This window comes from Thermostichus sp. MS-CIW-30 (assembly GCF_054058015.1).
In genome coordinates this window covers 56,076-113,219 of the sequence record NZ_JBSRZW010000008.1, presented here as the reverse complement: position 1 = coordinate 113,219, position 57,144 = coordinate 56,076, and the positions used below count along the sequence as shown (strand labels likewise).

General features: G+C 59.0%; 48 protein-coding genes, 1 tRNA gene, 1 other RNA gene and 3 pseudogenes (2 of these 53 running past the window's edge). 18 read left to right on the top strand and 35 right to left on the bottom strand.

The genetic code is table 11. The features are described 5' to 3' along the window. Positions 1-726, bottom strand: a pseudogene (locus ACVWXW_RS05540) (RNA-guided endonuclease InsQ/TnpB family protein); it reaches 503 nt to the left of the window's first position. Between the two features lie 39 nt (positions 727-765). Continuing rightward, positions 766-1,263, bottom strand: a complete 498-nt coding sequence (locus ACVWXW_RS05535) for a MarR family winged helix-turn-helix transcriptional regulator (protein WP_457403114.1) — start codon at positions 1,261-1,263, stop codon at positions 766-768. 629 nt (positions 1,264-1,892) lie between these two features. On the opposite strand from ACVWXW_RS05535, the gene ACVWXW_RS05530 reads away from it, so the two are divergent. The 3 genes from ACVWXW_RS05530 (at position 1,893) to ACVWXW_RS05520 (ending at position 4,764) form a co-directional block, all read left to right on the top strand. Then, the gene (locus ACVWXW_RS05530) at positions 1,893-3,185 is read left to right on the top strand and encodes a D-alanyl-D-alanine carboxypeptidase (protein WP_071818173.1); all 1,293 of its coding nucleotides are present in this window, start codon (positions 1,893-1,895) and stop codon (positions 3,183-3,185) included. 197 nt (positions 3,186-3,382) lie between these two features. Next, positions 3,383-3,679, top strand: coding sequence for an IS630 transposase-related protein (locus ACVWXW_RS05525; RefSeq protein ID WP_414342861.1), 297 nt, complete (start codon positions 3,383-3,385; stop codon positions 3,677-3,679). A gap of 161 nt (positions 3,680-3,840) precedes the next feature. Beyond that, positions 3,841-4,764 (top strand): fructosamine kinase family protein, encoded by a 924-nt coding sequence (locus ACVWXW_RS05520; RefSeq protein WP_457403107.1) that lies wholly within the window; start codon positions 3,841-3,843, stop codon positions 4,762-4,764. A gap of 356 nt (positions 4,765-5,120) precedes the next feature. Here the strand turns inward: ACVWXW_RS05520 and glyS are convergent, their stop codons facing one another. Beyond that, on the bottom strand, positions 5,121-7,313 hold the full coding sequence (gene glyS, locus ACVWXW_RS05515; RefSeq protein WP_457403106.1) for a glycine--tRNA ligase subunit beta: 2,193 nt from the start codon (positions 7,311-7,313) through the stop codon (positions 5,121-5,123). Between the two features lie 179 nt (positions 7,314-7,492). Next, a complete protein-coding gene (locus ACVWXW_RS05510) occupies positions 7,493-9,571 on the bottom strand; it encodes a cation:proton antiporter domain-containing protein (RefSeq protein WP_457403105.1) in 2,079 nt (692 codons plus the stop codon). A gap of 276 nt (positions 9,572-9,847) precedes the next feature. Here ACVWXW_RS05510 and ACVWXW_RS05505 point away from each other — a divergent pair, with 276 nt between their 5' ends. After that, the gene (locus ACVWXW_RS05505) at positions 9,848-11,488 is read left to right on the top strand and encodes a serine/threonine protein kinase (protein ID WP_457403104.1); all 1,641 of its coding nucleotides are present in this window, start codon (positions 9,848-9,850) and stop codon (positions 11,486-11,488) included. A gap of 97 nt (positions 11,489-11,585) precedes the next feature. On the opposite strand, the gene ACVWXW_RS05500 is transcribed toward ACVWXW_RS05505, so the two are convergent. From ACVWXW_RS05500 to ACVWXW_RS05490, 3 genes are all read right to left on the bottom strand, one after another. Next, positions 11,586-12,185: a superoxide dismutase gene (locus ACVWXW_RS05500; protein ID WP_457403103.1), complete on the bottom strand. Its 600-nt coding sequence runs from the start codon at positions 12,183-12,185 to the stop codon at positions 11,586-11,588. A 264-nt stretch (positions 12,186-12,449) separates the two neighbouring features. Further along, positions 12,450-12,830 (bottom strand): hypothetical protein, encoded by a 381-nt coding sequence (locus tag ACVWXW_RS05495; RefSeq protein WP_414402426.1) that lies wholly within the window; start codon positions 12,828-12,830, stop codon positions 12,450-12,452. Continuing rightward, a complete protein-coding gene (locus tag ACVWXW_RS05490) occupies positions 12,827-14,815 on the bottom strand; it encodes a transglycosylase domain-containing protein (protein WP_457403102.1) in 1,989 nt (662 codons plus the stop codon). The genes ACVWXW_RS05495 and ACVWXW_RS05490 overlap by 4 nt, the downstream gene beginning before the upstream one ends. Positions 14,816-15,017: 202 nt before the next feature. Between ACVWXW_RS05490 and tyrS the strand changes: the two genes are divergently transcribed. Continuing rightward, a complete protein-coding gene (gene tyrS, locus ACVWXW_RS05485) occupies positions 15,018-16,259 on the top strand; it encodes a tyrosine--tRNA ligase (protein WP_457403101.1) in 1,242 nt (413 codons plus the stop codon). A 39-nt stretch (positions 16,260-16,298) separates the two neighbouring features. Here the strand turns inward: tyrS and ACVWXW_RS05480 are convergent, their stop codons facing one another. Continuing rightward, positions 16,299-17,009 (bottom strand): hypothetical protein, encoded by a 711-nt coding sequence (locus ACVWXW_RS05480; protein WP_011434070.1) that lies wholly within the window; start codon positions 17,007-17,009, stop codon positions 16,299-16,301. A gap of 447 nt (positions 17,010-17,456) precedes the next feature. On the opposite strand from ACVWXW_RS05480, the gene ACVWXW_RS05475 reads away from it, so the two are divergent. Then, on the top strand, positions 17,457-18,335 hold the full coding sequence (locus tag ACVWXW_RS05475; RefSeq protein ID WP_457403099.1) for a vWA domain-containing protein: 879 nt from the start codon (positions 17,457-17,459) through the stop codon (positions 18,333-18,335). 891 nt (positions 18,336-19,226) lie between these two features. Continuing rightward, complete coding sequence (locus ACVWXW_RS05470) at positions 19,227-20,333, top strand: peptidylprolyl isomerase (RefSeq protein ID WP_457403098.1); 1,107 nt, start codon at positions 19,227-19,229, stop codon at positions 20,331-20,333. Here ACVWXW_RS05470 and ACVWXW_RS05465 read toward each other — a convergent pair. From ACVWXW_RS05465 to ACVWXW_RS05455, 3 genes are all read right to left on the bottom strand, one after another. Beyond that, positions 20,330-21,361 carry a succinate dehydrogenase/fumarate reductase iron-sulfur subunit gene (locus tag ACVWXW_RS05465; protein ID WP_457403112.1) on the bottom strand — a complete coding sequence of 344 codons (1,032 nt, stop codon included), beginning with the start codon at positions 21,359-21,361 and terminating at the stop codon, positions 20,330-20,332. The two genes, ACVWXW_RS05470 and ACVWXW_RS05465, sit on opposite strands and share 4 nt — an antisense overlap. A gap of 95 nt (positions 21,362-21,456) precedes the next feature. Beyond that, complete coding sequence (locus tag ACVWXW_RS05460) at positions 21,457-22,224, bottom strand: MlaE family lipid ABC transporter permease subunit (RefSeq protein ID WP_457403096.1); 768 nt, start codon at positions 22,222-22,224, stop codon at positions 21,457-21,459. Between the two features lie 10 nt (positions 22,225-22,234). Continuing rightward, positions 22,235-22,897, bottom strand: a complete 663-nt coding sequence (locus ACVWXW_RS05455; protein ID WP_457403095.1) for a GerMN domain-containing protein — start codon at positions 22,895-22,897, stop codon at positions 22,235-22,237. Between the two features lie 189 nt (positions 22,898-23,086). On the opposite strand from ACVWXW_RS05455, the gene atpD reads away from it, so the two are divergent. Beyond that, the gene (gene atpD, locus ACVWXW_RS05450) at positions 23,087-24,520 is read left to right on the top strand and encodes a F0F1 ATP synthase subunit beta (protein WP_011434062.1); all 1,434 of its coding nucleotides are present in this window, start codon (positions 23,087-23,089) and stop codon (positions 24,518-24,520) included. Between the two features lie 184 nt (positions 24,521-24,704). On the opposite strand, the gene rppA is transcribed toward atpD, so the two are convergent. Continuing rightward, positions 24,705-25,406 (bottom strand): two-component system response regulator RppA, encoded by a 702-nt coding sequence (gene rppA, locus ACVWXW_RS05445; protein ID WP_457403094.1) that lies wholly within the window; start codon positions 25,404-25,406, stop codon positions 24,705-24,707. A 28-nt stretch (positions 25,407-25,434) separates the two neighbouring features. Next, positions 25,435-26,424 carry a 16S rRNA (cytidine(1402)-2'-O)-methyltransferase gene (gene rsmI, locus ACVWXW_RS05440; protein ID WP_457403093.1) on the bottom strand — a complete coding sequence of 330 codons (990 nt, stop codon included), beginning with the start codon at positions 26,422-26,424 and terminating at the stop codon, positions 25,435-25,437. Between the two features lie 230 nt (positions 26,425-26,654). Here rsmI and ACVWXW_RS05435 point away from each other — a divergent pair, with 230 nt between their 5' ends. The 3 genes from ACVWXW_RS05435 (at position 26,655) to ACVWXW_RS05425 (ending at position 28,647) form a co-directional block, all read left to right on the top strand. Continuing rightward, positions 26,655-27,110 carry an Rrf2 family transcriptional regulator gene (locus ACVWXW_RS05435; protein WP_414409052.1) on the top strand — a complete coding sequence of 152 codons (456 nt, stop codon included), beginning with the start codon at positions 26,655-26,657 and terminating at the stop codon, positions 27,108-27,110. Between the two features lie 13 nt (positions 27,111-27,123). Beyond that, positions 27,124-28,128 (top strand): adenosylcobinamide-phosphate synthase CbiB, encoded by a 1,005-nt coding sequence (gene cbiB / locus ACVWXW_RS05430; protein WP_457403091.1) that lies wholly within the window; start codon positions 27,124-27,126, stop codon positions 28,126-28,128. Between the two features lie 324 nt (positions 28,129-28,452). Beyond that, positions 28,453-28,647 (top strand): IS630 transposase-related protein, encoded by a 195-nt coding sequence (locus ACVWXW_RS05425; protein WP_071818172.1) that lies wholly within the window; start codon positions 28,453-28,455, stop codon positions 28,645-28,647. Between the two features lie 65 nt (positions 28,648-28,712). On the opposite strand, the gene ssrS is transcribed toward ACVWXW_RS05425, so the two are convergent. Beyond that, positions 28,713-28,899: non-coding RNA, 6S RNA (gene ssrS, locus ACVWXW_RS05420), on the bottom strand. Between the two features lie 86 nt (positions 28,900-28,985). On the opposite strand from ssrS, the gene ACVWXW_RS05415 reads away from it, so the two are divergent. Continuing rightward, positions 28,986-29,510 carry a YIP1 family protein gene (locus ACVWXW_RS05415; protein ID WP_457403089.1) on the top strand — a complete coding sequence of 175 codons (525 nt, stop codon included), beginning with the start codon at positions 28,986-28,988 and terminating at the stop codon, positions 29,508-29,510. A 198-nt stretch (positions 29,511-29,708) separates the two neighbouring features. Here the strand turns inward: ACVWXW_RS05415 and ACVWXW_RS05410 are convergent, their stop codons facing one another. The 4 genes from ACVWXW_RS05410 to ACVWXW_RS05395 form a co-directional block, all read right to left on the bottom strand. Further along, on the bottom strand, positions 29,709-29,936 hold the full coding sequence (locus ACVWXW_RS05410) for an indolepyruvate ferredoxin oxidoreductase subunit alpha (protein ID WP_011434056.1): 228 nt from the start codon (positions 29,934-29,936) through the stop codon (positions 29,709-29,711). Positions 29,937-30,324: 388 nt separating this feature from the next. After that, positions 30,325-30,969 carry a rod shape-determining protein MreD gene (gene mreD, locus ACVWXW_RS05405; protein WP_457403088.1) on the bottom strand — a complete coding sequence of 215 codons (645 nt, stop codon included), beginning with the start codon at positions 30,967-30,969 and terminating at the stop codon, positions 30,325-30,327. After that, entirely contained in the window at positions 30,947-31,699 is a 753-nt protein-coding gene (gene mreC, locus ACVWXW_RS05400; RefSeq protein WP_011434053.1) for a rod shape-determining protein MreC, read from the bottom strand. Before mreC ends, mreD begins: the two co-directional genes overlap by 23 nt. A 54-nt stretch (positions 31,700-31,753) precedes the next feature. Continuing rightward, positions 31,754-32,782: a rod shape-determining protein gene (locus ACVWXW_RS05395; RefSeq protein WP_414419661.1), complete on the bottom strand. Its 1,029-nt coding sequence runs from the start codon at positions 32,780-32,782 to the stop codon at positions 31,754-31,756. A 456-nt stretch (positions 32,783-33,238) separates the two neighbouring features. On the opposite strand from ACVWXW_RS05395, the gene ACVWXW_RS05390 reads away from it, so the two are divergent. Beyond that, on the top strand, positions 33,239-33,652 hold the full coding sequence (locus ACVWXW_RS05390; protein ID WP_457403086.1) for a VOC family protein: 414 nt from the start codon (positions 33,239-33,241) through the stop codon (positions 33,650-33,652). On the opposite strand, the gene ACVWXW_RS05385 is transcribed toward ACVWXW_RS05390, so the two are convergent. From ACVWXW_RS05385 to ACVWXW_RS05355, 7 genes and pseudogenes are all read right to left on the bottom strand, one after another. Further along, a complete protein-coding gene (locus ACVWXW_RS05385) occupies positions 33,649-34,242 on the bottom strand; it encodes an SAM-dependent methyltransferase (protein WP_457403085.1) in 594 nt (197 codons plus the stop codon). The two genes, ACVWXW_RS05390 and ACVWXW_RS05385, sit on opposite strands and share 4 nt — an antisense overlap. Positions 34,243-34,609: 367 nt before the next feature. After that, the gene (locus ACVWXW_RS05380; RefSeq protein WP_041436760.1) at positions 34,610-35,377 is read right to left on the bottom strand and encodes an RNA polymerase sigma factor SigF; all 768 of its coding nucleotides are present in this window, start codon (positions 35,375-35,377) and stop codon (positions 34,610-34,612) included. Then, on the bottom strand, positions 35,367-35,501 hold the full coding sequence (locus ACVWXW_RS05375; protein WP_255344540.1) for a hypothetical protein: 135 nt from the start codon (positions 35,499-35,501) through the stop codon (positions 35,367-35,369). The genes ACVWXW_RS05380 and ACVWXW_RS05375 overlap by 11 nt, the downstream gene beginning before the upstream one ends. Positions 35,502-35,928: 427 nt before the next feature. After that, a complete protein-coding gene (locus tag ACVWXW_RS05370; protein ID WP_457403084.1) occupies positions 35,929-37,107 on the bottom strand; it encodes a tetratricopeptide repeat protein in 1,179 nt (392 codons plus the stop codon). A gap of 27 nt (positions 37,108-37,134) precedes the next feature. Continuing rightward, on the bottom strand, positions 37,135-37,440 hold the full coding sequence (locus ACVWXW_RS05365; RefSeq protein WP_414413414.1) for a hypothetical protein: 306 nt from the start codon (positions 37,438-37,440) through the stop codon (positions 37,135-37,137). Positions 37,441-37,468: 28 nt separating this feature from the next. Beyond that, entirely contained in the window at positions 37,469-38,326 is an 858-nt protein-coding gene (locus tag ACVWXW_RS05360) for a hypothetical protein (protein WP_414349815.1), read from the bottom strand. 38 nt (positions 38,327-38,364) lie between these two features. Further along, positions 38,365-39,607, bottom strand: a pseudogene (locus ACVWXW_RS05355) (RNA-guided endonuclease InsQ/TnpB family protein). 174 nt (positions 39,608-39,781) lie between these two features. Here ACVWXW_RS05355 and nadC point away from each other — a divergent pair. The 3 genes from nadC to ACVWXW_RS05340 all read left to right on the top strand — a co-directional run bounded on the left by nadC (position 39,782) and on the right by ACVWXW_RS05340 (position 43,449). Beyond that, on the top strand, positions 39,782-40,639 hold the full coding sequence (gene nadC, locus ACVWXW_RS05350) for a carboxylating nicotinate-nucleotide diphosphorylase (protein WP_011434043.1): 858 nt from the start codon (positions 39,782-39,784) through the stop codon (positions 40,637-40,639). A gap of 198 nt (positions 40,640-40,837) precedes the next feature. After that, positions 40,838-41,926 carry a quinolinate synthase NadA gene (nadA, locus tag ACVWXW_RS05345; protein WP_414342299.1) on the top strand — a complete coding sequence of 363 codons (1,089 nt, stop codon included), beginning with the start codon at positions 40,838-40,840 and terminating at the stop codon, positions 41,924-41,926. Positions 41,927-41,955: 29 nt separating this feature from the next. Beyond that, positions 41,956-43,449 (top strand): L-aspartate oxidase, encoded by a 1,494-nt coding sequence (locus ACVWXW_RS05340; RefSeq protein ID WP_457403083.1) that lies wholly within the window; start codon positions 41,956-41,958, stop codon positions 43,447-43,449. Here ACVWXW_RS05340 and gndA read toward each other — a convergent pair. From gndA to ACVWXW_RS05315, 5 genes and pseudogenes are all read right to left on the bottom strand, one after another. Continuing rightward, positions 43,446-44,864 carry an NADP-dependent phosphogluconate dehydrogenase gene (gene gndA, locus ACVWXW_RS05335; RefSeq protein WP_457403082.1) on the bottom strand — a complete coding sequence of 473 codons (1,419 nt, stop codon included), beginning with the start codon at positions 44,862-44,864 and terminating at the stop codon, positions 43,446-43,448. The two genes, ACVWXW_RS05340 and gndA, sit on opposite strands and share 4 nt — an antisense overlap. A gap of 94 nt (positions 44,865-44,958) precedes the next feature. Further along, a pseudogene (locus tag ACVWXW_RS05330) lies at positions 44,959-45,132 on the bottom strand (pentapeptide repeat-containing protein); the annotation flags it as partial. Positions 45,133-45,561: 429 nt separating this feature from the next. Continuing rightward, positions 45,562-46,785 carry an alpha/beta hydrolase family protein gene (locus tag ACVWXW_RS05325; RefSeq protein ID WP_457387885.1) on the bottom strand — a complete coding sequence of 408 codons (1,224 nt, stop codon included), beginning with the start codon at positions 46,783-46,785 and terminating at the stop codon, positions 45,562-45,564. A 162-nt stretch (positions 46,786-46,947) separates the two neighbouring features. Next, on the bottom strand, positions 46,948-48,150 hold the full coding sequence (locus ACVWXW_RS05320; RefSeq protein ID WP_457384170.1) for a carbohydrate ABC transporter permease: 1,203 nt from the start codon (positions 48,148-48,150) through the stop codon (positions 46,948-46,950). A 111-nt stretch (positions 48,151-48,261) separates the two neighbouring features. Continuing rightward, on the bottom strand, positions 48,262-49,614 hold the full coding sequence (locus ACVWXW_RS05315; RefSeq protein ID WP_414342295.1) for an ABC transporter substrate-binding protein: 1,353 nt from the start codon (positions 49,612-49,614) through the stop codon (positions 48,262-48,264). A gap of 189 nt (positions 49,615-49,803) precedes the next feature. Between ACVWXW_RS05315 and ACVWXW_RS05310 the strand changes: the two genes are divergently transcribed. After that, positions 49,804-50,490 carry a hypothetical protein gene (locus tag ACVWXW_RS05310; protein ID WP_457403081.1) on the top strand — a complete coding sequence of 229 codons (687 nt, stop codon included), beginning with the start codon at positions 49,804-49,806 and terminating at the stop codon, positions 50,488-50,490. 22 nt (positions 50,491-50,512) lie between these two features. Here ACVWXW_RS05310 and ACVWXW_RS05305 read toward each other — a convergent pair whose 3' ends face one another. The 4 genes from ACVWXW_RS05305 to ACVWXW_RS05290 form a co-directional block, all read right to left on the bottom strand. Further along, complete coding sequence (locus tag ACVWXW_RS05305; RefSeq protein ID WP_414342291.1) at positions 50,513-52,153, bottom strand: ABC transporter permease; 1,641 nt, start codon at positions 52,151-52,153, stop codon at positions 50,513-50,515. 61 nt (positions 52,154-52,214) lie between these two features. Further along, entirely contained in the window at positions 52,215-53,216 is a 1,002-nt protein-coding gene (locus tag ACVWXW_RS05300) for an ABC transporter substrate-binding protein (protein ID WP_414357554.1), read from the bottom strand. A gap of 776 nt (positions 53,217-53,992) precedes the next feature. Next, positions 53,993-54,063 (bottom strand) — tRNA-Gly (locus tag ACVWXW_RS05295). 120 nt (positions 54,064-54,183) lie between these two features. Then, positions 54,184-54,627, bottom strand: coding sequence for a 2TM domain-containing protein (locus ACVWXW_RS05290; RefSeq protein WP_011434035.1), 444 nt, complete (start codon positions 54,625-54,627; stop codon positions 54,184-54,186). A gap of 185 nt (positions 54,628-54,812) precedes the next feature. Here ACVWXW_RS05290 and ACVWXW_RS05285 point away from each other — a divergent pair, with 185 nt between their 5' ends. Continuing rightward, positions 54,813-56,801, top strand: coding sequence for a DICT sensory domain-containing protein (locus ACVWXW_RS05285; protein ID WP_457403080.1), 1,989 nt, complete (start codon positions 54,813-54,815; stop codon positions 56,799-56,801). Between the two features lie 192 nt (positions 56,802-56,993). On the opposite strand, the gene ACVWXW_RS05280 is transcribed toward ACVWXW_RS05285, so the two are convergent. Further along, positions 56,994-57,144 carry the 3' end of an SRPBCC family protein gene (locus ACVWXW_RS05280; protein ID WP_414329799.1) on the bottom strand. It continues 434 nt past the right edge of the window, so 151 of the gene's 585 nt are visible here — the last part of the coding sequence; its start codon lies beyond the right edge, outside the window; its stop codon occupies positions 56,994-56,996.

Here is a 57,144-nt window from a genome sequence, read left to right as displayed (position 1 = left end):
GCAACAGTTCTCTGCATCTGCGCCGCGAACTGCGGGTGCCCTTACTGGCTTTGCGTTGGAGTGCCGCCCTCAGCTTGGAGTAGTGGTCTCGGATTCGGTTCAACCGCTGTCCATTCCAGTTATCCCCTTCTGACGTATGGGCAATATCCGTCCTCCCCAAGTCCACCCCCAGCACTCTGCCCGTGCGTTGCGGTGGGGATGGCTCCGCTTCCACACAGATCTCACACAGATCTGAATAGAGTAGGAACCGTCTTTGCGCTTGACCAGAGTGGCAGATTTGGGATTGGAGCCTGCCAGCTGTTCTCTCTGGTAGCGGCCAATCGCCAGCTCAAAGCGCTCCCGACCCTCCACCGTGGTCAGCGACACCGTCCAGTCTTTCTCGCGGAACGAAAAGATACGGGCATCGTAGGTCGCAAAGCCTCTCTTGAACGCTTTGACCGGACGGTTTTTCTGTTGGGCAACTTTACGGGCACCGGCCAGCCGTCTGCAGACCTGCTGGTCGCGTAAGCGGGACGTAGTCCTTGCCAAGTTACTGGACAAGCCAAACCGAGCGCGAATCTGGTAATAGCAAAGGGACTGGAGTTTGACTGCGTTGACTACTTTTTCTGGTGTGTTTTGGTTGACCCAGTTCAACGCCTGCACAAAGGCATCCATTGTCGCATCCAACTTTGCGGCTTGCGACTGGGACACCTTGAGCTTGCAGGATACGGTCAGGACTTGGGTCATGGTTCTATCATAACTTCCGCATTCCTCCCGACACTGACCCTACGGGTACAGTGCGGGGCTCCTGCGATTTCTAGCTGACAGATGGGCGATCAGCCGATCCACCAACCGCGAGAGGGTTGCCTGTTCTTCTGGGCTGAGACAGCCGTAGGTTTGCTCCCGCAACTGCCAAATCAGAGGGGGTAAAACGTCTTTCAGCTCCTCCCCTGCAGGTGTGAGGTAGACCCGCCAAATCCGCCGATCCTCAGGATCTCGCTGCCGCCGGATCAGCTCCCGTTTTTCCATGCCATCCAACACCCCGGTCATGGTGCCCCCCAACTGCTGCAAGCGCTCACAAATAGTGGAAGTAGGGATCCCGTCTTCTTCCCAAAGGCAGCAGAGCACCACCCAATGGGAGATGGTTAGGCCAAAAGGCTCTAAATAGGACTGGAACTTCCGCCGCACCAATTGAGACAACAGCCGAATGCGGTAGCCCAGGGAGTTGGGGGCGAGAATGTCATGCCACCGTTCCAGGAAAGCCTGCTTTTCCGATTGAACCATCTCCCCGGTTTGACTGTTTCCCATCGGCGGCCTGGAATGCTCGGAATCTAAATCGCCCTATTTTATCTTTTACTGAGGAGAAGGAGAGAAGGAGCTTACGGTTTGCCGAGAAGGTTGTGTGATCTGCAGTACGGCCTAGCCCTTGCACAGCCAACAGACGATCTGCGGCCATTACAGTTGCAAAAGATATCCATAAAGATATCCATCAGGCCATACAACATTTTTTGGCTACCCATCAGCTAGAAATTGCAGGAGCCCCGCACTGTACCCGTAGGGTCGGTGTCGGGAGGAATGCTATAACAATACTGCGGACACCAGAAACGGTTGTTTAAGGCACTGGTAACGGTCGATTGGGGGTGCTGTAAACCACCCCAGAGGCTCGTGGTTGGCTTGCTAACTGCAGGGCTACTAAAAGCCCGCTCCGTACCGCCTAGCGGTTGGTGTCGGGTAGTTTACGTCACAGCCGACTGGGATCCCTGACAAGCAAAAGATGGGCTTGCCTTGGCCGAAGTCGATAACGCTGGAAAAGGCTGGCACAGAGATTTGCCAAGGCAGTTCGGATGGCACTAGAGTAGCGTCAAGTCTTTTGCCAGCCCGTTGTCCTTTGCAAGTGTCTTTGTGAGGTCATCATGCCGCTTATCCCACAGGGGTTGCGCCCCCATCGTCGTCTCCTCTGGGCAGGGATCCCGTTAGCTGGTGCTTTGGCCTTGGGGGCCTGCTGGAGCAACCCCACAGGTGCTGAAGTCGAGTCTCCCACATTGACTCAGAATCCCTTCCCCCCCATCCCCACTCCACCGCCGCCGCTGCCTTCCCCAAGTGGGACGCCGGGCCTTCCCCCTTGGTGGCCCCGCGCCCAATCGCCGCAGTGGGAAGATTCTCCTTACGCTTCGGTCTTGTCCGGCTTTTTGCAAGGATTGGCGGCCCAAGGGGGAGCGCTCTCTCAACAGGGGATCCTGCTCTGGACGCCGGAAGGGGAGCTGTTGGCGGAGCATGGGCTGGATCGACCTTTGCCGGTGGGAGCCTTGGATCAGTTGGCCATCAGCTTGATGGCCCTGGAGACTTGGGGTTACGAGCATCGCTTTGAGACCCGCTTCTACACCACAGGCCATCGGTTGGGCCATCGCTTGACGGGAGATTTGATCCTGGTGGGTGGCGGGGATCCCTATTTCACGGAAGCGAATGTGGCAGAGCTGGCCCGCCATTTGCATAGCCTCAACATTCGCCAGATCGACGGGGATGTGAAGGTGTTGCCCCCCTTCCGTTTGCTGGGCCAACCCGATCCTTTGGGCGGCGCTCAGCGTTTGGCAGAACTCCTCAGCAATACTCAACAACCCCATCCGGTTGTCATTCGCGGCTCGGTGTCAGTCCTAACAGCCCTCCCCGCGGACGCCCACTGCCTGGCCAGCTACACCTCGCTACGGCTGGGATCCCTGTTGCAGATCCTCAATGGCAGCAACGACCGAGCCATGGCAGAAGCCCTGTTGGCGGAACTGGGGGGCGAAACAGCCCTGCTGGAGTACCTGCGGCAGCGGTTGGTGGCTCAGCCCATTTCCCGCCTGGATTCCCAAATGGCCCCCGCCGAGCAAGACATTCGCCTGGGGCAAAGAGGGCGAGCGCTGTACCTTTCCCCCCGCGCCCTAGCTCATCTCTGGGAACACCTGGTAGATTTCACAGATGGGGATCCGACTCGGATCTTGCCCAGGGCGGGCACTGGCCACAGCACCCTGCGGGCGCGCACCTTGCCCCCAGGCACGGCTGCTCAGGTGGGATCCGCTGCGGATCGGCTGATGACGATGGGGCAGCTGCCGAATGGCATCCACTTTGTCCTGCTCAACCAAGGTCCTGACCTGGGCATTTTGCGCCAGCAACAGGATCAGTTTCTGCAGGATGTGGTGGCCATTTCTGAGCCTCTCCGCCGCTAATGCTGACCTCAATTCGAACTTAATTTGAGATACAGCTCTCCCCCCACTTTCCCCATAGGAGGCGGAAGCTCAAGACCCCAGAGCCCCACAGGTTAGGAACAGGGTCAATTCATTTAAGAATGAGACGGCCCTGCAGCTAAGAAGGCATGGAGGTAGACCTCAGGAGGAAGCTTAGACCTGAGAGAGAGTCATAGGGTATGTCCAGGAAGGGAGCAGTTGCACGGATGAACAAGGTTAGTCGTGCAACAGTTTATCGCTGGCTGAACCGAGAAGACCTGAGGCCGACAAAAGTCAAGACCCGCAAGCGCAAGATAGACTCGGCTGCCCTGCAGCAAGACGGAGACCAGTACCCAGAAGCTCGACTGAAGGATAGAGCCCGGTCTGGCGTCCAACCCGTCCTGCCAGCGGGACGGAGTCCTCGCGCTATTGACTGTGCTCTTGAGAATGAGAAGGTGAAAGTAGCACAAAAAAAGAGTTATGGTCATTTCAATTAAACCAGGAGACTGCGCCCACACCTAAAACTTTGAATGCACGGGGCCATAGGGCTTTTCTCAATGGCCCAGGCAATGGCTCAGGCGTCTCACCCTAACCTGAAATGACTACCCGAAATGACCATAAGTACCTGTTTTTCTCCGACAATTGACTTTTGCTGCTGATGCAAACTCTTTGGCAGACCATCGCCCAGCACCTTTCAGAAGCAACAGGGGATCCCATCCAGCCCCTACAGTATCGTTCTGTGGGCGGAGGCAGCATCAACGCCACCTATCGGTTTTCTTGCGCTTCCCAAAACCCTCTTGCAGAAGGGGTAAAAGACTACTTCGTCAAATTGGCCCGTGGGGGAGAAAGGGCGCTGGAGATGTTTGCAGCGGAAGCTGCGGGCTTGCAAACCCTAGCGGCTGCCCAGGCCATTCGCGTGCCCCAGCCCATCATCTGGGGATCCGTAGGAGAGCAGGCTTACTTGGTGCTGGAATACCTGGAGCTAACCTCGCCCCGTCCGCACACTGCGGGTTTATTGGGATCCCAGTTGGCCCAGTTGCACCGCACCCTATCCCCCAACGGCAGCTACGGCTGGGAGCGCGACAACACCATCGGCTCTACGCCTCAGATCAACAGTTGGCGGCAGAATTGGCCGGATTTTTATCGGGAACAGCGGCTGCTCTACCAGGTGAAATTGGCTTGCCAACAGGGGTATCGCGGCACGTGGGTGGCCCAAGCCGAACGGGTAATGGCGGAGCTGGAAGCCTTTTTTCAGGACTACAGGCCAGAACCCGCTCTGTTGCATGGAGATCTGTGGGGCGGCAACTACGGGGCCTTGCCCGATGGATCCCCGGTGATTTTCGATCCGGCCACCTACTACGGGGATCGAGAGACGGATCTGGCGATGACAGAACTGTTTGGCGGCTTTCCGCCGGAGTTCTATCGGGCTTATCAGCAGGCCTACCCCTTGGACGAGGGGTATCCCCACCGCAAGCCCCTCTACCAGCTCTACCACTGGCTCAACCATCTCAACCTGTTTGGAGAGGGCTACCTAGGCTCGGTGCAGCGGGCTTTGCAGCAGTGTTTGCAATTTCTTGGATAAATCGTATGGTTGTTCAGGTTAAGATGAGACGCCTGGGCTACTGCTCGCACCAGCGGGACGGAGTCCTATCGCGCCAGCGGGACGGAGTCCTTGAAAAACCTTCTAACCCCCTGCATTATTGCTCCGCAACGCTATTGCTATGCCTACGGCACCCTGACGGGAACCGCAACGCTGACGCGAAGACGCGACCAACGGTTTAGGTGTGGGCACAGTGTTCTGAGTTTGAGTGGAAATGACGATATGTCCATTCCCAAGCCGTTCGCGCCAGTGGGACAGAGTCCTTGGGGGGTAGCTCCCTCTGGGAGAGAAGCTGGGGGTGAGGGGGATCTGTCTCGAAGTAAACTGATCTGAAACGGCTAGGGGGTCTTCTCCGGCGAGGATTCCCCTGCCATGACCACAGCCCCCATGTCCCCCAACAGGCGGGACTGGTTGCGCAATACCCCCAGCAAATTAAGCCGGTTGGCCCGCCGACCAGGATCCGGATCCATCACCAGAACGGCTTCAAAAAACTGGGCTACCTGAGGGGCTGCTGCTTGCAGAGCTTCCACCAAGGGAACAAAATCTCCCCGTAAGGCCGGCTCCACCCCCAGGCGATAGACCTTCTGGCAAGCCTCGTACAACTCCCTTTCTGCCGCCTCCTGCAACTGGTCGGGATCCACGGCAGCTGCTGGATCTGTTACACCGTAGTCCAAGTCCCCTTGGGCTGCCAGGCGGGCGCAGCGATTGAGGGTGGGATAGAGATCCGCCAATTCCCCGGTGGCCCGCAGGTGTTGCAGGTACTCCGCCCGCAGCAGGGTCAAGGGCAGGTTGCCCAGGGCCCGCAAGGTGAGTTCGGCCTTCTGGGGATCCTCCGCTTTGACCGACTCGGGATCCCCCACCACAGCCCTGACCAAGTCGTAATCAATCCGTTTTTCCTCCTGCAAAAGGGTCTGTATCCGTTGGGCCAAAAACTCCTGCAAGGCTCGCAAGGTGTGGACATCGCCAAAGGCATAGTCCTGCACCACACTCTGCAACAGGGAGTTAAAGTCAAAAGTCCAGCCGGCATCCCAGGCAACCAGCACCAGGCTGTTGGCGGCCCGCCGCAGGGCAAAGCGATCCGAGGAGCCGGTGGGGATCCGCCCCAAGCGAAACATGCCCACCAAGGTATCCAGGCGATCTGCCCAGCCCACCACCCGCCCCGTCAGTGCTGTGGGCAAAGCGTCCCCCGCTCCCAAAGGCCAGTAGTGTTGCTCAATCCCCTCGGCTACCGCCTCCGGTTCCCCATCCTGCCGAGCGTAGTCGGCCCCCATGATCCCCTGCAGCTCCGGGAACTCGTACACCATTTGGGTAACTAGATCCGCTTTGCACAGTTGGGCGGTGCGCTCCACCAGCGCTTGTTCCTGGGCATCCAAGTTCAAGGCAGCAGCAATGAGGCGGCTGATGTGGCGGATGCGCTCCACCTTGTCCCGCATGGAGCCCAGCCCTTCGGCAAAAGTAACCGCCTGCAGGCGTTCCACCCGCTGCGCCAAGGGGATCCGCCGATCCTCCTCGTAGAAAAAGCGGGCATCCGCCAGGCGCGCCCGCACCACACGGCTGTTGCCTGCCCCGATCCGCTCCGATTGCCGGGGGTCGCCGTTGGAGATGGTGATGAAATAGGGCAGCAATTTTCTGGGATCCCGGCCATCCCGTACTGGGAAGTAGCGCTGGTGAGTGATCATCACCGTCTCGATCACCGCAGGGGGCAAGCGCAAAAACTCTGGCTCAAAGCGCCCCAAAACCGCCGTCGGCCACTCCACCAACTGCACCACCTCCCGCAGCAGAGGGGCAGGGATCTGCGCTTCCCCATTCACTTGCCTGGCCAGCTTGGTCACCTCAGCCTGAATGTATGCCTCTCGCGCTGTTGGATCGGGGCTGACCCCCGCCTCTTGCATTTGCTGAACGTAGCTCTCGGCCCGCTCCAGGACAACCTGCTGGGATCCCAAAACGCGGTGCCCCCGGCTCACCCGCCCCGCCACCAAGCCCGGCATGGAATTGTCCTCGTGGGTCGGCAGCAGCAAAGGCAGCACCTGATCATCCCAAAGGGAGACCAGCCAGCGGATGGGGCGCGGAAACTTCAGATCCCCGCAGGCCCAGCGCATCAGCCGTTCACCACTCAAGTTGGTAATCCAGGCGGGTGCCAGTTCCTGGAGCACGGCTGCCGTCGGTCGGCCCCGCACCCGCTGCACCGCAAACACAAAGGATCCCTTGCCCACTTGCCGGATTTCCAGGCTGCCGGGATCCACCCCTTGTTTTTGGGCAAATTTTTCCCCGGCAGGAGTGAGCTGGCCATCTTGGTAGGCGACCTGAACCGGCGGCCCCTTCACCTCCAAAGTGCGATCCGGCTGCTGGGTGGGCAACCCCTGCAACAGAACCGCCAGGCGGCGCGGCGTACCGAAAAGCTGCATCTGCTCCGCTTGCAAATGGGCCTCCGCCAAAGAGGCCGGGATCCCGGTTCGCCACTGCTCCAGAGCCGAATCCACAAAACTGGCTGGGAGCTCTTCACAGCCGACTTCTAGCAAATAGGCAACCATACTCCTGTGCTCCGCAGGGTACCATCCCCACTTCCTCAATCAACATAGTCTATGGCTCTGGGCCTCCCTTCTGGCTCACGACTGCTCCGAACCTGGGGTATCCCAGTTTACCAGGGGAGCCGGGGCGTCGTTGAGACAAGAGCTCCAGTCCGCCAGACAACACCCCAATGCCATCCCTGTCAAGTGGGCTCTGCGGCCGCCAGAACCCCATCTCCTTGGCGCAAGGGATAGGCCGAGTCCCGTGGCAAATGCACCACGATGATGGGAAGGCTGGGTCGGTTGCGGGCGATGGTCTCCGGCTCTCGGCCCAGACGCGACCGGTTGCCGGTTTCGCTGGGAACCAATACCAACACATCTCCTGGCTGCAGCGCTTTGAAGGCTTCCGCCACCACCCCCCCCTGCACCCGCTGAACCGGCAAGTGGGCATAGCTTTCTGCCGGCAAGGCTGGGGAGCTTTTCCGCCCAGGTCGGGTTTGCACCAGCAGGATCTGCAAACCCGCTTTCAATTCGCCGGCCAGCGTTTGCGCCAGCCCAATGGTCTGCTGCAGGGATCCGGGAGAGACCTCCAGCTCCGGTGCAACCAAGAGGATGCGGCGCGCCGTCTCGATGGGTACCGGAAACCGCGTAATCAAGACTGGGATCCCCACCTGCCGCACCACCGCGTCAATGATGCTGCCGAAAAAGTTCTCCGCATAGGTGGAGTAGCCCTTCCAGCCCAGGATCACCAAGGTTGCCTGCCGTTCCGCCGCCGAGCGAATGATCCCTTTTTCCACCGAGTCATCCACCCGCCGGATCGGCTCCACTCGGGCCACGGCGCTGTGGGCCAGAGCTTCTGCGAAAGTCAGCAACTGCTCCTGCCGGGCCAGGGCTGCCGGCGAGATCCCGGCGCGGTCAGACAAAACATGCAGCGGCAGCAGCGTTCCCCCATCTTTTTTGGCCAAAATCAAAGCCAACTGTAACAGGTTCCTCTCAGTATCCGGGTTGGCCACCGGCACCAAGACGCGAGCTCCCCAATCTGGCTTGGGCAATTCAGTGGACTCTGCCGCCACTTCGGTGGGCTGCATTTGCTCTCCCCAGCGGGCCACAATCCAAGGCGAGGCAACACAGGTCACCAGGATCATGGCAATGGTGCCGTTCACCGTCAGCTCATCCACCAACTCCACCTGAAAAGCCACCGTGATCGCCGCCAGAGTAGCCGCCGCCTGAGCCATCGACAGGCCGAACATAACCATAGCGCTGGCAAAGCGCCAGCCAAACAATTGGGCCGGGATCCAAGCGGCCAGAAACTTGCTCACCACCTCCGCTGCGATCATCACCCCTCCCACCAGCAGCGAGCGCGGCTCTCCCAAGAGAATGCCGGGATTGATCAGCATCCCCACCGAGATCAAGAAAAAAGGCACAAACAGGGTGTTGCCGATAAACTGGATCCGGTTCATCAGGGGGCTGAGCTGGGGGATGATGGGGGTAATGGCCGTCCCGGCCAGAAAGGCTCCCACCACCGGCTCAATGCCGATCAACCCCGCTCCGTAGGCCACCACAAACAAAGTGGCGATCACGAAAGTAAACTCTGCTCCCTCGTCGTGACCAAAGCGTTGAAAGAACCAACTGCCCAGCTTAGGCACCCCCCACAGGGTGGCAAACGTGTAGAGGGCAATGGAAGGGATCAACGTCAGCCAAAATTGCAGCGTCAGCTCCCCTTGGTGGGCGCGCACCACCACCGCCAACACCAATAACGCCAGGACATTCGTGATAAGGGTGGCCCCCAAAGTTGCCCTCACCGTCTGCAGGCGCATCAACCCCAGCTTCGAGATGATGGGCAGACCGATCAGGGTGTGAGAGGCAAAACAAGAGGCCACCAGCACCGCCGCCAGAAAGCCATACCCAATGGCCAACATGGCTGCTGTGCCGATGAGCATGGGCAACAGAAAGGTGAGCGCCCCGAAGATGGTGGCCTTCCCGGCATTGAGCTTCAAATCTTCCAGACTGGTCTCCAGCCCCGCCATGAACATGAGAAACAACAGCCCCACCGTGCCCAGCAGGATGATGGTCTCGTCCCGCCGCAAGATGCCCAAGCCGTAGGGCCCCACCACCAGCCCAGCCAAGATTAACCCGATGATCCCCGGCAGGCGCAGCCGCTCAAATAGCAAGGGAGCCACCAGCATGATGGTCAGGATGATCAAAAACACCAGCACCGGATTCTCAACAGGGCCGATCAGGGCTAGAGGGATCCCCGAAATTTGCAGCCAGTGAGCCAGCATAAATACCCGACAGACAGCTAATGAACAGACCCGGCAAAGCGCCCGCATGAGTCTATCAGATCCCTCCAGATCCAAGTAGCTCTCGATGCCCCACAGACTTTGTCCGGCCTTCAATTACTGGCAGGGCGTTTAATAAGTATTCGAAAGTAAGTACATCAGACACATTAAGACACATTAAGCAGTGAAAACAGCTTGGCAGTAGTGCCCAGAGAAAGGCGGGAGAAACCCCCGAGAAACACGCATTAGAATCAGAGGGTACATGCTCTTGGGCTGCCCATGAACCAGCTTGCTCCTGGAAAAGTGATCGGCCAGCGCTATCAACTGGTTCACAGCATTGCAGCAGGTGGCATGGGGCGGGTGTTCAAGGCTGTCGATACGCGCCTGTTCAACCGTCCGGTGGCGGTCAAGCTGTTGCACCAAAACTTAGCAGGCGATGACAACACCCGACGCCAGTTGCACAAACGTTTTCAGCAGGAAATTCGCATCAGCACGCTGCTGGGGGAGCACCCTGCCATTGTCAAGGTATTGGACTATGGCCTAGAGAACGACCAACCTTACCTGGTGATGGAATACCTGACGGGGCGCAGTTTGGGGGAGCTGATGCTCAAGCAGCCGGTGCTGCCGCCTCAACAGGTGGTGAGGATGGCCCGCCAAGTGTGTGCCGGTCTCTATTACGCCCACAACCTAGAGACCGAGCAGGATGGCCATCTCATCAAGGGGGTGATCCATCGCGACATCAAACCCAGCAACCTCTTCGTCCTAAAAGATGAAACCCTGGGGGAGACCGTCAAAATCTTGGATTTCGGCATTGCCAAGCTCCTCAGCGACGTTTCCCTTGCCCTCGGCACCCAGACCACCGGCTTTTTGGGTACGGTGCGCTATGCCTCTCCCGAACAGGTGCGCGGGGAAGCCTTGGATGCCCGCTCGGATATCTACTCGCTTGGCGTGGTGCTCTACCGCATGTTGACCGGGCAACACCCCCTCCAGCCGAAGAGCGATTCTTTCCCCGGCTGGTACGAGGCCCACAATTACCAGCAGCCCCAACCCTTCAATCGCGCAAATTTGCCCTATGAAATTCCGCTGCAGCTGGAACAGGTGGTGCTCTCCTGTCTGGCCAAAGATCCCGACCAGCGGCCCCAAGATATGAAGGTTCTCAGCGCCCAATTGGAGGGATCCCTGCACTCCCAGAGCGCTGCCAGCTCTTCCCTCGCGCCCCCCCCAGCCGCACCCATCTTCTCCGAGCGCACCCTGGCGGCGGTGGATGCAGGGCAGTCGGGCACACACCTGCTCAGTACCCAGGCAGAGCCCGAGGCCAAGCTGTTTCCCCTCTGGGCTGGGATAGCCCTTTTTGTTGTCATTGCGGGGAGCACCTTCTGGGGCCTGCGTCTGCTGTTGGATCCGGGCCCAGGCAGGGAAAAACTGCCTGCTGTCTCTGAACGACCTGATACCCATCGCGTCGGCGGCTCCGAGCGGGATCCCTCAGCCACTCCTGAACCTCTGCTGGACTGGCTGCCGCGGGATCCGGAGGGTGAACTGGTGTTTGAGGATGATCCCGCCCCAGATCTGGGAATCGGTGAGTCTGCAAGCGAGCCCACACCCAGGCCAGCGGCAACTCCAGAGGCAGTGTCCTCTACCCCTCAGCCCCCCGCTCCAACTCGGCAGGTGTCCCCTCCCACTCCAGTGCCTGCTGCGCCGCCGCCCCGACCGGTTGCCGTGCCCACGCCCGCTGCTCCACCTTCTCCAGCCCCTGTCCCGGCCAAGCCTCTCCCCCCGCCGCCCATCAACCAACCTTTGTTTCCCCAAGTGAACCGGGTTGCTCCAACTCCTGCTCCCCCTGCAGCACCCCCAACCCAACCTCCCACCCCTGGCTTTCTGGAGCGGTTGCGCGAGGAGCGAGAACGCTTGGGGAAAGACTAGGCGCAAAAAAGGGATCCACAAGGATCCCTTCGCAAACAGAGACATAGGGCTAGTCCTCGATGGGATCCCCCGTCAAGGGATCCCAGAACAGGTGGAGTCAGGCGGCAGCCAGCCGGGCATTGGCGGCATCCCAGTTCACCAAGTGCTCCAGGTAGGCATTGATGAAGTCAGGCCGCCGGTTTTGGTAATCCAGGTAGTAGGCGTGCTCCCACACATCCAAAGTGAGCAGGGGCGTTTGGCCGTAAACCAGGGGGTTTTCGGCATTGGGGGTTTTGGTGACCTTCAGCGTGCCGTTGTCCAGCACCAGCCAGGCCCAACCGCTGCCAAATTGGGTGGCAGCCGCCGTCTTGAAAGCCTCGACAAACTTGTCGTAGCTGCCGAAATCGGCGTTGATCTTGTCGGCGATAGGCCCGGTAGGCGCACCTCCCCCGCCCGGCTTCATGGATTCCCAGAAAAAGGTGTGATTCCAAACTTGGGCGGCATTGTTGAAGATACCCGCTTTGTCAGGATCCCCAAAGGTGGCCTTGATGATTTCTTCCAGAGACTTGTTGGCCAGATCGGTGCCCTCGATGAGCTTGTTCAGGTTGGCTACGTAGGCCGCGTGGTGCTTGCCGTGGTGGTAGGAGAAGGTTTCTGCCGACATGTAGGGCTTCAGCGCGTCGGCAGGATAGGGCAGAGCCGGGAGTTCAAAAGCCATAATCGTCTGTCCTCTGTGTCTTGTGCAAGGAATGCAAGAAAGAACGCGGCGAAGGGTCAGGAGAACCAGAAAAAGGCGTTACCTTTCTTTGCAGTTTTAGTGTAACTCAGAATCAGTACGCGCTGGGATCCCTTGGACACCTCGATTCCGGTTGGAACCCTGCTCGACCCCAGAGAGGTGGAATCGCGGCTGTCTCAGCGCAATTGCCGATAACCACTTGTTGGCCAGCGGTTGGAAAAGCGAGATCGTCCCGGCTGGAAAGCGCTAACGGGATCCCTCCCGCAACAGCTCGATCAGCAGGGGAGCGACATCCCTGAGCAGGGGGATCAAAACAGCCGTGATGGCGGCGATGGTCACTACATTGCGGGTGAAGTTGAGGGTATCGCGGCTGAGCTGGAAAAACCGCTCGTCCCAGCGTTTGACCTCGGCCTCCAGACGTTCTTCGGCGCCAGCAATGCGTTCCTCGGCTTTGGCAATGCGTTCCTCGGCTCTGGCAATGCGTTCCTCGGCTCTGGCAATGCGCTCCTCGGTGCCGGCAATGGTTTGCATCAGCTCTTGGTTTTGCCGGGCCAGTTGGGCGATGGCCTGAGCGTTGGCCTCGACAGTGCGCTCGATGCGCGCCAGCCGCTCCTCGCTGTAGCTCATGGTCGGGGAGGGGGAAATTGATGCGGGCTGGGGAAGTCCTGAGGTGGGATCCCTTGCAGAGCCTCAGTCATAAAGCGCTTCCAGGTGGGGGCAACAAAGGCCCCGCCGGCGGTGCCGGGCAGCATGGGGGAGTTGTTGTCGTTGCCAATCCAAATGGCGGTAGACAGTTGCGGCACATAGCCGATGAACCAAGCGTCGCGGAAATCGGAGGTGGTGCCGGTTTTACCGGCTACAGGTCGCCCATCGTCCAGACGAGCTGCCCTCCCGGTGCCTTGGGTCACCACCCCTTTGAGGATTTGGTTGAGCGTAGCCACCGCCCAGGGATCCAAAACCCGCTCCGGCTGGGGCCTGGCCTCGAAGAGGATTTGGCCGTTGCGATCCACCACCTGGGCCAAGAGGGTCGGCTCCACCCGATATCCGCCATTGGCAAAGACCGCATAGCTGGCCGCCATCTCCAGGGGGCTGACGCTGGCCGAGCCCAGAGCTGTAGCCAAGTTGGGAAACATCTCGGCACTGATGCCGGTGGCCTGAGCCGCTGCGATGACGTTGCGGATCCCAACATCATCGGCCAACTTAACCGTGGGCACGTTGCGGGAGAGCTCCAAAGCCCGAGCAAAGGTGAGGGAGCCATAGAAGGTGTTGTCGTAGTTTTTCGGGCTGTAGGGTGGCGAGCCGGGATAGGTGACGGGGGTATCTTCCAAGATGCTGCCGGGTGAATAGCGCCCGCTGGCCAGAGCCGCGTAGTACACATAGGGCTTAAAGGTGGATCCCGTTTGGCGAAACGCCTGGGTGGCGCGGTTAAATTGGCCCCGCTGAGCGTTGATCCCGCCCACAATGGCTTTCACATAGCCGGTACGGGGATCCACTGCCGCCAAAGCCATTTGATCGGCACGACGAGCTGCCCCAATGCGGGGGCCATCTTCATTGACAATGCGCTGGGCAAGGCGCTGCAGACGCAGATCGATGGTGGACTGAACCCGCAGACCTCCTTGCATTAGAGCTTGTTCCCCATAGCGGCGCCGCAGCTCCGCCTCAATGGCGTCGGTAACTGCTGGGGCGTTACTTTGAAAGGAGGTAATGCGGCCTAAGGTCAGCTTTTGCTCCCGCGCCGCCTGGGCTTCCTCGGGGGTAATCCACTTCAGCTCCACCAGACGATCCAGCACCAGGTGTTGCCGCCGTTTGGCTCCCTCCAGGTTGCGAAAGGGGCTGAGGGTTTCCGGAGCCGGCAGGATCCCAGCCAACATCGCCGCTTCAGCCAAGTTCAGTTCAGACGCATCCTTGTTGAAGTAGCTGCGGGCCGCCGCCTGGATGCCGTAGAGATTGTGCCCCCAGTACACCTGGTTGAGGTACATCTCCAGGATCTCGTCTTTGCTGAAGACCTGTTCTAGGCGCACCGCCAACACGATCTCGGCGACTTTACGGCTGAGGGTACGCTCCGGCCTCAAAAACAGGTTCTTGACCAACTGCATTGTCAGGGTGGATCCCCCCCCCGCCGAGCCTATACCCCCCTCCACACTGCCTAGGATCGCCCGGCCCAAGCTGACCGGATTAATGCCTGGATGGGTGTAAAAGTGGCTGTCTTCAATGGCCAGCAAGGCCTTTTTCATCTCCGGCGAGACCTGTTCAAGGGAGATCACTTCCCGGTTGGCCTCCCCGTGTAGGCTGGCAATGGGCTCGCCCCGAATATCGACAATGTGGGTGGTGGCAATGGGCACGTAATCCCGCAATTGATGCACGTCCGGCAAGTTGCGGAAGCTAATGGCCAGCCCCACCAATCCGGCAGCCGTTGCCGTGGATCCCAAGAGCAGGGATCCCAGCAACAGATTGCCCACCACACCGGCAACCTGGGCAATCCGGGAGGGGCGGGTGGGTGGGGTATAGTCGGCATGCTCGTCAAACCCCGATCGGGAAAAGGGGGAATTGGAGAAACGCTCCAACCCCGGCTTTCTCGCCCGGCGGGCCAATGGTCTGCGACCGTAGGTCACGTCAAAAACCCTGTCACGTCCGTGTTGCAAAGCAACAACAAGCCAGACCCATTATAGGGCGGCGTCTATTGGGGCAGCAGGATGGCCAACCCTGCCCATCGACAACTCCAACCGGGCTAGGGGGAGAAGATCTTGAGTTGAGAATCGAGCATCTTTTGCGTGGGCTTAAAATGGCTCATGGGTTCAGCCGGAGGATCAGGCTTTGAGTATATCGTCAGCCTCAGTTTCGCCAGCGTACCGGGATCCGTTGATAGCCCAAATTGTTGAGCGGGGGGTGGCCGAGATCTTTCCGGGAGGGCCTGCTGCCCTGGCGGAGCGCCTGGCCACAACAAATCGTCCCTTGCGGGTGAAGCTGGGCATCGATCCCACCCGACCGGATCTACACCTGGGCCATTCAGTGGTGCTGCGCAAGTTGCGCCAGTTCCAGGATGCGGGCCATGTGGCTATTTTGCTCATCGGGGACTTCACGGCGCTGGTCGGGGATCCCACCGGCCAATCGGAGGCCCGTCCCCGCCTCACCCCAGCAGAAGTGGAGGAAAACGCCCGCACCTACTTGGAGCAAGCCGGCAAGATTTTGGATTTTGAGACCCCCGGTCGGCTGGAGGTGCGCCGCAACAGCGAGTGGCTGGCCCACCTGACTCTCAGCGAGCTGATCGAACTCCAGGCCCAGATGACGGTGGGGCAGATGCTGGCCAAAGAAGACTTTGCCCAGCGCTACCGCGCTGGAACGCCAATTTATCTGCACGAATTTCTCTATCCCCTCCTGCAGGGCTACGACTCGGTGGCTCTGGCAGCCGACGTAGAACTGGGGGGAACCGACCAGCGCTTTAACCTGCTCACCGGTCGGGATCTGCAAATTTGGAAGGGCCAAGCGCCGCAGTTTTGCCTGACGGTGCCGCTTTTGGAGGGGCTGGACGGGTACCAGAAAATGTCCAAGTCCAAAAACAACTACGTGGGGCTGACCGAGGATCCCCTCACCATGTACTCCAAGCTGGAGAAGGTGCCGGATCACCTGGTGGAGCGCTACTTTGAGTTGCTCACCTCAGTGCCCCTTGCCGAGCTGCCGCAGGATCCCCGCCAGCGGCAGATCCTCCTAGCCAAGACCCTAGTGGCCCAGTTTCACTCCCCTGCAGCGGCAGAAGAGGCCCAGCGCACCGCCCAAGCCCTGGTGCTAGACGGTATTCTTGCCGAAACGGGATCCATCCCCACCTTTGCCATCGATGGGTTGTCTTACCCTGTTAAACTCAGCTACATCCTGCGTGAGTGTGGCCTGTGCAAGAGTGCCGCCGAGGCCCGTCGGCAGATTCAAGGGGGCGCCGTGCGGCTGGATGGGCAAAAGGTGGAGGATCCCGACCTGGAGTTTGCCCATGCCTCGGAGCTGGCGGGGCGGATTTTGCAGGTGGGCAAAAAGGCCTTTCGTCGGCTAGTGAAAGGCGCAGATTAGTCTTCCCCTCTCCCTGTGGGAAAGGGGTGAGGGGATCCATCAACGGGCAGGCTTGAAGCCGAGTCCGGTTTTTTTCTGCCTGGTCTTGGCTGGGGGATCGGACAGAGGAGAAGCTGACGAAGTTGGCGGGAAAACGGGCTCCGGTTTGGGCCGGATCGAGCCCGCCTCGGCTACTGCCTCAGAGAGCTTTTGCCGCACCAGCTCCTGAGTCTCCAAAATGTTGGGATCCGCCGCCCATTCCGGGGCCTCTCGAACGGGATCATCCTCGGAGGTGAACTCCAGGTCGTAGGTCTCGGCGCGGTAATCGGGGCTGAAGCATTCCCAAGCTCGCAAACTGTAAAAATAGGGGAACAAACGCACAATGCGCTCAATATCCAGGTGCTCGGCAAAGCGACGAAAAGCCTCTTCTTCAGACACCGGAAAAGGGGCGTAATGTTCTGAAACAAACCACCGCAAGAACTTCCGCGCCTCTGGGATGATCTGCTGGGCAGGCAGGGATCCCAGTGCTCCTGCATTAAAACAGTTCACCAGCAGATGCTCCAGCATCACCGCGTTGTACTCGGCAAAGCAAGTTTGCTCGCGGCTTTCCACCGGCTGCCAGGGCATGTTGCCGTTGGCGGCAATGAGCAGGTGAACCAGGTCATGGGAGGGGTTGGTTTGGATGTAGCCGTGCCCCTCCAACTTGGCGCCATCGCAGCTAAAGAGCTGGTGTTGGGGGCTCCAATAGAACTTGAGTTGCTTTGCCGCCATGTTCAGTTCTCCTCCTCACCCAGGGGATCCTTTTAGAGCTTACACCTGCACTGATGAGCTGCTATGAACTATAGGCCACGGAGGAGAGCGCCGGCTTATTTGACAATTGGTCAGCGAGAACGCTTGCCACAAGTGGCAAAACAAAGGGGTCTTTATCTCGAAGCAATTCTCGGAGCAGACAGGCTTTAGCCGCCCTACTAGGCTCAAAGCTGAGACCCGCTGTGCTCGCATTGTGAAAAAAGATGAACTCGAGATCCTCTAACTGCAGTAAAAATCTTTACGCCTACACCAAGCGCTACAGTAGCTTTCAGAATTACTGGGTGGTATTGCAACTCCGTACTTTCATGCCACCCCACTGTGCTTGCACTGGCAGCTGCAATGACTGTAAAAATACAGCCCGGTCAAGTAAAAAGCCAAAAAGCTGGTTGGCTGCTTCTCCTGGTGCTCGTGGGAAGCTGCCTCGCTGGCTGTGGCTCTTCCGGCGGTACAGGCATTGAGCCGTCTGCTGTGGGATCCCAAGCTCGCCTGACATTCAATGGGGCTCTGACCCGCTCCTTTTCTGGCACACAAGGGGAAATGGAGTTCAACATCGCCCTCTTGCAAGGCGGGGATCCGCCCCAACCAATAACCCAGCTCTCTGCCAGTCAGGTCAGCCTGCAGGTAAACCGGGTAACCGATTTGCTAGGGATCCCGCAGCCGGTAACCTTGACCCTGACACCCACCCGGATCGAGAACCCCCCGCCGGATCTGGCTCAGCGGCCTTTGCTCATGGCAGTGCTGATGGATGGCTCAGGCAGCTTGCTGGTTTTGGATCCCCAATCTCGGCGCTTCCTGGCTGTTTTTCGGCTCTTGGATCAATTTCGCCCTGCACCCCTGGATCTGGGCGCCATTCTGCGCTTTGACAACCGGGGGGCAGGTTTTGGCCTTACAGCCCTGGGGCAGCCTCTGCGCACAGCTCAGCTATTGCAGGACTTCACCGGCGACAAAGAGCTGCTGAGACGAGGCGTTTTGCGCGCTGTTCCGGGGGGGAACACTGCCCTCTACGATGCCACGGTAGAAGCCGGGCGTTTCTTGAGCGACTTTCGGCCCACCGAGCGTTTCAACCGCCGCTTGGTGGTATTCACCGATGGGATTGACAACGAAAGCACCCGCTCCATCAACCAAGCTACTCAGGAGCTGACAACTTTGGCCAGAGAGCGAGGACAAAAACTCACCGTGTATGTGGTTGGGTTGGGGGTCGATTTGAATCTTCTGGAGTTACAGCGTCTGGCTGCAGCTACTGAGGGGACTTTTGTGCTGGCACGGTTTGCGGATCAACTTAGCTAAACCGCCGGGAAGCCCCGCACTCTCTGCAACAGCAGGAGGGTCGGGATGAAAGGCGTATATATCCTGTGCCATAATCAACATGGCTGTACAAAACGGCGTTGCCGGAATCTGGTACAGCTACGCGGTGGGACATCCCGTGTCTGCGCGTGGAGGGTTCTTGCAGTAGCTCCCCGATGAAGCGCGAAGCCCACGCTGTACCTGTAGGGTCAGTGATGGGAGTATGTCACTTTTAATCAGCTTCGCTTTGTGGAAGATCTCATTCGCGTTTGCTATGCCCCAGAAGGCGATCAATCGGATCAACCCTGCCGCCTCCGCATTCCGGTGCCCCTACCTCCTGCACCGACGGACTTTCCGACACCTCGACCCACTCCTGCCTCTACCCCGACACTAACACCGACGCCAACACCGACGCCAACCAACTAGGTAGGAGCATGCCTCTAACCCCCAAAACCCTGAACTTTGCTGAATTTACTGAGCTTTAGGCGGTTTGGCAAAAGTCATTGAGAGGGATATAGTAGACCAAGTTTCCCCCTGATCCTTGAGTCCACCGCAACGGTTGCCGGGAAGTGAAGGGGGAAAGCGCTCGGGGGGTATTCCTCAGGGCTTTGCGGGATACCGCCTTCCTGCTCAGAGATAGGCAGGATGCGATCGCTTCTTTCCTGAACCATGTTCAGGGGAGTTCAGCGTGAATGTATCAGAGCCGTGTAGCCATGCCCTTGGAGAAGTTGGTCCCGCTATTGCGGTCGCAAAAGCGTTGCGTAGCGATGACGGCTTTCCCCCGGGTGGAGCACGCCAGTCGTTGAAATCTCAATCGAGGTCTGACAGCGCTTGCCGCCTGTGACGGTGGGATGTCAGGCTGAGACAGGAGTGGTTTTGCAGTCGGTAGGAACCATGACGCAGCGTGCCCAAGGATTTTGGCAATGGGGATCCCTTTGCCGGATTGGCCTCTACGTAGCTGCTCTGCTCTGCGGGGTGGTGCTCTGGGGGATCCCGGCCTTGGCTCTGCCCCAAGGGGATGCCATCACGGATCCCCGTACCCTGTTGCGGCGGGCGTTGCCTATTCAGGAAACGAAGCTGCTGGAAATTGATGAGGCCATCTCCAAAATCGACACCGACCTGAAGTACAACCGCTGGTCAGCGGTGCGGGGAGATGTGCGCCAGGTGGAGCGGCTTCTGGATCGCCATGGAGATTCCCTGCTGGCCGGCTTGCCTCCGGATCGGGTGACCCCAGCCTCTGAACAGATGGCTGCGCTGCGGGAGCAGTTGCGGGTGATCGGCCAAGCCAGCGAGCGCAAATCCAAAGGCAAAGAAGAGGCCCGCGCTGCCTACGACCGTCTAGTGGACGAGTTGGGATCCCTCGAAAACAACTGGGTGGGGGCTTTCCCCTACACAGTGCCTGCTGAGTATGCCGACAAACCTCAGCTCTTGGGGCGGGCAGAGGTGGAGCTAAACACCACCGCTGGGCGCATGGTGATCACCTTAGATGGCTACAGCGCCCCCATCACTGCCGGCAACTTTGCCGACCTGGTGCAGCGGGGCTTCTACGATGGCCTGACCTTTGACCGGGTGGAGACCTTCTTCCTGGCGCAGGCCGGGGATCCCCCTGGCCCTGCCGATGGCTATGTGGATCCGGCCACGGGCAAGGTTCGCACCATCCCCATGGAGATTCGCGTCAAAGGCGAGGTGATGCCCCGCTACGGCCAGACTTTTGATCAGATGGGCCTGTGGGATGTGGAACCGGCTCTGCCCTTTTCCGCCGAAGGGACGGTGGCCATGGCCCGCTATCCCGACGATCCCAACAGCGCTTCTTCCCAGTTTTTCATCTTCATGGCCGAACCGGATCTCACCCCGGCGGGGTTAAACCTCATGGATGGCCGCTATGCCGTGTTCGGGTACGTTACAGAGGGAACGGAGGTGCTGCGCCACATCAAAGTGGGGGATCGGATTTTGAGTGCCAGATTGATTTCCGGCCAAGACAACCTCAAAACTGGAGCCTAGAGGGGATCCCTTCCTTCCTGCCTAACTGTGTCGATAAGCCGCCGTACCGTCGCCGCCCCTGCAGAGGGCTGGAAGCGAAAGGGAAATTTGCCCCTGGCCAACAGGCGCAGACCCAAAGGCACCAAACTGAGCAGCCCTTTGGGATCCCGGCCCACCACCTGCAGGGCAAAGCGGCGCTCATCTATCCAACCACCGGAGCGCACCAGTTGCACCAGAGTCTTGCGGTGGCGGATGGCTATGGGCAAGGACTCCGTCCGAATAGCGCGAACAGCGTGCGATGGGGAACGGTCGGTGGGCAGAGCAGCGGTCTTGTCTGCATGGCGGGAGAGGATCCCCTGTTTGAGTTCGGTGATTTGATCCAGAGGTGCCACGCCCATCGGGCAGACGCTGTTGCAGTTCCAGCAGCGGGTACAGCCCCAGACACCAGCCAAGCTATCCAGAGCCTGCAGGCGTTGTTCCCGTTGGCTGTCGCGGCTGTCTTGGACGAGGCGGTTGGCTCTGGCCAGAGCATGGGGGCCAACAAACTCTGGGTTCACCTCTTTGGCATTGCAATCGGAATAGCAGGCTCCGCAGAGAATACAGCCACCGGCAGCGTTGAGATGCTCCCGTTCGGCAGGCAGCTGTAAAAACTCTCGCTCCGGGATGCGTCGCCCTGCCGTGCTGACAAAGGGATCCACCCGGCTGAGATCGTTCCAGAAGGGCTGCATATCCACCACCAGATCCCGCAGAACGGGCAGGTTGCCCAGAGGGCCGATGCGAATGGTCTGTGGCTGGGAGCTGCGGGGATCCAGCTCTTCGCCCACATGTCGGCCACAAGCCAAGGCTGCCCTACCGTTGATGCGCATGGCGCAACTGCCACAGATGGTGTTGCGGCAGTTTTTGCGGAAGGCCAAGCTGCCATCCTGCTCCCACTTGATCTGGTTGAGGCAATCGAGAATGGTGGCGCCAGGGGATGTCTCCAGCCAGAAGGACTGCCAGCGGGGCGGCTCCGGCGGCAACTGTCGGAAAATCTGAAATTCTACTCGCAAAGTGCTCTGCACCGCTGAAGGGAAAGGGGATCCCATCCTAGCTCTCTCCCTATTGCCCCGCAACGCTCGCGCGAACAACGCGATAGCAGAAGTGGCTACAGCGCGCGGCTGAGGGAGCTCCCCGGCCCCTGAAACAACAGCCAAGAAATAAGGAAGTTGGTAACAAACACGCCCAGCAGCGCCGTAACCACTGCATCGGTGGTGGAGCGGCCCACCCCCTTGGCCCCTCCGCTGGTGGAAAGGCCCCAGTTGGAGCCGACAATGGCGATCAAAGACCCAAACACCATCGCCTTCAAACAACAGACGAGCAAATCCCAGGAGCTCAGAAGGGTTTGCGCCGAGTTGAGAAACACTGCAGGAGAGATGTTGTAGGCCGAAGCGCAGATGATCATCCCCCCCACCAGCCCCGTCAGCAGGGAGAGGATGGTGAGCACCGGCAGCATCAGCCCCGCAGCCAGCACCCGCGGGATCACCAGATAATCCACCGGATCGGTGCGCAACAACAGCAAAGCGTCGATCTGCTCCGTGACTTTCATGGTGCCCAGCTCGGCAGCAAAAGCGGATCCCACCCGTCCGGCCAAGATCACCGCCGTCACCACCGGTGTCAGCTCGCGGGCAAGGGCAATCGCCAAAACCCCCCCAATCAAGGAAGAGGCTCCGAAGTTGATGAACTCCCGCGCCAACTGGATGGTGAAAACACCGCTGATCACCACCGCCGTAATCAAAACAATCAGCAGCGACTCCAGCCCCACCGCCGCCAACTGATCCAGGGTGTTGCGGCGATGGATACGGCCCCGCATCAGATGCAAAATCACCTGGCCGGCCAAGAGAAAACTGCTGCCCACCCGCTGCAACCAGCTCATGGTTTCGGTCTCAAGAAGCCGTTATCGCTAGGCGACGCTTTGGCGACCCCGTTAGGGGGGCGGAGTCCTTCGGGGTTGCCGGCTCCGCTGGCAGCTGAAAGCTGGGCACAAACGAGGCCCGTGTCAGGGGTTGATCCAGGATCAGCCCCTCTCCCCCCAGCACTTCTAGGGCACGGCCTTCCACCGAGATCCACACCCGGGCGCCGGGGTTTTGGCTGGTGGCCGTGTAGAGCACCTGCGCAATCCGGCTCATCATCGCCGTGGATCCCCCCCCCTGGGTAAACTCTGGGGAAAAATTGAGAAAAATATCGTCACCTTCCACCCGCACATCCAACACCTGAGTTTGGGGTGGAATGGCGCTGGTAAGGTGGGGATCCCGGGGGCCGGCAATCAGCTCCTCCAAGGCCAGGCGGATGGCTTCTTGAGTGTCAAAGGCGCGAACCGTGCGCTCTTGCTGCACATAGTAAATGGAGTTGTCGGCACTGGTCAGCCAATACAAGGAAAGGGTTTGCCGGGGCCCGATGCTGTACCACCAAGCTCCCCCCATCACCCCTAACCCCAGCAAGAAGCCAAGGATCCCCAATTGCAGGGCCCGGCCGCGACGTGGGCAGCGACGCCGTCCTCCCAACCTAACGGAGCTGAGCTGTGCAATACGGCCTCCGTAGTGGCTCATTGCTGGCAACCCCCTGTCTTACCTAGCTCTAGGGTAGCGAAGAAAAGCCCACTCTGCCGGGGATCCCCAATAGGCTGGACAGGCAAAAGTGCAGCAGCAACTGGGATCCCTTTATTTGTATGATGATAATGATTTACACCCGGCATTGCTGAGTCGATAACTGAGCACACAAGGAGCTGAGCCTCAATCATGGTTACTGCCACCGCTACTGCCACCAATGTTGGCTACATCACTCAGGTCATTGGGCCTGTGATCGACGCCGAGTTTCCCAGCGGCAAGCTGCCCGAAATCTACAATGCCCTCAAGGTGGAGGGCACAACCGAAAGCGGCCTGAAGGTTAACGTCACCTTTGAGGTGCAGCAGCTTTTGGGGGATAACCGCGTGCGTGCGGTGGCCATGTCCTCGACCGACGGCCTGGTGCGGGGCATGCCGGTGGTGGATACGGGCGCTCCGATTACTGTGCCGGTCGGGCAGCCCACCCTGGGGCGCATTTTCAATGTGCTGGGAGAGCCAGTTGACCAAGGAGAGCCCGTTCAAGCCCAAGAATTTGCCCCCATCCACCGCAGTGCGCCTCCACTTGTCGATTTGACGATTAAGCCAGAGCCCTTTGAAACCGGCATCAAGGTGATTGACCTGCTGGCCCCCTTCAAAAAGGGGGGCAAGGTGGGCCTGTTTGGCGGTGCCGGCGTCGGCAAGACAGTGCTCATCCAGGAGCTGATCCACAACATCGCTGAGGAGCACTCTGGCCTATCGGTGTTTGCCGGCGTGGGAGAGCGCACCCGCGAGGGCAATGACCTCTACAACGAGATGAAAGAATCCGGTGTGCTGGACAAAGTGGCGCTGGTCTATGGCCAGATGAACGAGCCACCGGGTGCCCGCATGCGGGTTGGCCTGACTGCCCTGACCATGGCAGAGTACTTCCGCGACGTTAACAAGCAGGACGTGCTGCTGTTCATCGACAATATCTTCCGCTTTGTGCAGGCCGGGTCGGAAGTGTCGGCGCTGTTGGGCCGCATGCCCTCGGCGGTGGGTTACCAGCCCACCTTGGCTACCGAAATGGGCAACCTGCAAGAGCGCATCACCTCTACCAAGCAGGGATCCATCACCTCGGTGCAGGCGGTGTATGTGCCTGCTGACGACTTGACGGATCCGGCCCCAGCCACCACCTTTGCCCACCTCGACTCCACGGTGGTATTGTCCCGCAGCTTGGCAGCCAAGGGTATCTATCCGGCGGTGGATCCCCTGGATTCCTCTTCCACCATCCTGCAGGCGGACATTGTGGGCGAAGAGCACTACAACACCGCCCGGGCAGTGAAGCAAACGCTGCAGCGCTACAAAGAGCTGCAAGATATCATCGCCATCCTGGGGCTGGACGAGCTGTCGGAAGAGGACAAGCTGGTGGTGGCCCGCGCCCGCCGCATCGAGCGTTTCCTGTCCCAGCCGTTCTTCGTGGCGGAGGTATTCACTGGCTCCCCCGGCAAGTATGTGAAATTGGCAGACACCATCAAGGGCTTCCAGCGCATTTTGTCGGGGGAATTGGACAATCTGCCGGAGCAAGCCTTCTACTTGGTGGGCACCATCGAAGAGGCCATCGAGAAAGCGGAGAAGCTCAAGTCCAAGTGATCCCTCACCCCCAGCCCCTTTCCCACAGGAGGAGAGGGGAGTTGCCGATAGCGCGGCGACTGGGCTCCCCAGGGTTGAAGGGGGGAACGCCCTGGTGGCATTGCTGACTGAAAGCGCTCCCCAGACCCGGCAGGGCTCCTTCTTTTCGGGGGAGCCTTGGTTTTATCTACAGGTGGGACGGCTGCTAGGGATCCCCGGCGACAGGCCCGAAGCGATAGCCCTTGCCGTAGACGGCGTGGATCAATTCTGCTGCCCCGGGCAACCTGAGGCGTCGCCGCAGCAGGCGCACCTGGGCTGCCAAGACGTTGCTGCTGGGGGGATCCTCTCCGGCCCACACCTGCTCGTAGATCTGGTCGTGGGTGAGCAACTGGCCGGGGTGGGTCATGAAGTACTCCAGCAGGCGAAACTCTTTTTGGGAGAGGTGGATCATCCGCCCCTGCCGGTAGGCCACCTGGTTCTCCCGATCCAGCTCCAAATCCCCGACCTGCAGGCGAGGGATCCCTTCTCCAGTACCTGTGGTTCGCCGCAAGAGGGCCCGCACCCGCGCCAGCAGTTCCCGCAGCTCGAACGGCTTCACCAAGTAATCATCTGCCCCGGCATCCAGCCCTTCCACCCGGTCGTCTAGGGTATCTTTGGCCGTCAGAAACAGGATGGGGGTGGTGCAATCCACCTGCCGTACCCGCTGGCAGAGGGAAAGCCCAGAGAGCTCCGGCAACATCCAATCCAAGACCAGCAGATCGTAGGGCAGAGCGGGGGACTTTTGCAGCAGCTCCCAGGCCCGCCCTCCTGTGTAGGCGACGTCCACCGTGTAGCCCTCTCGCCTCAGTTGCTGGGCCAGAGAATCGGCCAACTCCACTTCATCGTCCACCAATAAAATCCGTGCCATAGGACTCCGTCCCGCTAACGCGAACACCTCAGGACTCGGTCTCGCTGTTGTCTTGGAAACAATGTGGAGCGCTGACGTACTCAGAAAAGGACTCCGTCCCGCTAGAACTGGAGAGCGGCTCAAGCTGCAAGGATAGATCGTAAAGGCGGCGCCGCGTCCAGATGGGGGATCCCTGCAGACGCTGGGCCAACCGGCGGCTGGCTGCAGACCGGGACAGGCCTTCGGCCAGCAATCGGGCCATTTCTTGACGAATTTCCGCTTCCGATTCACTGTCTCCCCGCCCATTCAAGGACTCCGTCCCGCCTCTGGCAGGGTTAGGGCTGGGAACGGCACCCACATATCCCTCAAGCAAGAGGGTGAACTCCCCCCGCGGCGGCTGGGCGGCGCAGTGCTCCAGAGCTGCTGCCAGGGATCCCCGCCAGAAGGACTCATACAGCTTGGTCAGCTCCCGCGCCAGCACGATCTGCCGCTCTGGGCCGCAGTGATCCAGCAGATCCTGCAGAGTTTGGCGCAGGCGATGGGGGGCCTCGTAAAGGATGAGGGTGCGGGGCTCTTGGGCCAACTGCCGCAGGCGGGCCTGTCGTTGGCTGGGTTTAAGCGGCAAAAATCCCTCGAACACGAATCGTCCTGTAGGCAGGCCCGAAGCGGTCAAGGCGGCAACAGCAGCTACCGGCCCCGGCACAGGGATCACCGGGATCCCGGCCTGAATGCAGGCGCGCACCAACTCTTCTCCCGGATCGGAGATGGCAGGAGTGCCGGCATCGCTGATCAGGGCCACCGACTGGCCCGCCGACAGATACTTCAGGAGTTGCGGGATCCGTTGGGCAGCGTTGTGCTCGTGATAGCTGATGAGGCGGGCGGAGATTTGAAAATGTTTAAGAAGCTGGCCGGAGTGGCGAGTATCTTCTGCCGCCACCCAGTCCACTTCCCGCAAAACCCGCAGCGCCCGCAGGGTGATGTCTTCTCGGTTGCCGATGGGGGTAGCCACCAAATAAAGGCTGGCGGTGGGGTGTTCCATCCCGAGCTCCAAGGCTGAGCTGCCGATAACCAGACAATAGCCAATTAGAGCAATTAGAGATCGCCTCGGATCCCCAGATTAACCTCTCTTGGCCGGTGCCCCGATACCCAAGCATCTGCCTTTCGCGGTAGCGGGACGGAGTCCTTTCGCGGTAGCGGGACGGAGTCCTTTCGCGGTAGCGGGACGGAGTCCTATGGCAGGATCGAGAAGTGCTGCGGAGAGGGATCCCGGTGCGCTTGACAACGCGGGCCACCTATAGCATCAAAGCTTTGTTGGATCTGGCGATGCTCGGCTCCGGGCAAATGGCTTCGGTGCGGGCCATTGCTCAGCGACAGGGGATCCCAGCTCCCTACCTGGAAAAGTTGCTGATTGAGTTGCGGCAGGCTGGCTTGGTTTGTTCCCAACGGGGGGCCCAGGGGGGCTACCGGCTGGCACGGGCACCGCGGCGGATCCCGATTAGCGCCATTTTGGCGGCAGTGGGAGAATCCTTGGATCCTCTCATGGACAGTTCTAATCCTTCAGCCGTGCATCCGGCGGAGCGGCTGGACTGGGTGACGGAAGCCCTGTGGAAGCGGATCGCTCGGCAAGTGCAGCAGGTGCTGGAGGAAACCACCTTGGAAGATCTGTATTTTGATGTTCGGAGCTGGCAGGCGGCTCAGGATCAGGAGAGTGGATTTGTGGTTTGAGCCTGCTGGCGGGATGGAGTCATCGCTGTTTTTCCCGGCCCAACCGACTGCCGGGCTGGTGCTGGCGGCAGCTTTGGCTTTGGATTATCTGCTGGCGGATCCCTGGGGTTGGCCTCATCCGGTGCGGGTGATGGGGGCTGTTATTGCCTGGGGGCAAGGCTATATCCTCAAGCACTGCTCAACTCCGCGAGCACAACAGTGGGGCGGGGCAGTTCTCACCCTAACTTTGGTGGGGGGATCCTACGGCATAGGCTGGGGGCTGGTCGCCATCGGCAATGCCATCCATCCCTGGGCAGGGATCCTCATGCAGGTGATCCTGATGGCCAGTTGTCTGGGAGGGCGCAGCCTGCGCTTTGCTGCGTTGGAGGTGTTGGATCCCTTGGAAAAAGAGGATCTGCCGGAGGCCCGTCAACGTCTCAGCCGCTACGTGGGGCGGGATACAGAGCACCTGACGGCATCGGAGATTTTGCGGGCGCTGATTGAGACGGTGGCCGAAAATACTCCCGACGGAGCAACTGCCCCTCTGTTCTACGCCTTCTTGGGAGGGGCGCCCTTGGCCCTAGCCTACAAGGCCAGCAGCACGCTGGATTCGATGGTGGGCTACCGCCACCCCCCTTTCACCCATTTGGGCACAGTGCCGGCCCGCTGTGAGGATGGGCTGACTTGGCTGCCCTGCCGCCTGACGGTGCTCACCCTGGCCCTGCTCAGCCGGGATCCCTGGGGGTTTTGGCAGCGGTGTCGTCAGGATGCGCAGGCGGATCCCAGCCCCAATTCCGGGTGGAGCGAGGCGGCTTTTGCCTGGCGGCTGCAGATCCAACTGGGGGGAACCAATTTCTATCGCGGGATCCCGAAGGTGAAACCCAAATTGGGGATCCCGGCTCGCCCTTTGACCCCGCAAGTGGTGCAGGAAAGTTTGGGACTGCTGCGACAGGTTGTATGGATTTGGGGGAGTTTGATGGTGGGAGCAACTCTCCTGTTGACCGTTCTGCAACTCATGGTCGTTTATTTCACCCCCTAGGATGAACTAAACAACCGGTTGCTTCCTGCTTCTACGACCCTTACCTAGCTGAGCTTTTGACTCAACCCCGGCAGAGGAATCTCCACAGGCGCAACTTCCCCCAGAACTTGAGGTAGAGTTAGCAAAGCTAACTAGATCGGCGGCAACAAAAACCGTAGCTGCTGTCAACCTGCCGTGAACCTAGAACCGCTGAAATAAACGATGATAAAAACAGCAGCTGCTACAGATATCAAGCACAGGGCGGTGGGGCATCCCGTCCTTTTCGCGTCAGCGGGACGGAGTCCTTGAAGCTCGCACTCTCTCGCTTTAGCGGCGCGGAGCGCTTTGCGTCAACATGAGTGCGGGAGTTATGTCACTTGTGCAACCGTTTATCGCTGGCTGAGCCGAGCAGACCTCACGACAACAAAAGTCAAGACCCGCAAGCGAAAGACAGACTTGGCTGCCCTGCAGCAAGACGTAGACCAGTGCCCAGAAGCTCGACTAAAGGATGGAGCCCAGCGCCAGAGCAATACCCATTAACTGCAGCATTGACAATATCCGACAATATCCAAACAACAAAAAGGCCCCCTTTCGAGGGCTTTTTTGAGGATACTGTTGCGCCGTTTTACCGTGGTTTTCGACCTGGAAAATCCAGTATAGGATACCGGGGATGATTGTCGATAGTTTCCAAATCAAGTTTGGCCTACTGCTCTCACATCCACTTCCCATCCTAATTGTCGAAGGGTATAGATCGCAAAAACATAACGGCAGTCACCAACGCCGCAGAATCCTCTCCCAATCATACCCCATTTTTGGGGTGTGCCCGTCAAGTGCTCACCAAGGGCTAGGATAAAAGACAGCTTGACGGGTTGCTGGCCATGCTTGGTTCCTGGTTAGACAACATCTACGGCGCTTGGTTTCTGCCGGAGCGCACCTTTCGGGCGTTGCGGGAACAGCCTGTTCTCTGGCAAGCCTTTGGGGTGGTGGGGCTGCTCAACGTCCTGGATGCGATTCGCCGCTCTGGGGTAAGCCTGCCGAGCATGGTGCTGGCGGTGCTGATGGGATCCCTGGGCTGGGTGGGTTTGGCGGCTTTGTTGCAATTGCTGGCCTTTTGTTTGGGTCGGGCTGTCCCTTCCTTTTCAGCGCTGCTGTGCTTGACGGGGTTTGCCGGTTTGCCGTGGCTGCTGCTGGGGCCTGCTCAATCGTTGGGTGGGGTGGTGGGATCCCTGCTGGGCCTTGCAGCGCTGCTGTGGTTTGTGGTTTGGCAGGTGCGGGCGGTAGCTGTAGCGCTGGATTTGGAGTGGTGGCGCCTGGTGGGCCTGATCCCATTGGCTTTCCTAGGGGGGATCCTGTCCCTGAGCTGGCTGACCAGCAGCGTCGTTGCTTTGGCTTCCTTGGGCTAAAGCTTATAGTTGTTTCAGGTTAGGGTGAGACGCCTGGGCTACCAAGAAAAGCCTTCTGGTTCTGCGTATTGTTGCTCCGCAACGCTGACGCGACGATGCGACCAGGGCTTTAGGTGTGGGTGCAGTGTCCTAGTTGGAGTTGAAATGATCATAATTCCCATTGGATCTTGGGGTGTGGCCAGGGATGCTTCCCTGGAATTAGCGGGGCACTCGCTGCAGATGCGGCTTTTCCTCCGGCAGAATAGCGCCTTCTACGGGGCAAACCTGTAAACAGATGCCACAGTCGATGCAGGTGGAAAACTCAATCCAAAAGTAGTCGGTGCCTTTGGCATTTTTGGTATCGCCGGGGTGGATGCAGGCAACAGGGCAAGCCTCTACACAGTCGGCCACACCTTCACAGATATCGGTGACAATTGTATGCGGCATGGATCCCTCCCAATGAACGCTCTAAGTCAAATCCTAAGTGCAGTTGCCACAAGGTCAGCCTTGACGTCGCCTGCGCTTCCTATGCTGTTGACTTTTTGATTAGAATGCGCGATATTTGCCCGAAGCTGCCTGAAAAAGATGGGACTTATATCTCAGTTCTAGGGTTCATTTTAGGCCAAAATTGCTCCCCCCCGACGAGAAGTTTTCCAGATCGTCGCTTTTTCTGACCAGCGCAGCGCCAATGCAAAAGAAGTAGAATGCTGGAGCGAGCCGGCAAATGGGCTCCCACCGCCTCGAGAGTTCTCTCTTGCCAAAAATGGCAAGGGACATACTCTGCTGTGACCTGGGTTTTAACCGAAAGATAGGATGATTTGGCATAAAACAGGGGCTAAATCTCTCTGGGATCCCGCTCTTGAGACTGCCACCAACGGCTGAGGGGCCAATACAAAGCGGGTGCCCAGAGGCTACTTAAAATAGCAGACGTGAGGGCATTGCGTTGATGGTTCCACCAGATGCTCTCCAGAGAACGGGGGCCATCGCCGCCGATGCTGCCGAAAGAGTGAAGGGAGTTCCCCAATCCATCCAGCAAAGTTTGCATTCCCGCCGGATCCAGGCCCTCGGATCCCTGGGAGGCGGCAAGCCACATCCACTGCAGCGCCATCAGGGTTTCGGCAATCACCACCATACCAAAAACGATCAAGGCCACCGAGATGAAGTCTTCTTGCATGTAGCGTTGTTTTTGCAGCTTGGCGGTGAGGATCCCGACTACGGCCAGCCCCAGCGCATGGGTAGGACAAGGGCTGGTCAGCGCATCTTGCAGAAAACCCAGGGTGACCCCGGCAACAGCCCCCTGCCAAGCTTTGCGCCGCACACTCCAGCACACCACCCAGATCAAGGGCCAATCTGGGGTTAAGCCTGCTAGCTCCAAGCCCGGCCCGCGCCACCAAGGGGCCACTGCTGCCAGCAATCCTGATAGGGCAGTCACCACCCAGTTGAGGTGAGACTTGAGCTTAAGAATCAGAGGGTTGAGCATAGCGGTAGATCAAGGCCCATTCCAAGAGACCCAGCGGCGCCGACAGTTCGACAGTGGCTTGAGGGGCAGGGCTGGCATCCAAGTTGACCGCTCGAACCGTTCCCACCACAACCCCGGCTGGGTAAAAGCTGCTCAGGCCCGAGGTCACCACCACATCCCCCACCTCTACTTTGGGGGCCTTGTCGAAAAAATCCAAAATGGCGCTCTGGGTGCCCGTACCCCTCAGGATGCCCATGTGTCGGCTGCGACTCAGCATTACCCCGACACGGCTGGTGGGATCGCTGATCAGGAGCACTCGGCTGGTGTTGGGCGTGACCGACTCGACTCGCCCGATCAACCCGCCCGGCGCCATGACTACATCTCCCACCCTGACTCCATGCCGGCTGCCGCGGCTGAGGGTGAGCTGTTGCCACCAGTGATCGGCGCTGCGACCCACCACGGCTGCTGGGATCCCCGCTTGGGGCATTTGCTCGGTAAATTGCAGCAGTCGCTTCAGCTCGCGGTTTTGGTACTGCAACTCGGCTACCAGGGCTTGCAGCTCACGGTTAGCGGCCTGGCTGAGCACCGCAGCGGGATCCACAGGCGGACGGGCTGGAGCAGTGATCCAACTGTACAATTCCACCAATAGGGATCCCTGGGTTTGGCGCAGGCCCAATGCTACCCCCATCGCCAAAGCAGACAGGAGTAACCCCAAGCCGTAGCGCCTCCACCATTGGCGTAGCCGATTCAAGCAATACCTCTCCAACCCACTCGACTCACACCTCAGGGATGGGAAGAAACTCCTCTAGCCCTTGAAGCTGCCGCTCAACACTCGACCTAGGGTTTTGAAATCCTCCAAAACTCGCCCTGTACCGAGCACCACACAACTGAGGGGATCCGGGGCAATGTGAACCAAGATCCCGGTTTCATGGCTGATCAGGGCATCTAGACCCTTGAGCAAGGCTCCTCCCCCGGCCAGCATGATGCCTCGGTCGATGATGTCGGCAGCCAATTCCGGTGGAGTGCGCTCCAGGGTGCGCTTAATGGCTTCCACAATCACCGAGAGGGGCTCGGCCATGCTCTCGCGAATTTCGGTGCTCTTCACCGTGACGGTACGGGGTAAACCCGAGAGCAGGTGTAACCCGCGCACTTCCATGGTCAGTTCCTCTTGAATTGGGTAGGCGGAGCCAATCCGAATCTTGATCTCTTCAGCGGTGCGCTCCCCGATGGTGAGGTTGTGAACCTTTTTCATGTACTGGGCGATGGCCTCGCTCAGCTCATCTCCCGCTACCCGCACGGACTCGCTCAGCACGATCCCCTGCAAACTGAGGACGGCTACCTCAGTGGTGCCGCCGCCAATGTCGATGATCATGTTCCCAGTGGGCTCTTGCACCGGCAGCCCGGCCCCGATTGCTGCTGCCACCGGCTCATCCACCAAATACACCTCCCGCGACCCAGCTTGGAGAGCGGCTTCCATCACCGCCCGTCGCTCCACCCCAGTCACACCGCTGGGGATCCCAATCACAATGCGGGGAGCAATCAGGTACCGGCCCTCGTGTACGCGGTGGATGAAGTGTTTTAGCATCATCTCCGCCGTGTCGAAATCGGCAATCACCCCATCTCGCAGAGGACGCACCGCTACAATGTTGCCGGGGGTACGGCCCAACATTTTTTTGGCATCTTCCCCCACAGCCAGGGGTTGCTTGGTGTTTTGGTCGATGGCGACCACAGAGGGCTCTTGCAGGACAATGCCTCGCCCGGCCACGTAGACCAGCGTGTTGGCAGTGCCCAAATCAATGCCCATATCACGGGAAAATCGGCTGAATAACCCCACGGTAAGTCGCTCCAGTCTTGATTTGGGAAGAAGCAGCAAGCTTTGGTACCTACTATAGTCTAGTTCTGCAAGAGAATCTCCCCCGAAGAGTGGGAATCTGCTCCAGAGAAACCGGCTATGGCTGTATCCCAGCCAGCTGTGGAAGATCGAATTCGCCGCTAAGGTGCAATCCTGTTGTGATTCGGGATCCCTCGTGCCTAAGGTTGCCATTGCTCCAGCCGGCTATCCGGCCATCGCCCCCTATTCTCCCGGCGTGAAGGTGGGCAAAATACCCTCTACATCTCGGGCACATTGGCCCTGGATCCGGAGGGCAAGACGGTGGATCCGACATCGCCACCCAGACTCGCGTGGTGTTGGAGCTGAGTGACATCCTCCCGACGCTCACCCTGCGGGTACAGCGCGGGGCTTCTCGGCAGTTTAGCTAAGATAGACCAACCCGGTCTTTTGGCGGTTGCGATGCAGCTCTCTGGTGCCTTGGTTAGCGTGGCTACCCTGGACTTGCCTCGTCTACAACGCTTCTATCGGGATCTCTTGGGGATCTCTCCCCAAGTCCAGCTCCCGACAGAGGGGGATCCGGTGTACGTAGAGTTTCGTCTGCCAGGGTTGCGGCTGGGCCTCTATCGCAGCCGTCATCTCGATGGTGGTGCCCAAGCCGCAGCGGTGAGCCTCTGCCTGCAGGTGCAAGATTTACAGGGATCCCTGACAACACTGGAGGGGTTGGCGGGAGCTTATCAGATCTCCATTTCCCCTCTGCGACAAGCCTTTCATGGACAGGAGGTGGATTTTCGGGATCCCGATGGCAACCGGATTGTGCTGCACCAGCCCTCTGCTGCTTTTGAGGAAGCGACGGCCTGGGATCCCCAGGGTTAGATTCGCCAGAGATAGATGGTGTAGGTGTTGATAACATCCGATACAGTGGTGGTGGCGGTGGGGAGCCAATCTCCCATGTCGAAGGAGTGGGTGACCAGACGAGCGCCGGGCCGAAGCTGGGAGCGCAGCTTGTCTCGGATCAGCAGGTGGGAGCGGGGCAGCAAATAGCAGCTCACCACCGTCGCCGGGGTTAAGTCCAGAGTGAGCAGATCCTGCTGGAGAAAAGTAACTCGATCCTGAACTTGGGCTTCTCGGGCCCGCTGTTGGGCTTCCAGGATGCGCTCCGGGTCGATATCCACTCCCATGCCCTGTGTGCCAAAGCGCTGCGCCGCCCGGATGAGAATGCGGCCATCCCCACAGCCCAAGTCGTAGAGAGTATCCTCGCTCCCCACCTGGGCCAAATCCAGCATGGCATCGACAACCAAGGGCAAGGTGCGCACATAGGGGGCCAAGCGGATTCCCTCTGGACTTTGCGGGTTGGGCTGGCGTTGGAAGAAGGGATCCCTGCCCACCGAGTTCTGACCCAGCTTAGGTTTGAAACCGCGGGGCACCAAGGGTTGATTCCGAGAAGAGCGGTTTTCTCTGTTCATCAAATATTCTCATCAATTTCCCATCAGTCTATCAACCTGTCGCAGTACAGAGCCCCTGCCGTTCTACTGGGTGGAAAGTCACCGCCAATTGCGTCGGCTCAAGTACAGTCTACTAAGGGGTTATGGGATACACCTGTATGGTCATTTTCAACAGGAATGAAACATCTCCGTTCCATTGCTCTCTAACTCCCCTCTCCCTCTGGAGGGGCTGGGGGAAGCGGCGCGGAGCGTCTGGGCAGCGGCGGGAGTATCTCAATCGAGTCTGGAATGACTATGAACCTGCTTGTTCTAAACCTCACTGGGGTCAAGCCTCGGAAACACGATTTTTATACCCTTTTATATCCCTTAATTTGTAACGGGCTGTATCTCAAAAAATATCTTGATTCAACAACTTAGCCAGGCGTTCCAGCCCCTTTTTGACTTGGCGGGAAACGGTAACGGCACTGATCCCTAGCCGCTCTGCCGTTTCTTTTTGCGTGAGGTCATAGAAGAAGACAAATTCCAAAATCTTGCGGGTACGTTCCTCCAGCTGAGCCAAGGCATGTTGTAGGCGAATACGATCTTCTTCAGCCAGTTGAAAACTGCGGTAGCGCTGATCCGGAACGACCTCCCCCAGAGCAACACTGTCTTCCTCAGTTTGAATCGGAGCATCCAGGCTGAGCAAAAGGCTGTTTTGTTGGGCCAGCTCCAGCTCTCGCCATTCCTGCTCCGTCAGTTGCAGGGCTTCCCTCACCTCGGCCTCAGAGGGAGAACGGCCCAACTCTTGCCGCAGACGGGCAATCACCTTCTTGGCTTGTCTTTGCAGGGTCGTCCAGCGGCGTGGGATCCGCATGGTGGGGCTTTTGTCCCGCAGGTAGTGTTGAATTTCTCCGCGAATGTAGGGCAGGGCAAAGGAGCTAAAAGCCAGGCCTCGGCTGATGTCAAAGCGTTCGATAGCTTGAATCAAACCCAAACAGCCAACTTGCACCAGGTCGTCGTACCCCTCATTGCATTGGTTGCGCCAGTGGTGGGCCTCTTTGCGCACCAAGCCCAAGTTCATTTCCACCAGCCGGTTGCGCAGGGCTGGATCGCGATTCTGGTGGTACAGCCGCAACAGTTCGGCAGTTCGGGCTTTAACATCCTCACTAGATGCCATAGATCCACATGCGGCTGGGAATCCGGTCTTGGCCAAAGGCAATGGAGGGGGGGCCGCCGGTCGCCTCAGGGAGACGGAGTTCTTGGGAGAGGTCAGGCGAGGGGCCGTTATCATAGACAACCACTTTACCGATTTGCCGAAAATAACTGTAGAACAAGCACTCAAGGAACTCGAAAACCATTCAAAGGTTGAGGATCCCACCCATAACCAACACCCATCCAGTCAAGAGACGCTTTTGCCCAGCCAGACCCTGCGCAAGCAGGTGCTACAGGGCTACAGGGATGGCGTTAGAAGCACAACCGGACACTGTTGAGATTTGCCAAGAGCTGGAACGTTCTTAGTTTGACCAGGTTTCTTGACCCAAGCAACAGCATCTCCACGGAAAATGGCGGGTTTCATCGGCAAAAGAGCGCAATTTTCCCGTAAGACCCAACGAAATTGCCGGATTTCTGTTGTTGGCGTGCTCTCGTGGTTATTGGTGATTGGGTCAGGTTGGCGGTGAAACAGCCTGTGCATTCCAGCCTCTCCTCTCCTTCTGGGAGGTGAGAACGTCAAGAGGCTGTTCGTGACAGCGGCGGGGGGTTCTTGGGGGGATCCGTGCCGGCAAGGGCTGCCAAAAAGGATGCAAAACTCGGCTCCTCGCGAATGAGGTCGAAATAGGGCTCAGAGGAGAGCAAGGGGCGGTAGCGTTCCGGCTGCAGGCGTAGGGCTTGCTCCAAAGCTTGTAGGGCCTGAGGCACTTGGCCTTCCCAGGCGTAGCAGCAGGCTTTGGCGTAGTGAGCCTCGGCATTGTCGGGATCCATCTGCAGGGCCCGATCAAAACTCTGGATGGCCAGCTCGTAGAGGTTCAAGTCCATCAGAACCAGGCCGCGCTGCACCCAGATCTGAGGGCGTTTGGGATCTTGCGCCAGGGCACGGTCGTAGCTGTTGAGGGCCTCCATCGGGTTGCCGAGGCGGTGGTGGGCAAGGGCGTGGCCGACCCAGAGAGAGGCCGATTCGGAGCCCAGTTGCAGGGCTCGTTCGTAGCTGGCCAGAGCATCGACGTAGCGCTCTAGGTGAAACAGAGCCAGGCCCCGACTCTGCCAAACTTGGGCATTGACGGGGTTGATGGCGAGGGCTTTCTCGTAGCTGATTAGGGATCCCTGCCACCGCCCCAGAGAGGCTAAGGTTAGCCCGTGCAGGTACCACGTTTCCGGGCTGTCGGGGCTGAGGGCAAGGGCCCGTTCGTAGGCACGTAGGGCTTCTTCGTAGCGGCCCAATTGCCGCAGCGTGTTGGCCTGGTTAAAGCGGGCCTCAAAAAAATCCGGCTTCAGTTGCAGAGCCCGCTCATAGCTGGCCAGAGCTTCTTGATGGCGACCGAGATCGTCCAGCAGAGAACCACGGTTGTTCCAGGCTTCGGGGAAGTCCGGCTTCAGCTCCAGGGCGCGGTCGTAGCTGGCCAGGGCAGCTTGGGCTTGCCCCAGGTGGTCGAGGGTGGTGGCGCGGTTGTACCAGGCAATGGGATCCTGCGGCTGATCTCCCACCGCCTGCTCGAAGGGCTGTAGTTGAGCCGCCTGTTCCGCCGAAAGAGCCGATGGGTCAACCGCCGGGGCCGGCGAAACGGCTGTAGATTCTGGGGAGGCAGCACGCTTCTGCCGCCGCAGCCACCAGGCCCAACCCCCGGCCAAAAGCAACAGGCTCGCCCCCAGCACCAGCACGCCCACGTCGGTCGGGGCAATCACAAACGGCATGACCCACTTCCTCTTTTCTGCGCGCCTCTACATCATCACCAAAAACGGCAGGGGATCGCTGGGCCCTGCCGGCGAGATCAGCTCAATGCGCTTTTCGCCAGGGTAGGTGCTGGGATCGATCTCGAAGGTAACCGTCAGGTGCTCGGCACTGGCCTGCACCGGTTCCTTAGAGCGTCCCAAGGGATCCCCAAAGCTGACTCGGATCCCTTTACCCGCCGGGCTGACTCGGATTTCCGTCACCTGATCCAGATGGGATCCCTCTAGGGTACAGACGATTACATCCCCGACAAAGGCCTCCAGAGGCCAGCCCCGCCGCACCACCGGTTTGGACATGGTTGTCGCTCCCACAGGCTTCTGCATCTCAGTTTAATTTTTCATTTTCCCCTCCCTGCTCCAGCCCAAAACGGCTTTGGTGGCAGAGAGGCTCTCCCCCCTTGGGCCGGATCTCCTGCCACCCCTGTAGAGAAGAGGGAGTTGGGGAAAGGGCAACGGCAGGCGCTCGCAGCAACACCTGGCGGTCTGGGCCCACGCTCACCAAGCGGGGCATCTCTCCAAGGCTATCGGCCACCGCAAACAGCACCCGCTCTCGCGCCTGGGGATCCCAGCCCAGCAGCTGCGCATACCCCAGCGCCGGCGGCGGATCCCAGATTTGCACCGGTGGGATCCCTGTCGAGCCAGTGGGCAAAGGCCAGACCACCGCCCGATCCCAGCTCAAATCGGTCTGGAACCAGCCTTCGTACTCCCGCGCCAGCAAAGTGTTCCCCTGCCAGCCTAGAGGCAGGATCATGGCAAAATCCAATGCCTCAACGGGGTCGTACACCGACCCTGAGGCTTGATAGATAACCTGCAAGGCCCGAGTACGGGTGTTCTCGGCAAACAACACACTAGTCAACCGACCAGCCTGAGGCGTGGCCACCAAATCTAGCCGTGTGTACACCTGCCACTGGGGATCCGGCGCCGGCAAGGGATCGCTGCGCAACAGGCCAACCAATGTGCATTGCCGCTGCCGGGCTTGCTCCTGCAAGTCGTACACCCATTCCCAAGGGATGGGCAAAGTAGGGGGAGAGGAGACTCCAGGGGCAGCCGGCGCCATGTCCCTCGCCCAGGCAGCGCTCCCCTCCGCCCAGCCGATCCAAACAGCCACAAGGGCTCTCCCCAGTTGCCACAGCCAGTTTTGCCTGAGCCAGCCCCCCATCTGCCTCACCTTCCGTCGTGACATACTCCCGCACTCATGCTGATGCAAAGCGCTCCGCGCCGCTAGCGCGAAAAGGACATTTCCTGCGCTTGAGGACTACGTCCCGCTGACGCGAAAAGAACGGGATGCCCCACCGCCCTGTGCTTGATGTTGATGGCCGCATGGTGGTCGCGCCCTAGTTCTAGCCCACAATGGGAACAAGAATGCCACCTGTCTTGAATCGCTTTCGGTACTCTTTGACCACACCGAGAGCAGTTTTGACTGCTGCCGTTGGGGTTCACTGCAATCGCCCTCAGCCCAGCTCTTTCAGCCTTGACTGCCAGAATTCGCAGAAATTGTCCCCACCCAGCATCATAGGTAGATTTTGCTAGTCGGGTTCTAGCAACACCTTTGATATTCAGGGCTTCGTACCCAATATGTTTGCCCTTGCTTACCAGCCAGTTCGCTGTTTTGTCATGAAAATCTTTGCGCTGAGATAGTGGTTAGTGGATAGTGGTTAGTGGATAGCCACTATTCACTATCTACTGGTCACTATCCACTAGTCACTAGCCATAGGCGGTTTGACCCCTTCTTCTCGCGAGACAAGGCTCGCTGCAGTCTCTTTAACCACTTTTGGGCTCTGCGGTAATACTGGGGAACTGGAACAGACTCCCCCGCATCGGTCACCAAAAAGGAGTCTAGTCCCACGTCGATCCCCATCGTGTTCTCCAGTGTTGCAGGCTCAGGAGTAAACTCAGGGACGGACGAATCTTGCAGGCTCAAGGTCACATACCACCCGTCTGCCTTGCGGGTGATGGTAGCAGTCTTGATGACAAAACCGTCAGGCAAAGGACGGTGCTGAATTATGCGAACAGCACCGATTTTGGGCAGATGGATAAACTGCCCGCAAATGCAGTCTTGTTTCATCTGGGGGAAACTGAAGGAGCGATACCGCCCAACTCCCTTGAATCTGGGTTTCCCTGCCCGCTTGCCGTTACCGTCCCCCTTCAGCCAGCGGTCGAATGCTTTGTGCACTCGCTCTATGCAGTTCTGGAGGACTTGCAAATGGACTGCTCTGTACTCCGGAAACAGGGCTTTCGTCTTCACCAAGTCCCGTTTCTGGGAGTAGAAATCGGGCTTGTCTTTCAGCTTGGGCAAGTGACAGATTAAGGGACAAGCATTGATGTCACAGCGATTGTGTTCCCACCACGCAAAGCGCTCTGCCAAGCGATAGTTATACTGCTTCCGTAACAAGTCTAGCCATTGGTCCATCAGAGCAACTTGGCTAGAAGTAGGGCGTAAGCGATACTGGTAAGCAGTTCTCATGATGAGGGTATAAAATCCTGCTACGCCGGTCATAGCACCAGTAAGGACGAAGCATTGTGTCCTCGCCTTTCATCCCGACCCTCACCCTGGATAGTGGTGAGTGGATAGTGACCAGCCACTAGTCACTAACGGAGGGCGGGGCTTCCCGGCGGTCTAGCTAAAACCAAACCGAAAATGGAAGAAGTTTACTTACCAGAGGAGACCCTTTGCGCTTGGCTGTGGGAAGACCTGGGGCACGGCGACCTCACCACAGAGCTGACCCTACCCCCAGGACTGGAGGGTGAGGCGGTAATCCTGGCCAAGGAGACAGGGATCCTGGCCGGCCTGGAGATTGCCAAGCGGGTTTTTCGGCTGGCGGATCCCCAGGTGGAGTTCATCCCTGGAGTGGAGGAAGGGGCCAGGGTGGCTGTCCGTCAAGAGGTGGCCCACCTCAAGGGATCCCTGAAGGGCATTCTGGCGGGGGAGAGGCTGGCGCTCAATCTTCTCCAAAGGCTGTCCGGCATTGCCACCCTCACCCGCACCTATGTAGAGGCTCTCCGGGGAACCTCAACCCAGCTTCTGGACACCCGCAAGACCACTCCCGGCCTGCGCGCCCTGGAGAAGTATGCTGTACGGGTAGGGGGCGGCAAAAACCACCGCTTTGGGCTGTTCGACGGCATTTTGATCAAGGAAAACCACATCATTGCCACGCAACGCTGTTGCGACCGCGGCGCGGGAGGCGTTTTGGCAGCCGTCAAGCGGGCCAAGGAAGGTGCTCCCCACCACCTCAAGGTGGAGGTGGAGGTGCGGGATCTCCAGGAACTGGAAGAGGCTTTGGCAGCAGGAGCCGATCTCATCCTTCTGGACAACTTCACCCTGGAAGAAACCCAGGCCGCCGTCCAACGGGTGGGAGGGAGAGTTCCCCTGGAGGCCAGCGGCAACATGACCCCAGAACGGGCCAGGCAAGTGGCCGAGGCAGGCGTGAATTACGTCAGCGTCGGGGCGCTCACCCACTCGGCCAAGGCTTTGGATCTCTCTTTGCTGGTGGTGTGACCCTGAGCCAAGTCCTCGCTGGACACTGCTTTATTGCTACGCAACGCTGTTGCGACTGATGCTACTTTGAGAAGACAACCTAAGCCCAGCTCCAGCTCAACCGGGCGCCGCGAAAGGCTTCGCCGGGCATCTGGGTTGGGGGTTGCTTCTCTTGCCGGCTCAGATACCCCCCAAAGCAGAGTCGACCAACTCCAGGAGATGGGCTTTCCGTTATTGCTGCGCGCTGCTCCTGCAAACGCATTAGCGGGACAAAGTCCTCAGATCGTGTCCAGCCTCCAGAGGAACAAAACCGTTATTGCTACGCAACGCTGTCGCGACAAGAAGTCGAAAATGAAGGGAGAAACCCCATTGCTACACAACACTGCCACAATCGTCCAGGAGATTGCCCGGCTCAAACAGGAAAGGCAGGCAGTTATCCTCGCGCATTCGTATCAGCTCCCCGAAGTTCAAGAGGTGGCGGACTTTGTGGGAGACTCCTTAGGACTGGCTCGGGAGGCTCAAAAGACGAGCGCCCAGGTGATTGTCTTTGCGGGCGTGCATTTTATGGCGGAGACGGCTGCCATCCTTAACCCGGAAAAGACAGTGCTGCTGCCGGATCTGGAGGCGGGCTGTTCCTTGGCCGATAGCATTCGCCCGCAAGATGTGCTGCGGTGGAAGGCAGCCTGCCCTGAGGGCCTGGTGGTGGCCTACGTCAACACCGCTGCCGAGATCAAGGCTCTGGCAGATGTCTGCGTAACCAGCGCCAACGCAGTTCAAGTGGTGGCCAGCCTGCCCCCGGATCGCCCCATCTTCTTCGTGCCGGATATGTTTCTGGGAGCCCACGTTGCTCAAGTAACCGGAAGGGAGCTGGATCTCTTTCCGGGAGAGTGCCACGTGCATGTTGGCATCCGGGAAGAGCACCTCAAGGCGATGGTGGAAGAGCACCCTGGAGCAGAGTTCCTCATTCACCCGGAGTGCAGTTGCGGCTCTAGCTGTCTCTTCCTCAAACCGGATGCCAAGCTGCTCTCCACCGAGGGCATGGTGCGCTACGCCAAAGCTTCAGAAAGCCGCGAGTTTGTGGTGGCCACCGAGGTGGGCATTCTTCACCGGCTCAAGAAAGAAGCTCCAGACAAAACGTTCATCCCTGTCAAGGCAGAAGCCGTCTGCGAGTACATGAAGAAGATTACCTTGGAAAAGATTTACCGCTCCCTGCAGGAGATGCGCTACGTGATCCAGGTGCCCCAGGAGGTGGCTGAGAAGGCTCGCCGTTCCATCCTGGCCATGCTGGCAGTGCCCGCCGGAGCCTAGAGGTGGAGGGGAAGAACGGGGCGCCGCCCTTGTTAGAAACAGACCTGTTGATCCTGGGAGCAGGGGTGGCGGGGGTGTACGCAGCCCTGTGGGCCGAAGCCCAGGGGGCGACAACTCTGGTGGTAAGCAAGGATCCCCTTCCCTCTGGCTCTACCCCTTGGGCGCAGGGTGGGGTGGCTTTTCCTGTGGATGAGGCGGACGTAGAAGCCCATATCCAAGACACCTTGCAAGCGGGCCGCGGCCTGGTGGAAGAAAAGGTGGCTCGCTCCATTGTGGAGGAAGCACCCTTGCACCTGGAGAGACTTTTGCGCTGGGGCCTTCCTTTCCATCCCCAACCTGTCCGGGAAGGGGGCCACTCCCAAGCGCGGGTACGCCATCTGGGGGGGGATCGGAGCGGACTGTGGCTTCTGAGAGGTTTGCTGGCTCGCCTCAACAGGCTGCCTTTGCAGGGCTACACAACCCTAAGCCTTTTGCTGGCGGGGGACAGGGTAGGGGGGGCCTTGCTGCTTGGCCCTGAAGGGCCGGTGGAGGTGAGGGCCGGGGCAGTTCTCCTGGCTACGGGAGGATTTGGCAGCCTTTTCCCCGTCTCGACAGCTCCCCCGGGGGCCACCGGCGACGGAATGGTGCTGGCCTGGCGGGCAGGGGCCACTCTCAGGGATCTGGAGTTTGTGCAATTTCACCCCACGGCCTTGCCCAATGGAGCGCTGGTGAGCGAGGCAGTAAGAGGAGAAGGGGCTGTTCTCCTCAACGCCTTGGGGGAGCGTTTTATGCCTCGCTATGCGGAGCTGGGAGAGCTGGCGCCGCGGGATGTGGTAGCTCGGGCCGTTTTCTGGGAGCGGCAGCAGACAGGGGGAACCTACCTGGATCTGCGGGTCGTCGAACATCTGGAGGAGCGCTTTCCCACCGTTGTTGCCTCTGCCCGCGCCTTGGGGCTGGATCCCACGAAGGATCTGCTCCCAGTTGTTCCCGCGGCTCACTACGTGATGGGTGGGATCCGAACGGACACTTTCGGCTTCACCGGCCTGCCGGGCCTTTATGCTGCTGGGGAGGTGGCTTCCACGGGTCTGCACGGAGCCAATCGCTTGGCTTCCAACAGCCTTTTGGAAGGGCTGGTCATGGGCAAGCGGGCCGCCTTGGCTGCCTTGCAAGATTTGGGAGAGGTGAGCTTTCCCCGACAGCTGCAGAGGCTACCCGTTCTGGCGACGTCTCCCGACATCCTGCCGGCTCTCAGGCATCGAGTTGGGGAAGCTTTGGGCGTTGTGCGGGAGGGAACACGGCTGCGGGCTTTTCTGACCTTTGTCAAGGCACTTCCCCTGCAGGAAAAGCCTTGGGCCACCCGGGAAGAGGCCGAGGCAGGCAGTCTGCTTTTGCTGGCCCGTCTGATAGCTCAGGGGGCGCTGCTGCGGGAGGAAAGCCGCGGGGCCCATTTCCGCGAGGATTTTCCTCAGGAAGGGGAGCCTTTCCATACGGAGGTGCGCGGTTCAACTTTTTTCCGGAGACCTCTTGATGCTACGCATTGCTAACGGCAACAGGCATTCCACTCATGGTGAAAGACGCCCGGCCTGTCGATGCGCTCGAAGGTGTGGGCCCCGAAGAAGTCCCGCTGGGCTTGGGTGAGGTTCTGGGGCAGGTTGGCGGTACGGTAGCTGTCGTAGTAGGCCAAAGAAGCGCTGATGGCCGGGATCGGGATCCCCAGGGCAGCCGCCGTGGACACCACCCGCCGCCAGGATCCCTGCCGCTCCCGGATGGCCTGCTCGAATTCCTCATCCAAGAGCAGGTTCACCAGCTCTGGATCCCGTTTGTAGGCCGACTGGATCTCGCCCAGGAAGCGGGCGCGGATGATACAGCCCCCCTTCCAAATCCGCGGAATCTCACTGAAGGTGTAGACGTAGCCGTGGGCAACAGTGGCTCTTTTGAGCAGGGCCATCCCCTGCGCATAGGAGCAGATTTTGGAGCAGTAGAGGGCGGCGCGCAGATCTTGGATAAAGCGATCGGGATCCCCTGCAAAAGTTGCGTCGGGCCCCTTCAACTGGGCAGAGGCAGCCACCCGTTCCTCTTTCATCGACGAGAGGATGCGAGCTTGCACCGCCGCTTCAATGGTGGGCACTGGTACCCCCAGATCTAGAGCGTCCTTGACTGTCCACAAACCGGTGCCTTTTTGCCCAGCCTTATCCAGAATGAGATCCACCAAAGGCTTGCCGGTTTCCGGATCCAGGGTTTGGAAAATCTTGGCGGTAATTTCAATCAGGAAAGATTCCAGCTCCGTTTCATTCCAAGCCTGAAAAATCTCCTGCATCTGCGAGGCCGACAGCTTCAAGGCCCTGCGCATTACGTCATAGACCTCGGCGATCAGTTGCATATCGCCGTATTCGATGCCATTGTGCACCATCTTCACGTAGTGCCCGCCCCCTTTGGGCCCCAGGTAGGTGACACAGGGGCCGTCTGGCACTTGAGCGGCAATTTTGGCCAAGATGGGCTCCAGTTGTTGGTAGGCCTCTGGGCTGCAGCCGGGCATGAGGCTGGGGCCGTTCAGGGCGCCCTCTTCCCCGCCGCTCACTCCCATGCCGACAAAGTGGATCCCGGTGGGGGCGAGGGCTTCGGCACGGCGATCGGTGTCGGTGTAGAGGGAGTTGCCGCCGTCGATGATGATATCCCCCGGATCCAGCAGGGGTTTAAGCTCGTCAATCACCGCGTCTACCGGCGCACCCGCCTTGACCATGATCAAGAATTTGCGGGGCCGCTCCATCAGTTGCACCAATTCCGGCAGGCTGTAGGCGGGGGTGATCCGTTTGCCTTGGGCTCGCTCCCGCATGAACTGGTCGGTTTTGGAGCTGGTGCGGTTGTAGACGGCAACCGGGAAGCCATTGCGCTCGACGTTGAGGGCCAGGTTTTCCCCCATCACCGCTAGGCCAATCACCGCAAAGCTGGGCTTGCTCATGGTTGGGGCACTATCGACACCTCACCCAATCTAGAGGCCAATCTGACCGACGGGGCTCAGGGATCCTGTTTTCTTCACCTTTGCCGGCCCTGATTCAAGGGCAGCCCAAACTCTCACGGGTGGTTACGCCGGTTATCGGGTGGGATCCCTCAGCTTGCTCACACAACTGCCGCTTTGCCGCCCGATCCACATAGGCTTCGCTGAAATCGGCGCCGGCAATCTGCGCTCCTTGCCAAACCGCCCGTGCGGCAATGGCTCCCGTGAGCTTGGCCCCTCTGAGAGCCTATCCGAATACCTCGTCGTCACGTCACGACGGATGAAATCCATCACCGGATGCAAGCCGATGGAGTCGAGGCACGGCACCGTCGTGCCCCGACGGGTGCACCCCGACGAGTGGTGAATGGGATGGGCGCATGATCAACAACCCCCATTGTCCATCGATGCATCCCGTGCTCGTCGTATCATCGGGGAGGGCAGTGCGCGAACCGCCCCTCCGCTATCGGCAGATATGGGTGCGTTGCGTCGTCAAGCCACCCATGCATAGTCTTGATCAGTGATCACCGTTGGGGGCAATGGGCACCACGGTGGTTATTCGGTCGTCGTTACCCCCAGCATCGCTTCGTTCCAATCACCGCACGGGGAAGAGACGAGATTCGCTGACCTTCATCTTCCACACCAGGATGTTTCGGATAGGCTCTTAGAGATTCTCTGCCCGATACCCAAAAACCTCATCCAGCCAATCAAAGACTACTTGCTGCATCAGGCCCAGATTATTGATCTGGCAGTGAGCATCTGCACCGTCGGCGGCAACGAAGACGCGAAAGGCTTTAGGGCATCGGAGAGCGTTGTAAAACTCGCGAGCCTGCATCATTTGTGCTTCTGACTCTCCTTCGCCAACCATACACAATACCGGACATGTAATCTCTTCTATCCTTTCAACTCGTGCTTGTCGCGCCATTTCTAACGCTTCAGAAATTGTGCTTACTCCGGCTTGCCAGCAGAACTTCTCTAATGCAATACCGGGCAGGGGGTTTCTAAGACCTGCCAGCCTGGTAAGGGTGTTCCTGAAAAAACCGGGAGTTTTGAGGAGTACCGACGGAATTTCGGCCATGACAAGTTGGTAAATATCTATGATGGGAGCACTGGCTATGCAGGCTTTGATACGTTTCTCAAATGGAAGAGCGCGGGATACCATGTAGCCACCACCACTGATGCCAAATAAAGCCAACCGTTCGGCGTCGACCTCTGATCGCGTGAGGATATGATCGACGACAGCCTTGATAGGGAGTTCAGAATCGACCCGGAAGAATAAACCATCGAAGGGTGTACTTCCCTGACCGGGCAAATCTATCAGAAGAACGTGATACCTCCGGCGGACTCCTGCCGGGCCTATCCAGAAATAGAGTTCTTCGGCGCATGTTTCACCACCGCCTATCAGGATCAACGTTGGTGCTTTCCGATTCTCATTATGCCCGCACAGAAAGTAACCCGGCAGAACTTTGCCCGCGAACGGGATCTGGATCGGTTCGATAGGCGGCTTGCATTGAGCGGCTGCTTGCCGAAAACACCATTGTGCTTTTTGCCATCCCTCTCGCAGTCGTTGATCTTGCGGGCGAACGAAGATGGCTGCCATCTGATGATAGGTAAAGGCGCGCAGGTAGGCTTCACGTGCACTAACCCGATGCCCGTTTGCCAGTGCCTGTGTCGCCTGCGATTCGACGCGACGGGCCATTTCTGACCAGGCCTTGTACCAGCTTTCGGGATCACCATCTTTAATTTGGGAAGCAGTGTAGAAGCACTCGCCAAGTGCCGAACCACCTTCGTTTTGGTGAGCAAGAATCCAGGCAAAATAGAAATCCATATCGTCATTCCGAAACCGGATTCGCTGTTTGCTTCGCTGCCATAGTTTCTCTTTATTCATAACTGTTTATCCTTGAATTGGAAGAATCTTTCGCGGACTAACGGATTGTGCTGCCCTTGAATGGCGAAGGTGGTGGAGTGAGGCTAGGTGTAAGCCTGTATTAGCCGATTTTCCCCTTGCCCACTGAGAACTGGGATCATTGCGTTGCAGCAGAGACAGCCGTTATCCGCCGTAGGTTACATTCCGCTCGGTGGTGCGAAATTGCAGGATCGTCAGCCCCACCACAATGAGAAACAGGACGATGGATTGCGCGGCAGCCCTACCCAAATTGCCTGAAGACACTCCGATTTTGTAGATCTCGTAGATCAACACCGAGGTGGATCCGGAAGGGCCCCCAGCAGTCAGCAAGTCAATGGTGCCAAAGATATCGAAAAACGCATAGGTCATGTTGGTAATCACCAAAAAGAAGGTGATGGGAGAAAGCAGCGGTAGGGTGATGGCAAAAAAGCGACGCACTGCCCCGGCCCCGTCGATGGCAGCCGCTTCCAGCAAATCCTTGGGCAGGTTTTGCAGGCCGGCAAGGTAAAACAAAATGTTGTAGCCCATCTGCTTCCAAACGCTAGCAAAGATCACCACCCAAGGGGCCAAGTTGGGATCGCTGAGCCAGTTTAAACGGGGGATCCCCACCAGGCCCAGCAAATGGTTGGCCACCCCTCCCAAGGGGTTGAACATGATAAAGAAGATGATCCCGGCCACCGCCGGAGAGATGGCGTAGGGCCAGATCAGCAACACCCGATAAATCGCCGCCCCCCGAATCGGCTGATAGGCCAGCGTGGCAATCAACAGGGATCCGCTCAACCCCAGCACCACGATGGCCGCCGAAATGGCAAAGGTAATCCCCAGGCTGCGCAGATAGGTGGAATCCGTCAGCAAAGCGGTAAAGTTATCCACACAGACGAAGCGGCTGCGCGGCGCCCCCACAAACGTGAGCAGGGTGGAAAGGCGGAAGGTATCCAGCCCTGGGTAGTAGAGAAACACCACCAAGATCGTGAAGGTGGGCAACAAGAGCAGCCACGCCAGCCACCACTGCTTAAAGATGCCCCTCTCCTGAACAGCTGGGCCGGGGATCCCCAGGCGGCGCTCCTGCTCCTTCTGCGTCCACGCCAACAGCGGCCAGAGGGGAATGGCCATGCCCGCCAGCACCAGCCCCACGCCAAAGGCCATGTCGATGGCCTTGCGCTCCGGCTCAAAAGTGCAAAAATCCAGGGGCGCCATAAAAATCAGGGATCCCAGCCCTCCTGCTAGGCCCCCCAGCACTGCCCCCACCGGCACAGGCCACTCGATGCGTCGAAAACGGAGCCCTATCCAGAGGGATCCCAGCAACCCTGCCAACAGCGGCACCAACACTTGGACGAATCCCAACATGCCTCTCACCTCGGCTGTGCTCTTCACAAGAGCCTTATCAAAGCCCGGAAAGGGGCAGGCCGCCGCCCACCCCCATCCCTCAATAACACCCCTGGCCCATCGACACTGGGGCTACTGGTAAAGGGAGTTGTACTCGGCCAGAAGGCGGTTGGCCTCCTGGTTGGCCTTGGCCATGGCCTGGGCTGGATCCCCGCCTTTAAGCATCAGATCTTCCATGGTTTGGGTTACCACGTTGCGAATTTCGGGGAAAGCCCCCAGCAGCGCCCCCCGAGTGGCAGGGGTCACCTTGGAATTGTTGATTTGGTCGCTGGCGGTGAAGAAGTTGGGGTTTTCCTTGAACCAGCCCTTCGACTCCAGCAAGGCTACCGAGCTTTTCCGAATGGGCAAGTAGCCGGTCACTTGGTGCCACTCGGCAGCATTTTCGGTGTTATTGAGCCACAGCATGAAGGTCAGCGCCCCCTCTTCCACCTCCTTGGGCAGATCCTTCACCAGCCAGAGGCTGGCTCCCCCGATCAAGTTCCCCGTCCAACCCTTGTCGGCGTTGTAGGGCATGCGGGTGGTGACCAGCTCGATGTTGTTTTGCTTGGCAGCGTTGGTGATGTTGGCGGCATCGGCGCTGCTGGTGATGGCCATGGCGACGGTACCGGTCTGGATGGCCTGCTCGGTGGCTGCCCAATCCCGCTGCTTGCCGCTGTAGATGTAGTAGCCTTTGTCATACATCCCTTTCCACCAGGTGGCGATGGCAATTGACGGCTCCGAGTCCAAAAAGACCTGGGTGGCACGGGCGGCACGGCCATTGTCGTTGTTGGCCAAGAGGGCATTCTGCTGGGCCATCCACTGCTCGTAGAACCAGCCGTGATTGGGCCAGGTCACACAGCCCTGGGGAGCGTCGGGGAGGGCCATGATCTTTTGACAAGCAGCCTCCAGCTCTTGCCAGGTGGCCGGCGGCTTTTCGATCCCAGCCTTCTTCAAGATGGCCGTGTTGGAGTAGAGAATGGGGCTGGAGCTGTTCCAGGGCATGGAGGTAAATTTGCCATCCAGGGTGTAGTAGCTCACCACCGGCTCGATAAAATCGTCGAAATTCACTGGGATCCCGTTCACTTCGGTGCGATTGCCCAGAGCCTCGGCAATGGACTTGAAGTAACCAAAATCCCGTGCCCGCTGGGTGCCCACCTCAAACCATTGCACCACCGAAGGAGCAGCATTTTGTTGAATGGCCAGGTCGGTGGCTTGCTGAATTTCTTCATAGTTGCCGTAGCCTTCGACCGTAACTTTGTATTGAGGAAATTGTTTGTTGAACTCTGCCGCTTTTTCGCGGGCCCAATCCAGGCGGTTGTCGGTAAAGGCAATCCAAACTTTGACTTCGGCAGGAGACTGAGCAAAGCTGTCGGCAGCCAGAAGAGCAGCAGCAGACGCAGCCACCAGGCCAGCCGCAACAGCCAGGAAAGTACGACGGGTGTTCATAGAAAAATGCAGTCGCATTCGCTAAAGGCACCTCTGAGATTACAGCACCGACATTAAGAGCAGGTTATGTCTGGCGGGATCCCTCTAGGAAGTGAACCTTCAGGCCAAAGTCAGAGTCAGACAGGGTAAAGGCTGAGCCTGGGTTATGATCGACAACCTCTCTAGGGGTCTGGAAAAATGAGAATGAAGATGAAAAATGCAAGCTTTTGCCTGTTGTTGGCTATTGCCCTCCTGATGGCGCTTGCTCCCTTTGCGCAGGCTCGCCCCCGTCAACGCACTCGCACAGCCACCACGCCAACGGCTGGATCCCTGACCCCGAGCGGTGAGCGCACCTTCACTCACTCCGGCACCTACACTGGCACCGGGCCAAGTGGCAGATCGGGTAGTGGCACCTATTCCGGCCAGGGATCCCGGCAATTCATTCCCGGTCAGGGGGTGGAAGGAGACTATTCCGGCCAAGTCACTACCCAACAAGGTCAGACCTGGAACCTGAACCATCAGCACACCACTACTCACACACATGAGGGTTGGCAACGGCAGGGCAGCACCACCCTGCAAAACGCCGAGGGCAAGACGGTGGGCAGCAGCTCGAGCCTTATCGAGGGCCAAGCGGGGCAAGGCTGGCAGCACAGCGGCCAATTCAACAATGCTCGCGGCCAAACCTACACCACCGAGTCGAGCAGCACACCGACCGGGCCAGGACACTGGCAGCGGGAAACTCGCGTCTTCAATGCCCAAGGGGATCTGCTCGGTGGCTCTGATACCGATGTGCAGTACCGATTTGTACCAGGGCAAGGCTGGGTGAAAACAGTAGAAGGCAATACCCTGAAAGGTCAACCGATCCGCCGCACCACCACAGTCGGCCCCAATCCGTGAAGGATTTGCAGGGATCCCCTCCTCAGCTTGGCTTGGCATGCCGCCGCAGCGCCTGGATCCCCGCGGCCAGGGCAAAGAGCGCGATCAGCAGCAAGGTACTTAGGGCCGCCGCTTGCTGGGTATAGCCCCCTTGTTGCAAGCCAAAGATGAGCCACCCAAAGGTCTCCGAGCGGGAGGTCACCAAGAGGGCGGAGAGGGTCAGCTCGGCAAAAGATTGCAGAAATACCAGCAACACTGCCGCCGTCAGGGCTGGCGCCAGCAGCGGCACCAAGATGTGGCGAAAGGTTTGCAGCAGGGAGGCCCCGTCAATACTGGCTGCCTCCTCAAGGCTGGTATCCAAGCTGCGCCACGCCGCTTGCAGGGGCTGCAGTGCCAGGGCCGAGAACCGCCCCAGGTAGGCCATCAGGATCAGCCATAGGGTGCCGTAGAGGCTCAGCCCCGGCAGGGGAGGAGGCAACCACACCAAGATGAGAGACAAAGCAAAAATCAGGCCCGGCAGGGCATAGGGCAAGTCCACGATGAAGCTGAGCAGGGCCAACAGCGGCACCTTCAAGCGGGTCAGGGCATAGCCCAAGATCGTCCCTATCCCGCTGCAGAGCAGTGCCGCTCCTCCCGCCAAGCCCAAACTGTGCAGCGTGGCGCGGCGGGCCCGCTCCAGATCAAAAAGAACCATGCGGAAATGCTCCAGGGTTAGGTTAGACCAGGTCAGGGGCAGGCCATAGGCCCGCAGCAGGGCAGTCGCAGCCATGGCCAGCAAGGGCCCAAGAACGACCAGCAGAGCTGCGGCGAAAAGGATCCCGCTGAGCAGCCAACCCAGCCAGCCCAGGCGATAGGGATCCGGAGGCGCCTCGCCGGGATCCAACCCCTCCTGACTCCGCTGGGGCCAGCTCAAGAAGAAGAGGGCCGGCAGGCCAAAGAGCAACGCCAGCGCCGCACTGCGCCCAAACCCATCGCCGCTGAAGTTGATCACCTCCTGGTACAGCAGAGTGGGCAAGGTCAGGTAGCGCCCCGGGATCCCCAGCAAGGCTGGGATCCCGAAATTGCCCCAGGCCCCCAGGAACGCCAGTGCTGCTGCTGCCGCCACAGAGGGCCGTAACAGAGGCAGCGTGACGTAGAGCCAAACCTGCAGCAGGTTTGCCCCATCCAGTTGGGCCGCCTCCTGAGCCTGCTTGGAGAGCCGGCTCAGGCCCGCCACCAGCGTCAGATAGGCAATCGGCAGCACAAAAAGAGCCAGCAACAGGATGATCCCCGCCGGTGTGTAGAGGCTCCACAGGGATCCCTGCTTTCCCAAAATCCAGCGCAGCCCCTGCTGCAGATAGCCCACCGGCCCAGCCCACTGGATCCAGGCCAAGGCCAAAACCTGGGGCGGAATCACCAGAGGAGACAAAAAGAGCAGCCGTAGGATCCCGCGGCCCGGCAGATCCGTCTGGGTGGTGAGCACCGCCAGCAGCAGAGCGGCCCCAAGAGCCAGCGCCGCTGAGGCCGCGGACACCCAAAGGCTATGGCGTAGCGCCAGATGGACGCGAGGCGTTTCCAGCAACCAGCGGATGTTCTCACCTTCGCCGCCCAAGGCCCGCTGCAGCAGCCTCCAGAGGGGATAGACGTGGGTCAGAGTCACAAGGGCGGCTACAGCCACCAGCCAGGGGATAATGGGGTGCCTCAACCCTTTGCTCAAGTCCTTCCACCGCAAGACTTGGCCAGCGTCTGGCCAGCTTGATGTCAACCTATTCCCCAAACAACTTGGCAAAGCGAGCCTTGTCGGCCTCGCGGCTCTCGGCCAACTCCGTCGCCGGCACGCTTAAGATCTTCAGCTCGCTCAAGGCGGGGAACCCTTTCGGAGGTGTGACATCCTGCCGCAGTGGCATATAGCCCATCCCTGCAGCAACCTCCTGCCCCTTCTGAGACAGCAAGAAGTCCACAAAAGCCTGGGCAGCTTCCAGGTTGGGCGTTCCTTTTACAATTCCCACCGGCTCTGTAATCAATGGCACACCCTCCTTGGGATAGACCACCTCCACTGGGGATCCCTCGTTGCGGCTGCGAATGGCGAGAAAGTCCACCACCATGCCGTAGCTTTGTTCGCCACTGGCGACGTTGCGAGCCACAGCGCCATTGCCTTGCACCAGCACTGCCTTGTTCTTTTTCAGGGCTTCGTACCACTCCCAGCCCAAGCCGGGGGTGCGGGTGATAACCCCCAAGTTGTAGGCGGCGGCGCCCGAATAGGTAGGGCTGGGCATCACCAGTTGGCCTTCAGGAACCTGGGCCAGGGCTGCCCAGCTATCGATGGGCTGGGCTTTGGCCGTGTTGTAAACGATCACCGTGGCCAAGATCTTGGTGCCGAAGTAGTGGCAGTCTGGGTCGTAGTAGGTGGCAGCGATGGCTTTGGCCTCAGGGCTGCAGTAGGACTCCAGCAAATTGCGGGCTTTCAGCAGCTCAAAGGTGGGCGCATCGGCCACCAACAACACATCTGCCTGGGGGCTGCCCTTTTCTGCTTCTAAAAGAAAGCGGCTGATCACCTCCTCGGTGCCGGAGCGAAAGATCTCCACCGAAACCTCTGGATAAACTTCCCGAAATGCAGCAACAGTTTTCTGAGCATCTGCATCGGGTTGGGAGGTGTACAAACGCAACGTCCCGGAAGGCTTAGCCCAGGCTGAGCTCAAGGATCCCCACGCAAAAGGCTGGGCAAAAGCCACGCTGCAAAGCACCGCCAACAAAGATAGAGGACGCACGGTGATTCTCCTAACCATTCCAAAATCGGTTTTTGCATTTACTCTCACTTTACTGCCGATCTGGCACAAATGAGAGCATTGCCCAAATTCACCGGAGAATAAGCCTGTATTGCAGCTTTTCAGACAACATCTATCACAGCCACTATAAGTCACAACCACATGGATATGGATAGAAGCACCCCCTGCGTAGCAGGGATCCCACTTCGCTCACAAAACTCGCAGGAAGCCGAGGGAAGCTTTGGCTTCGGGGTTCCCAGGTTTCCCCCTATTTTAGGAGTTGAATACAGCTCAGAATACCTCAATAAAATCATCCAAAAGTTATTTTCTGGTTATTTTGAGATTAAGTTCTGATTAAGAAAAATTACCGGCCAGATTGTGAGAGGAAAAAGCACAGCTTGGTTCAACCAGCTATGCTTTTTGGAACCACATACCCTGTACTTTGGCTATAGGGATCCGAAAGCGTCTTCCTTATCTAGCTCCTCCTAGAGAAGCTTAACCAAGGCAACCAGCTTCCGACTCCACCCGCCGGCTTGCCGTCGTATCCGGCACCCCCGTCGACAACCGGTAACGCCTTCCACGGTAGTACCACCCCAGCCGCGATACGCCACGGTCAGACCAAAAGCTCACAAGACTCCTCCTGCTTTGCTCCTTCTCCACCCCCCTCGCAGACACTTTTCGCCCCGAACTCAACCGTTGCCTTGGGGCTAGGTTGGGCCCGGAAAGGCCTACAGCAGGCGAGTTTTGAGGTTTAGTTTAAGGCCTGCCCAGTGTTGGGAAGCGGGCGGACGGAATCGAACCGACAACAGCAGTTTGGAAGACTGCGGTTTTACCATTAAACTACGCCCGCACGGGCATTCAGCGATGCTGAGTATCTATGGTAGCATCTCTCGGCGGTGCCCCTTCCCACTCAGAGTTTGGAGAAAAATCCATCTCCATCAGCGGGACAGACTTCTCCGGTAGGCTGGGCTTACTTGCTCTGGAGATCTTTCTGGCGTTTCCTTTGCCATTGGCGAAACTCTTTCTCGTAGCGTTCACCCTCCGTTTGGTAGGCGTTCCAGCCCTTGAGGGCAACGGTCAAGCCCCACCCCATGAGGATAAACAGCGACCAAGATAGCCCTCCACCGGAGAGCCAGTCTAAGCCCAGCAAAAAGCTGTTGACAATTCCATAGCGGCCCAGCAGTTGGTAAAACTGCCGACGGCGGTAGCGCTGGAATTCTCGGTGTTGGCTGTTCAGCTCTTGCCAGGCCTTCCATTCCTGCTCGGCCAAGTCCAGCTCTTGGGGGGAGATCCCCAGTTCGGCAGCCATCTCCTGCAGTTGGGAGCGGGTGAACTCGCCCAGGCGTGGCTGGCGGGCAATGGCCCGCTGGAGGATCTGCTGCACGTCCTCTTGGCTGTACCGGGATCCCGACATTTGGCTGACTTACATATAACTTCGTAAACTTTATATCTCTTAGTTTGGGCTAGCTGGATCTTGCGCCTTATGAAGCTCCCTCCGCCGCGGGATCCCAACCGTTAGACTAAACCTAGACTGCGAGCCTCCTTCTCTGGGGTTAAGTGTCCCTGTACTGCCTGTGATCTGTGCTTGCCAGTAGGGTTATGGCCTCCACCCGCTCTAGATCTTACCTTCGCCAGAGTCGTACCTCCCTATTGAGCGATCTGCTGCAGGCTTTGCCGCACCTGCGCCCACAACTGTATTTCAAATCCTCTTTGGTTGCCCTCAGCCACGCCATTGAGGATCAGGTGCTGCAAGGGCAGGGATCCCCGTGGGTATTCGCTAACTTTCAAAAGGAGCGCTACTACCGCCAGGAGGCACGGCGCTACCAGCGCATCAGCGCAATGGCCCAAGACGTGTTTGTGTTGGCGACCCCAGAAAAGGATTTTGCTCAGACAGACCTGCCCTACCACACCATTCCCTTGGATCCAGAGGATCCCTTGGTGCAGGAGTGGCACTTGATCGTCATCGATGCCCACTATGCCACCTGCCTCGTGTGTCGAGAACGCTTGCAGATGCAGCGGGAGCGTCCTTGGCAAAGCAGCGATATGGATGCAGCTCGCCAATTTGATGGGATCTGGTCATTTGATCGTCAGATTACAGTCCAAGCGGCTTTGGCCCTGTTGCCCAAGATCCTCAGTTACCGACCGGATCTGGAACCTCGCCTTGAGCCCCTTCGCCAGTACCTCAAGGGATCCCCGCAAAACTCCGCCAGCCAACTGAATCCAGGCCCCTTTACCGAGCGGCTGATCACCTATCTCCAGGCAGGGCAATACAAACTGCAGCGGGCCTACCGCACCATTCGGGTGCAAGAGCGCAAAGAGCATCTGATCAACCGCATCAGCAGTGCCATTCGCCAGTCTTTGGATCCCGGCGAGATTTTGGCAATTGCTGTGCAGGAGCTGGGGCAAGTGGCAGAGGTGGGGCGATGTTTGATCTACCGTTACGATGGCCAGGCCCCTGCTGTTCAGATTGAGCAGGAGTACCGCACCCTAACGATGGGCAGCCTTAAGGGATCCCTGTGGCCTCTTCCCAGCAACCCTTTTTTGCGGGAGGCAATGGCCTCGGCACAAGTGGTGTGCTGCGAGGATACCCAAAAGGATCCCCGCCTGCAGCGAGTGCCGGAGCTGTGGCAGCCGGCCCAAATTCGGGCTTGGGTGGCCATGCCGATTCTCTATCAAGGGCGGTTGCTGGGCCTATTGGAGCTACACCACGAACACCCTCACCGCTGGCAGCCGGCCACTCTGGAGTTGGCAGAAGCCATTGCCAACCAAGTGGGGGTAGCCCTCTTGCAGGCAGAAGCCTATCAGCACCTAGAAGAGCTCAATCGCCAGTTGGCAGCTCTGGATCAGGCCAAATCAGAGCTGATTGCCGTGACCGGACACGAGCTGCGCACCCCGCTGTCCACCATTCAGGTGTGTTTGGAGTCTTTGGCCAGCGACCCCGACATGCCCCTGGAGATGCGCCAGGAAATGTTGAACACAGCCCTGCAAGATGCCGATCGGCTGCGGGAGTTGGTGCAGGACTTTCTCACCCTCTCCAAGCTGGAAAGTGGTCGCGTTCGCTGGCATATCGAGCCGTTGTCTGCTCAAGAATGTGTGGAGCTGGCCCTGAGCAATGTCAAAGCGCGACGGCGGCACGAAGACTTGCCCACCATCGAGCAGGTGCTGCCCAAACGGCTGCCAATGGTTAGGGCGGATGGGGAGTGGCTGGTGGAGGTGTTGCGTAAGCTGCTGGACAATGCCTGCAAATTTACCCCTTCCACCGGACGGATCTGGATTCGGGCAGAAGTGGAGCCACCAGCCGGTGGATCGACGGGGGCGATGGTGAAGTTCACTGTTGCCGACACCGGGCGCGGCATTGAGCCAGACCGGTTGCAAGCCATCTTCGAGCGGTTTTATCAAGCAGAGGGATCCCTGCGGCGCTCGGTGGGTGGGACGGGCTTGGGGCTAGCCATTTGCCGACTGATCATTGAGGCCATGGGGGGGCGCATCTGGGCAGAATCGGGGGGGATCAATCAGGGCAGTGCCTTCCACTTCACCCTGCCGATAGCGCACCCACACACCCAAGGACAGCCCTCGATCGCTGCTTGAGACTCGAAAGGTGAAGGACCACCGGCCCACTTTGCCTCTGGGATCCACCTGGCAAATTCCAGCTCGAATATCAAATCCCACAAATGGCAATAAAGCTGTTCCCCAGCCCCCCTCTTCTTTGGCAGAAGGGCTGAGAGTGGTCGCGTCAGCGGCGCGGAGCGCTTGGGGAACGAGGTACCTATTGGGCGCGCCTCAAACGGGCTTGGAATGATCCGACAAACTCAGGCAGCGCTCCCGAATGGCTTGTAAGTTCAGGGCCAAATCTTGGCAAATGCGGCGCTCCACCAGACCGACAGGCATTCTGCGGGGAGGCTTGACCTGCAGGTGGTAGGTGAGCAAGGTT

Excerpts from the sequence above, each read along its gene's own strand:
- ACVWXW_RS05535 (WP_457403114.1), bottom strand. The coding sequence starts at position 1,263 with ATGGTTCAATCGGAAAAGCAGGCTTTCCTGGAACGGTGGCATGACATT.
- ACVWXW_RS05530 (WP_071818173.1), top strand. The coding sequence starts at position 1,893 with ATGCCGCTTATCCCACAGGGGTTGCGCCCCCATCGTCGTCTCCTCTGG.
- ACVWXW_RS05525 (WP_414342861.1), top strand. The coding sequence starts at position 3,383 with ATGTCCAGGAAGGGAGCAGTTGCACGGATGAACAAGGTTAGTCGTGCA.
- ACVWXW_RS05520 (WP_457403107.1), top strand. The coding sequence starts at position 3,841 with ATGCAAACTCTTTGGCAGACCATCGCCCAGCACCTTTCAGAAGCAACA.
- glyS (WP_457403106.1), bottom strand. The coding sequence starts at position 7,313 with ATGGTTGCCTATTTGCTAGAAGTCGGCTGTGAAGAGCTCCCAGCCAGT.
- ACVWXW_RS05510 (WP_457403105.1), bottom strand. The coding sequence starts at position 9,571 with ATGCTGGCTCACTGGCTGCAAATTTCGGGGATCCCTCTAGCCCTGATC.
- ACVWXW_RS05505 (WP_457403104.1), top strand. The coding sequence starts at position 9,848 with ATGAACCAGCTTGCTCCTGGAAAAGTGATCGGCCAGCGCTATCAACTG.
- ACVWXW_RS05500 (WP_457403103.1), bottom strand. The coding sequence starts at position 12,185 with ATGGCTTTTGAACTCCCGGCTCTGCCCTATCCTGCCGACGCGCTGAAG.
- ACVWXW_RS05495 (WP_414402426.1), bottom strand. The coding sequence starts at position 12,830 with ATGAGCTACAGCGAGGAGCGGCTGGCGCGCATCGAGCGCACTGTCGAG.
- ACVWXW_RS05480 (WP_011434070.1), bottom strand. The coding sequence starts at position 17,009 with ATGGCGGCAAAGCAACTCAAGTTCTATTGGAGCCCCCAACACCAGCTC.
- ACVWXW_RS05470 (WP_457403098.1), top strand. The coding sequence starts at position 19,227 with ATGACGCAGCGTGCCCAAGGATTTTGGCAATGGGGATCCCTTTGCCGG.
- ACVWXW_RS05460 (WP_457403096.1), bottom strand. The coding sequence starts at position 22,224 with ATGAGCTGGTTGCAGCGGGTGGGCAGCAGTTTTCTCTTGGCCGGCCAG.
- ACVWXW_RS05455 (WP_457403095.1), bottom strand. The coding sequence starts at position 22,897 with ATGAGCCACTACGGAGGCCGTATTGCACAGCTCAGCTCCGTTAGGTTG.
- atpD (WP_011434062.1), top strand. The coding sequence starts at position 23,087 with ATGGTTACTGCCACCGCTACTGCCACCAATGTTGGCTACATCACTCAG.
- rppA (WP_457403094.1), bottom strand. The coding sequence starts at position 25,406 with ATGGCACGGATTTTATTGGTGGACGATGAAGTGGAGTTGGCCGATTCT.
- rsmI (WP_457403093.1), bottom strand. The coding sequence starts at position 26,424 with ATGGAACACCCCACCGCCAGCCTTTATTTGGTGGCTACCCCCATCGGC.
- cbiB (WP_457403091.1), top strand. The coding sequence starts at position 27,124 with ATGGAGTCATCGCTGTTTTTCCCGGCCCAACCGACTGCCGGGCTGGTG.
- ACVWXW_RS05415 (WP_457403089.1), top strand. The coding sequence starts at position 28,986 with ATGCTTGGTTCCTGGTTAGACAACATCTACGGCGCTTGGTTTCTGCCG.
- ACVWXW_RS05410 (WP_011434056.1), bottom strand. The coding sequence starts at position 29,936 with ATGCCGCATACAATTGTCACCGATATCTGTGAAGGTGTGGCCGACTGT.
- mreD (WP_457403088.1), bottom strand. The coding sequence starts at position 30,969 with ATGCTCAACCCTCTGATTCTTAAGCTCAAGTCTCACCTCAACTGGGTG.
- ACVWXW_RS05390 (WP_457403086.1), top strand. The coding sequence starts at position 33,239 with ATGCAGCTCTCTGGTGCCTTGGTTAGCGTGGCTACCCTGGACTTGCCT.
- ACVWXW_RS05385 (WP_457403085.1), bottom strand. The coding sequence starts at position 34,242 with ATGAACAGAGAAAACCGCTCTTCTCGGAATCAACCCTTGGTGCCCCGC.
- ACVWXW_RS05380 (WP_041436760.1), bottom strand. The coding sequence starts at position 35,377 with ATGGCATCTAGTGAGGATGTTAAAGCCCGAACTGCCGAACTGTTGCGG.
- ACVWXW_RS05370 (WP_457403084.1), bottom strand. The coding sequence starts at position 37,107 with ATGCCGTTTGTGATTGCCCCGACCGACGTGGGCGTGCTGGTGCTGGGG.
- ACVWXW_RS05365 (WP_414413414.1), bottom strand. The coding sequence starts at position 37,440 with ATGTCCAAACCGGTGGTGCGGCGGGGCTGGCCTCTGGAGGCCTTTGTC.
- ACVWXW_RS05360 (WP_414349815.1), bottom strand. The coding sequence starts at position 38,326 with ATGTCACGACGGAAGGTGAGGCAGATGGGGGGCTGGCTCAGGCAAAAC.
- nadC (WP_011434043.1), top strand. The coding sequence starts at position 39,782 with ATGGAAGAAGTTTACTTACCAGAGGAGACCCTTTGCGCTTGGCTGTGG.
- nadA (WP_414342299.1), top strand. The coding sequence starts at position 40,838 with ATGGGCTTTCCGTTATTGCTGCGCGCTGCTCCTGCAAACGCATTAGCG.
- gndA (WP_457403082.1), bottom strand. The coding sequence starts at position 44,864 with ATGAGCAAGCCCAGCTTTGCGGTGATTGGCCTAGCGGTGATGGGGGAA.
- ACVWXW_RS05325 (WP_457387885.1), bottom strand. The coding sequence starts at position 46,785 with ATGAATAAAGAGAAACTATGGCAGCGAAGCAAACAGCGAATCCGGTTT.
- ACVWXW_RS05320 (WP_457384170.1), bottom strand. The coding sequence starts at position 48,150 with ATGTTGGGATTCGTCCAAGTGTTGGTGCCGCTGTTGGCAGGGTTGCTG.
- ACVWXW_RS05315 (WP_414342295.1), bottom strand. The coding sequence starts at position 49,614 with ATGAACACCCGTCGTACTTTCCTGGCTGTTGCGGCTGGCCTGGTGGCT.
- ACVWXW_RS05310 (WP_457403081.1), top strand. The coding sequence starts at position 49,804 with ATGAAAAATGCAAGCTTTTGCCTGTTGTTGGCTATTGCCCTCCTGATG.
- ACVWXW_RS05290 (WP_011434035.1), bottom strand. The coding sequence starts at position 54,627 with ATGTCGGGATCCCGGTACAGCCAAGAGGACGTGCAGCAGATCCTCCAG.
- ACVWXW_RS05285 (WP_457403080.1), top strand. The coding sequence starts at position 54,813 with ATGGCCTCCACCCGCTCTAGATCTTACCTTCGCCAGAGTCGTACCTCC.